The sequence below is a fragment of the Vibrio sp. R10-SG3-ISO10 genome (assembly GCF_059834185.1).
In genome coordinates this window covers 230686-284726 of sequence record NZ_JCBDHG010000024.1, presented here as the reverse complement: position 1 = coordinate 284726, position 54041 = coordinate 230686, and the positions used below count along the sequence as shown (strand labels likewise).

The window sequence follows — 54041 nt, the reverse complement described above, 5'->3', positions numbered from 1 at the left end:
ACTTCTTTTGCAGCCCACTCCCATGGTGTGACGGGCGGTGTGTACAAGGCCCGGGAACGTATTCACCGTGGCATTCTGATCCACGATTACTAGCGATTCCGACTTCATGGAGTCGAGTTGCAGACTCCAATCCGGACTACGACGCACTTTTTGGGATTCGCTCACTTTCGCAAGTTGGCCGCCCTCTGTATGCGCCATTGTAGCACGTGTGTAGCCCTACTCGTAAGGGCCATGATGACTTGACGTCGTCCCCACCTTCCTCCGGTTTATCACCGGCAGTCTCCCTGGAGTTCCCGACATTACTCGCTGGCAAACAAGGATAAGGGTTGCGCTCGTTGCGGGACTTAACCCAACATTTCACAACACGAGCTGACGACAGCCATGCAGCACCTGTCTCAGAGTTCCCGAAGGCACCAATCCATCTCTGGAAAGTTCTCTGGATGTCAAGAGTAGGTAAGGTTCTTCGCGTTGCATCGAATTAAACCACATGCTCCACCGCTTGTGCGGGCCCCCGTCAATTCATTTGAGTTTTAATCTTGCGACCGTACTCCCCAGGCGGTCTACTTAACGCGTTAGCTCCGAAAGCCACGGCTCAAGGCCACAACCTCCAAGTAGACATCGTTTACGGCGTGGACTACCAGGGTATCTAATCCTGTTTGCTCCCCACGCTTTCGCATCTGAGTGTCAGTATCTGTCCAGGGGGCCGCCTTCGCCACCGGTATTCCTTCAGATCTCTACGCATTTCACCGCTACACCTGAAATTCTACCCCCCTCTACAGTACTCTAGTCTGCCAGTTTCAAATGCAATTCCGAGGTTGAGCCCCGGGCTTTCACATCTGACTTAACAAACCACCTGCATGCGCTTTACGCCCAGTAATTCCGATTAACGCTCGCACCCTCCGTATTACCGCGGCTGCTGGCACGGAGTTAGCCGGTGCTTCTTCTGCAGCTAACGTCAAACGAGCACGCTATTAACGTACCCGCCTTCCTCACTGCTGAAAGTACTTTACAACCCGAAGGCCTTCTTCATACACGCGGCATGGCTGCATCAGGCTTGCGCCCATTGTGCAATATTCCCCACTGCTGCCTCCCGTAGGAGTCTGGACCGTGTCTCAGTTCCAGTGTGGCTGATCATCCTCTCAGACCAGCTAGGGATCGTCGCCTTGGTGAGCCCTTACCTCACCAACTAGCTAATCCCACCTGGGCATATCCTGACGCGAGAGGCCCGAAGGTCCCCCTCTTTGAGCCGAAGCTATTATGCGGTATTAGCCATCGTTTCCAATGGTTATCCCCCACATCAGGGCAATTTCCCAGGCATTACTCACCCGTCCGCCGCTCGACGCCGTTAACGTTCCCCGAAGGTTCAGTTAACTCGTTTCCGCTCGACTTGCATGTGTTAGGCCTGCCGCCAGCGTTCAATCTGAGCCATGATCAAACTCTTCAATTTAAGATTTTGTCGGCTCAATGAATACTGAACATTACATAAGTAATGTTTGAATTGACTGTGCTCTTATTGGTTTTCACTTTTGAAAAAGTGAAACAAAACAGCTCAAGGCTGCTTCCCAATTCGAATGGTCACTTCGTATCATTGAAACCTAAATTGATACCGAAGTATCTATTTGAATTATCATCAACGAGTGCCCACACAGATTGATAGGTCTATATTTTTAAAGAACTTCGTTTTGGGCTCTGCTCAAAACGGACGGCCATTTTATCGATATAACTTCTAGTGTCAAACACTTTTTTCGTTATTTCTTCGAAAGTTAATGCTTAACTTTCACCGTCTCTGTTGTCATTGCTTTTCAGCTCGGTATCCCGTGACAACGGAGGCGCATTATAGAGAGTTAGCTTTGAAGCACAAGAGCAAAATCAAAAAAAATCACCAACTTTAATCCGTTCGCTCAGCAAACGAACAATAAGTCTAAAAAGAAAACAAAAGAGCCCATAAATAGGGCTCTTTTTCTTGTTCAAGCAGTAGATTTACTGATGCGCAATAATCTGATCGTTGTTCACCAGCAGTTTGACCGGTTTATCCGGAATGACTTTCCCTGCCAGAATCGCTTTAGCTAATGGATTCTCCACGCTCTGCTGAATGGCTCTTTTAAGTGGTCTTGCACCATACACAGGATCAAAGCCCACTTGGGCAATCAGATCTAGCGCTTTATCAGAAACATCGAGTGAATAACCTTTCTCTTCCATTCTCTTAGATAAACGCTCCAATTGAATAGAGGCAATTGACTTGATGTGGTCCTGACCTAGTGGGTGGAAGACAACACTTTCATCAACACGATTAAGGAACTCTGGGCGGAAATGCTTGCCGACCACATCCATGACCTGCTCTTTCATCCCCTGATAATCTAGCGAACCAAAGTTTTCTTGAATTCGAGTTGAGCCCAAGTTGGAGGTCATGATAACAACGGTATTACGGAAATCGACCGTTCGACCTTGTCCATCGGTGAGGCGACCATCATCTAGCACTTGGAGCAATATATTGAAAACATCTGGGTGCGCCTTCTCTACCTCATCTAACAAGATCACTGAATATGGTTTACGACGAACGGCTTCGGTAAGATAACCGCCCTCTTCATAGCCAACATAACCTGGGGGAGCACCAACTAAACGAGCAACGGAATGTTTCTCCATAAACTCAGACATGTCGATACGCACCATTGCATCTTCGCTATCAAACATAAAGCTTGCTAACGTTTTGCATAGTTCCGTTTTACCAACGCCGGTTGGACCTAAGAATAAGAACGAGCCAATGGGTTTATTTGGATCGGATAAGCCAGCTCGGCTGCGACGAATCGCATTCGCCACCACTTCAACGGCTTCAGTTTGACCAATAACGCGTTTGTGAAGCACATCTTCCATACGCAGCAGTTTTTCTTTCTCTGCTTCAAGCATCTTAGATACCGGAATACCTGTTTGCTTCGACAGAACATCTGCGATTTCGTTATCCGTGACTTTATTACGTAACAAGGTCATCTCTTGCATTTCTGCTTGAGTCGCAAGGTCGAGCTGTTTTTCGAGTTCTGGAATACGGCCATATTGAAGCTCGGACATTCTATTGAGGTCACCCGCTCGGCGGGCAAACTCCATATCCATTCTTGCTTGCTCTAACTCAGACTTAATATGTTGAGTACCAGACAAGGCCGCTTTTTCTGCATTCCAAACTTCTTCAAGTTCGGCAAACGCGCGCTCTTTCTCGGCCAATTCATCATTTAAGATGGTTAGACGCTTTTCACTTGCGTCATCATGTTCATTGGTTAGGGCTTGCTGTTCAATCTTAAGCTGAATGATCTTGCGTTCTAACTTGTCGAGCGATTCTGGTTTAGAGTCGATCTGCATACGGATGCTCGAAGCCGCCTCATCAATAAGGTCAATCGCTTTATCCGGAAGCTGACGATCAGAGACGTAACGATGAGATAGGCTTGCAGCCGCTACAATCGCAGGGTCAGTTATCTCTACATGGTGGTGAAGCTCATAACGTTCCTTCAAACCACGTAAAATCGCTACAGTATCTTCAACGCTCGGCTCATCAACGATCACTTTTTGGAAACGGCGCTCAAGCGCAGGATCTTTCTCTATATATTGTCGATACTCGTCCAGTGTCGTCGCGCCAACACAGTGAAGCTCACCACGGGCAAGTGCAGGTTTAAGCATATTGCCTGCATCCATAGAGCCTTCGCCTTTACCCGCTCCGACCATGGTATGAATTTCGTCGATAAAGAGAATGACGTTACCCTCTTCTTTAGACAGTTCATTCAATACCGACTTAAGACGTTCTTCAAACTCGCCGCGATACTTAGCCCCCGCTACCAGTGCGCCCATATCTAAGGATAGGACCCGACGGCCACGAAGACCTTCAGGCACTTCATTATTAATAATTCGCTGAGCAAGACCTTCAACAATTGCTGTTTTACCAACACCGGGTTCACCAATGATCACCGGATTGTTTTTGGTTCGGCGCTGCAACACTTGGATAGTACGACGAATTTCGTCATCACGGCCGATAACGGGGTCAAGCTTGCCTTGTTCTGCACGCTCAGTAAGGTCGATGGTAAACTTCTCTAAAGCTTGGCGTAACTCTTCGGCGTTAGGGTCATTGATTTTTTGTCCCCCACGAACTTTATCTATTGCTTCAGCAACATTCGCTTCAGTTAGACCCAGTTCTTTCAGTAGAGCGCCTAAAGCCCCCTTATCTTCTAAGGCAGCAAGCAGGAATACTTCAGATGAGATATAAGCATCTTGACGTTTCTGTGCAACTTTATCGCACAAGTTAAACATGGTGCCCATCGCACTCGATAGCTGCACATCTCCACCGATACCACTCACTTTAGGTAATCGGTCTAGAATTTCGCTTAACTTAGAGCGTAAATGGGTAACATCAACATTAAGCATGGTCAAAAGTGGGCGAATTGGGCTGCCATTTTGATCCATCAGTGCCACCATTAGGTGCACAGGTTCGATGTATTGATGATCTCGGCCTAAAGCCAATGATTGAGCGTCAGATATAGCGATTTGGAATTTGCTAGTAAATCTGTCAAGACGCATACCTACCTTCCTACCTCAACTGAGAAAAAATTAACTAACCAGTATGAAAGATGGATACGCTAGGCGGGAATTTCAAGGGGAGAGAGTCTGTTTCCGCTATGAAAACAGACGATTAATTTTCGATCCAGATAAATGTCGCTTGGCGCCCAGTTACCCCATCGCGGCGATAGGAGTAAAAGCGCTCTGCATCTTCAAAAGTACACAGTTCGCTGTAATAAACTTGATTCACTCCTGCTCGTTGCAATCTTTGCGTAACCAGTTGATTCATATCAGCTAGCCACTTCCCTTCTTGCTTGCGTGGAGTAAATGCCGCCATCGCATTTGCTTCGATAGAAACGAAGGCGTCAACAACGTCTTTACCTACCTCGAATACTTGAGCACCGATAGCAGGTCCAATCCAAGCCATGACTTCACCATCAAACTTTTCAACCGCATTTTCAACAATGCCGCTGGCAAGCCCGCGCCATCCAGCATGAACAGCAGCAACTTGCGTTCCCTGAACATTGGTTAGCAGCACAGGCAAACAATCTGCCGTCATTGCCGAGCAAACAACATTAGTAGTGGAAGTGAAAACTCCATCAGCGTTTAGAACCTGACTAGTTGGAGCATTCACCTCTTCAACGACTGTCGAATGAGTTTGATTGAGCCAAACAGGCGCACTTGGCATGTTTGCCTGTTCGGTGAGGCATTGACGATTCTGTTCAACCTTTGCCAGTTCGTCCCCAACATGAGTACCTAAGTTTAAACCTTGATACACGCCAGTCGAAAAGCCGTCACATCGCGTCGAAGCAAAGGCTTTAATCTGTTTTGCAGCTGGCCAGTTAGGGACGATCAGATCCATAGGTTTAGTACTCGTCTTCTAAGCCATGCTCACGGGTATCTTGGCGAAGTGCTTCTGCCATTTCTACCATGTCATCTGGCACTGGTGCGTGGAACTCAACCTCTTCACCCGTGATTGGATGTTCGAACTTAAGCATAACCGCATGCAAAGCTTGGCGATCAAAAGAGCGGATGTGTTCCGCCAACTCTTGTGAAGCACCACTTGGTATACGAGCACGGCCACCGTATGCAGTGTCACCTAGAAGCGGATGCTGCAGGTAAGACATATGAACACGGATCTGGTGAGTACGTCCGGTTTCTAGGCGAAGACGAATACGAGTATGCTCGCGGAAATGTTCCGCTACTCGATAATGCGTGATCGCCGGTTTACCCATTGGGCTTACAGCCATCAAGGTCCGTTTCGTCGAGTGTCGACCAATTGGTTGTTCGACACGACCACCCGCGGTCATACGACCGATAGCAATCGCTTCATATTCACGAACGAAATTACGCTTTTTCTGAAGAGCACGAACCAAACGTGTTTGAGCAGGAACCGTCTTAGCAACCACCATTAAACCTGTGGTGTCTTTATCAAGACGGTGCACGATACCCGCACGCGGTACTTCCGCAATATCAGGGTAATGATGGAGCAATGCGTTAAGCACTGTACCATCTGGCGTGCCGGCACCCGGGTGAACCACAAAGCCACGTGGCTTATTGATCACCATGATGTCGTCATCTTCATAAACGATATCTAATGGAATATCTTGCGCTTCCCAACGCTCTTCATCTTCAAGTTCCGCTTGCAGAGTAATCTCTTCGCCGCCCATCACTTTGGTACGTGGCTTGGTGATTACCTCTCCGTTCACTTGAACTTTACCATTCAGAAGCCATTCTTTGAGGCGAGAACGTGAGAAGTCGGCGAATAATTCGGCGATAGCTTGGTCTAAACGCTGACCTAATTGGCTATCTTTTACTGTATTTGTTAATTCAATCTGCTGAGCCATATCGAACTTTTTTAAAAACTGTGAGACTAATTGTCACTACTGTGGAAAAATATACTATTTGGACATTGTATCCGTTACGCCGAAGAAAGTAACGGAAGCAACAGAAATATTTATCTCAAGGAATCGAATCCTGACATGAAAAAGCATACTTTATCTGGTTTGTTGGCATTATCCGTACTGGTAGGCTGCTCTAGCAGCGAAGAAGTTGTGCCAGATGTGCCACCATCTGAGCTTTACTCAGAAGCACAGGTTTCGCTTCAAAGTGGTAACTGGCTGACTGCAATTAGCAAACTGGAAGCGCTAGATTCTCGCTACCCATTTGGTGCTTACTCAGAGCAGGTGCAACTTGACCTTATCTACGCCTACTACAAAAACGACGATTTAGCGCTGGGCTTGGCAACAATAGAACGCTTTATGCGCCTTAATCCAACTCATGAAAAACTAGATTGGGTACTTTATATGCGCGGCCTTACTCATATGGCGCAAGATCGTAACTTTATGCATGACGTGTTTAACATGGATCGTAGCGATCGCGACCCAGAGCCAGTGAAAAAAGCATTTGCTGACTTTAAGAAGCTGCTAGAACGTTACCCTGCTAGCCCTTATGCGGAAGATGCACAAAAACGTATGTATGCACTTAAAAACCGACTAGCGAATTACGACTTGGCCACAGCTGACTTTTACCTACGCCGTGAAGCATGGATTGCCGCGATTAATCGTACTCAAGAGCTACAAAAAACTTACCCTGATACAGAAGCAGCACGTAAATCTTTAGAGATTCAGCTTGAAGCCTATCAGCAGCTAGGCTTAGAAGATGCTGTTAAGCGAACTGAGGAACTCATTGAGCTAAACCCTCAGTAACTTGCTAATTTAATAGAAGAAGCGCCTTAATAGTCTGGCGCTTTTTTTACACCTAATTTTTGCGCCCGTACCACTTTACAACTACATTTTAATCATGTTGTTTAGAGGTCCGTCATGCTGCGAGCAGTTGTTTCAATACTACTAATCTCCCTGTCAATCCAGTGCGCACAAGCTCTTTCTTTGTCGCCGTTAAAGAAACAGCCTTATTTTGGCGACCTTCCTGCGCTTGAAAAAAAAGGGGTTATCAGAGTTCTCGTCGCTGCTGATTTGGGGTTTTACTATGTTGAGGGGGGCAAACCCAAAGGAATACTTGCAGAACTTCTCTATCACTTCGAAAAAGAATTACGTCAGCGATCTTCTTACTTTAACTTACAAGTTATTCCCGTACACCGCGATGAGTTAATCCCTTCCCTTGAACAGGGCTATGGAGACTTAGTGGTCGCCAACTTAACTATTACCCAATCTAGGCTAGAAAACATCGATTTTAGTGCACCAGTTCTAAAAGGTGTTCAGGAGCTACTGGTTACCCATAACGCCATTGAGCCAATCGTGTCATTAGAGCAACTTAGTGGACAAGAAATTTGGGTTCGCGCAAGTTCCAGTTATTTCGAAAGCCTGCAAAAGCTTAACCAACAACTCGATAGCCAATCTTTACAACCCATCACTATTCGATTCGTTGAAGAAACATTGCAAGATTACGAACTGGTTGAAATGATCAATCAGGGACACATTCCCGCAACCATACTTGATAGCCACAAGGCCGAGTTGTGGCTAAAAGTGATGGAGAACATCCAAGTTCATTCAAATGTTCCTCTGCGTGAAGAAGGGCAAATAGGTTGGGCTATGCGCAAAAACAGCCCTAAACTCGAAGCCTTTGTGAATAAATATCTCAAGGATTATCGCTCAGGCACCCTGCTCGGTAATGTTATTTATGGTAAGTATCTGGGTAATACTCAATGGCTTAAACGAATCTTAAATCCGAACCACATTAATAAACTAGAATCCCTGACTCCGATCTTCGAGCTCTATTCGGATCAATATAACTTCGATTCTCTGATGATTTCTGCTCAAGGCTTTCAAGAGTCAGGGCTAGACCAAAGTAAGGTATCGCACAAAGGGGCTGTCGGTGTGATGCAAGTTTTACCGAGTACGGCGAAAGACCCTAACGTCAACATCCCAGATATTTACCAAGTCGACAACAATATCCATGCTGGTGTGAAATACATGCGATTTGTTAAAGACCGCTATTTTAGCGAACAAAACATCTTACCCGAAGACCAAGTCTACTTCGCGCTGGCGGCTTATAACGCAGGCCCCGCAAATATTCGTAAGATGCGCAGACTGGCTGAAAAGAATGGCTATGACCCCAATAAGTGGTTTCGCAATGTTGAAATCATGGCTCGAAGAAACATTGGACGAGAACCCGTCCATTATGTCTCCAATATCAACCGCTATTTCATCATCTACAAGCAACTCAACTCACTGAGACTAATAAGAGAAAATCAGGCCGCACTAAACGGAGTTGCAGAAGAGCCTTAACAAGATAGCAAGCTAACAGCAAAGAGACAGAAATGAGAGTTGAGAAGAAAATGGAATTTAATTCACATTTTGCAGGCGGTTAATTCGCAATCAAGTGTTTTTATTAGGTCGCAGAAAGTCCCTAAAAAACAGTTGAATTTTAGCGTGTTACCCTTCCCAATCTAATGAGATTCTCCAGTGATACAAGCTTTTTCGACTCATAATCAACCTAGTATTTGAGATAGATCACGTTTAATTTCAACGCCTAAAACCACCCATCAAAAAGTGATTTGGATCACATCTTTTTACCCTTGGATAAGTAATCTGGAGTTAACCCATGAGGGATGACACAGAGGAAAACATCTATGAAAGTAAACATCACTGGTAAAAATATCGACATCACCTCTGCAATCCGCAATCACATTGAGAGCAAATTTAAAAAGTTAGAAAAGTGGCAAGTAGACATTATCGGTTGTCAGGCAAGCTTCAGCGAGGAGCCGAACAAACAGAAGAAATTTGAAGCTGTAATCACCGTACCTAAAGGGCAACTTATTGCGTCCGCCACTCACGAAGATTTATACGCTGCCGTTAACGAGGTAGAACAGAAACTAGAACGTCAGCTAAACAAACTACGCCACAAGCCAGAAGCACGCCGTACTGAGAAGCCAGAGCTTGAGGAAGAAGTTGAATAAAGCTAAATTTAGAGGATTGTAAAAATAGCGCCGATGGGCGCTATTTTTTTGCTTGACGCCCTATAGCGTGTTGCTTATTGTGTTCAAGGGTTCACTACTTAGTTGATGATTATGCACCAAACCACTCTGTTCTTTTTTGACTTCTTTTTTCTCCACTAAGCTTGGAGGCTCTCGCGTTTTCGAAAGATAAGTCAAAAACGAACAGAAAGCCTCCCAAAGGGAGGCTTTTTTTATAAGGAATACCAGGATGACTGACCAAAAATACTCACTTGATGAAATACGACTGCGTTTAAACGAACTGGATGACCAACTACTCCAGCTCCTGTCTGAGCGTCGCCAAATGAGTATTGAAGTAGCAAAAAGCAAAGTACAAACCTCAAAACCTGTTCGCGATGCCGATCGAGAACAGCAACTTTTGGTTAAGCTAATCAATAATGGTCACCAAAAATACCAGCTTGATGCCCAGTACATCACCAAGCTTTTCCATACCATTATTGAAGACTCAGTCCTCCTTCAACAGTCATACCTACAAAATCTGGCGAATCCTGAGTTGAGCCGCAAGCCACTCGCTCGCGTCGCTTTCCTTGGCTCAAAAGGCTCATACTCGCACCTTGCAAGCCGAGAGTACTTCAGCCGCAAGAACACTGAACTAATTGAACTGAACTGCGAACACTTCAGAGAAGTCACACACACTGTGGAGTCAGGCCATGCGGACTATGGCGTGTTACCGATTGAAAATACCAGCTCAGGCTCGATCAATGAGGTGTATGACCTTCTACAACACACCACGCTTTACATCGTCGGTGAACTAACTTTGCCAATTGAACACTGCTTGGTTGCCACATCAGAGCTACGTTTAGAAGAGATAAAAACACTTTACTCACACCCACAACCCCACGCTCAATGCAGTGAGTTCTTAAGCAAGCTAGACGGTGTTAAGCTGGAGTCTTGCGCGAGTACCGCAGATGCGATGCGTAAAGTTAAAGAGATGAATCGCTCAGATGTCGCTGCGATCGGTAATGCGTCAAGTGGAAAACTGTATGGCTTGCAGCCGATTCAAGGCAACATCGCCAATCAGACAGAAAACCATACGCGCTTTATTATCGTCGCACGTAAGCCTGTCGAGGTATCAGCTCAAATTCCAGCAAAAACAACCTTGATCATGTCGACGTCACAAGAGGCAGGTTCACTGGTCGAAACACTATTGGTTCTGCAGCGCTACGGCATCAACATGACCAAACTGGAGTCACGTCCTATTATGGGTAATCCTTGGGAAGAGATGTTTTATGTCGATCTTGAAGCTCACCTAGACTCTCAAGCTATGCAACAAGCACTTAACGAGCTAACTAAGATCACAAAACATCTGAAAGTTCTTGGATGTTACCCAAGCGAAAATGTGAAACCTACACAAGTAAAACTACAATAAATATATCTACATAGCTCAAATAAATACCACTTAGTAGCTGACACAATTTATTAATATTCTTAATATCACAGATATTTAGTTGCATATTAGTGTTGTGTCAGCCCTTACCAACTGACTCTGATAAGCAGTACATTTCTGATTTATCTAATAAGGTACCACCTAGTCAGTATGAGAGCTTCGTTCTTATCTTTACTCGCCCTTTTAAACTCCTCTGTTTTTGCAAAAGAACCCGCTCTGAATGTCTACATGTGGGAAGACACTCTCTCACCAAATATCCATTCAGACTGGGAGCAAAAGTCTGGTGCACCGCTAACCTTATCTCACTTTGACAATGATGATGAGCGCAGCTTACTGATGATGAGAAGCGTCCAGCTGCCTTTTGATGTCGTTGTTTTAGATAATGTTTCAGCGCAAATATACGGCCGTCTAGGATCGTTTGAAGACTTATCAAACCTTAAGAACCGCTCCAATAACGACCCTAAATGGAACCAGGCGTGCGGTCCTTATGCGGTCCCTTATTTTTGGGGAACAGTCGGTGTCGCTTACCGCAAAGACAAAATCGTACAGCCGCCCACAACATGGCAAGAATTTGTTAATCCACCCGCAGAGCTGTTTGGCAAGATTGGAATGATTAATGACAGTGTAGAAAGTTTTTTGCCTGTCTTGTACAGCTTAGGAATTTCGCCTACGACGGAAGACACTCAGCAGCTACAAGCGGCATACCCTGCCATGATGACATTTAGCGAAAAAGTTCTCACGTACGAATACATTTTGAGCTACGTTCGTAGCCAAGAAAATATCAATCAAATGCTAATGACTCTCGCCTATAGCGGTGACCAGTACTCTTTAAACCGCTCTTTTAAGCAAGATAAATGGGATTATGTCATTCCTGACGGAGAACTATTCCTTTGGGTAGATTGTTTAGCAGTAACCAGTCATTCAGAACAAAAACAACAGGCTATCGCCTTTCTTGAATACCTCATGTCTCCCAAAGTGGCTGCAACAAATGCAATGGATATCAAAGCCGCTACTCCGAATTTAAGTGCTACGAAACTACTGCCCGAATGGTACTTAAATGATGCATCATTATTTCCACCAGCAGAAAGACTAAAAAACGCACGTATAGATAGCGAGCTCTCTGCAGAAAATATAAGCCTACGGGCAAAAATAATTAACCAAATACTTAAACGTCATGAAGCTAAACACTAGAGTTTTATTACTCGTTGCGCCTGTCATTTTGTTGAGTGCTGCTGTCTCTAGCTATAGCATCTACTTCAATCAAAAAGACGCATTAATAAAGCGCGAGCAAAGTTATCTTCAACTCTCAATGGAAAAGCTAGCAGGTCACTTTCGTCAATCTATGGCGTTGATCAACAGCTACTCTCTGACCCTAACCAAAAGTGACATTATTCATCACTATTTTGGGCAACCAGAGAATCCTTATCGAGAGATGAAACTGATTGAAAACCTGCAAACCACCATCGAAAACCTGCAACCGAATAAACAGGATGATATCGCCGTTGCAATTGTCGATAGCCAACACAGAGTTCGCTTTTACGCCGATAACCAAAACGACCCTTTTTCCGCGTTAGATGAGAATGTACGCCAATACGTGCAACAAACCTATGAAACAACCGGACAAACAAGCCATACGGGGTTTGCAAAAAGCTATCAAGGACAAAGTATCTTGATCCGCTATGATGTGTTGGACAACAACACGCTCGTATCGCCACTTAGCTACAACAAGGATCAAGTGTTCTTCATCGTTGTATCGCTGTCACTAGAGAAGTTCGATCAACTCAAGCATATCCTTGAGTTTGACAACGACAGCAGCATCTTTTTCTCTGAAGAGCCGATCATCAAATCAGGGCTTACCCAATCGGTCGAACTAAAATCGGGCCTTTATGCCGTGTTAGACCCTGCGCAATATCTTACTACGGAGAAACTTGCCAAGATTGAACAGCGCTTGATGCTCTCGTTTGGCGTTTCGTCATTGATTACGGTATTAATTCTTTTGGTATTGCTTTATCGCCATGTCATCCAACCCATAACCCACCTTGATCGTCAGTTAAGAGAAGTCGAGCAACGTAAGCGATCGAATATTGAACGCTTAGAGAGTGACAATGAAATAGGACGCTTGTCTGCACGTTTCTACGATATGTACAAAGAGCTCAACTCCAGCTATCAAAAAACCAAAGCGATGGCAGAAAATGATCATCTCACCCAACTGGCAAACCGCTATCAATTTCAAGTCTATGTGGAACGAATCTTGGCTAACAAGTTTAACTACAGCCACGCTTGGATTCTTTACATCGACCTAGATAACTTTAAGTACGTGAATGATAAATATGGTCATCACGTCGGTGACTCCTTACTCGTCAACTTCGCAGAACACATCAAAAAACTCAGTTTAGAGAGCGAGAAAAAATATGGCATTAAATCACTCGCATCACGATTATCTGGAGATGAGTTCGCAATCTTTATTGCCGCCAATAAAGCGGGTACCTTTGCTGACACATTAGCTCAAGCTGTGTTAGATCCTATTCAAAATCATACCAACGCATCTATTGGGAGTTTCCCAATTACCGCCAGTATTGGGATTGCCTCTTACCCTGACGATGGAATGGATTTAGCCAAGTTACTCTCTCACGCAGATACCGCTATGTATCAAGCTAAACGCGCGGGTAAAAATCAAATTGCTCACTATTCAAAAGAGTTGGATGAAATTGTGCGTCGGCGAACACAGGTTGAGCGGGCATTGCGTAAAGGCGATCTAGAGAACGAATTCACTCTGCTCTATCAACCTTACTACGACCGCGATGGCAAGGTTATCAAAGGCGTCGAAGCACTATTACGTTGGAATTCACCGAAACTCGGTAACGTCACCCCAAGTGAGTTTATCCCTATTTCGGAGCAAATTGGTCTGTTTGGCACGATTGACCGCTGGGTAATCAAACAAGCTTTTATCGACTTCCAACGTTTGCAGAGCTGCTTTGAGAGCCCTGTTCAGCTATCGATCAACTTATCATCGGCGGAACTAGACTCTTTACAGCTTGCGGCTGATATTCAAACCCTAATGGAGCAATATCCGGTCCAGCCACACTTGATAGACTTTGAGATCACAGAAACTTTCGCTTCAGATTCACAAAGCTACCTACTCCTTCATGAATTGGCGCAGATGGGATTCAAGTTAACCATTGATGATTTTGGCTCAGGTTATACCTCTATAACCCAGTTAGTTGAATACCCTGTGCAGAAGATTAAGTTTGATCGTGAGTTCTTAGAAACTCTAATAAAAACCAATAATCATCAGGTGGTAAAACCTTTAGTTGACCTTTGTCACTCTCAATCTATGATGGTGACCGCGGAAGGGATCGAGTCAGAAGAAATGCATCGTTGGTTAGCGGATAACAAATGCGATTATATGCAGGGTTACCATCTATCCCCACCACTATCACTTTCGCAGTTAAGTTTTGTCCATATAGACCCGAAAGGAAACCTTAATGTCGGTGAAGACAGTTATTGTAGCTTCGCTTAATCCCGCCAAAATTAATGCGGTAAAAAGTGCATTTGAAGCCACATTTCCCCAGCAAGCATTCAATTTTTCTGGCGTAAGCGTCGACAGTGGCGTCGCGGATCAGCCGATGTCTAATCAAGAAACGCATACTGGCGCACTCAACCGTGTCGTGAATGCAAAATCTGAATGCGCCGATGCGGATTACTATGTTGGGTTAGAAGCAGGTATCGAAGGTTCAGTTACTTTTGCTTGGATGGTGGTTGAATCGCAAACCCAGCGCGGCGAGTCCCGTTCAGCCAGTTTAATGTTGCCACCGGTTGTTATTGAGAAGCTTCAACACGCCAATGAACTTGGTGACGTCATGGATGAAGTCTTCGGTACAGAGAATATCAAACAGAAAGGGGGCGCAATAAGCTTGCTCACGCACGATTTGCTCACCCGCAGCTCGGTCTATCATCAAGCGTTAATACTGGCCTTGATTCCATTTGCTAACCCAGAGCATTTCCCTGCCAATTTGTAAAAAAATAAGGATGCCGAGGCATCCTTATTTGTTTTCGAGTAGAGCGGCAATTTGCTGCTTTTCGTCTTCACTTTTTGATTTTAGCTCGTTAGAACCCCGGGTAATAGTCGCAATACCCACGCCGAGCATCTGGCTGATCTGCCGTTGCGACATTTCCCCTTTGAGCAACTCCCGAAAAATATTGACGCGCGCAACAAGAGCTTCACGCTCATCTGGTGTCAATAACATGGTCAACAACATCTGATGTTGCTGTGACTCTGTGCTATGTTCAATCAGATCTAGTATCTGTTGCCACTCTTTATATTCAGGTTCTAAAGACATCTGCTGGTGCTCGCTAATATTTCGCGTTCAGCTCATGCGGGTTTAAGAAAGCACCATCAACACCTAACACCTCCCGGTAGTAGGTCTCAAACATCAGGATATTTTGCACATATCCACGAGTTTCTTTAAACGGAATTGCTTCAATAAACGCATAAGCATCTAGTTTTCCTTGCGTTCTTTCACGCCAAGTTTTCACTCGATGAGGCCCTGCATTATACGCAGCTAACGCGAAAATTCGATTGTTATCGTAGCGTTTAAGTAAGCCATCCAAGTAGTGGCTACCTATCTCTATGTTCTTACCCACTTGGTAAAGGTCTTTATAACCCTGATAATCAATCTTGTACTTTTTGGCGGTGTACTTAGCGGTCGAGGGCATAATTTGCATGATGCCGCGCGCACCAACAGGCGACCTTGCTTCAATGTCTAACGCGCTTTCCTGTCTTGCCAGAGACATCAGAGTAATTGGGTCGATGCTGTGCTTGTCACCATAGAAGTTAAACCACCAACGATGCGCAACCGGGAAACGAATCTCAAGGTTATCCCACATCTTTGCTTGAATGCTCGCGGTCACCGTCAGATGATGCCAGCCTTTAAATGAAGCGAATGCCGCTAGCATCTCTTTTTGAGATTTATCTGCACGCGCCAGTAGCCAGCGCCACTCACTTTTAGCAGCGGCAATCTTATCGCGATCAATCAACTCTTCAATTCGAATCAGTTCACTGCGGTAAGGCCTTATCTGCTGTTGGTCGAGCGCTATCACTGACGTAGGGTACTCAATCGAACGCTTAAGCTCTTTCGCCGCTGCAACGCTATAAAAATTACGCTGACCAACCAAAGCCTCTAAGCGTTGCTGACCATTCTGCTTCTCACCCTGCGCCATTTCACTGCGCGCAAGCCAGTATTGCCAACGTAGACTCTGCTGTTTATCTTGTGGTAACTGCTCGATCCAACCTTCAACGCCTTGCCAGTCAGCAAACTGAATCGCGAGACGCACACGACGTTCAATCAGAGGCACACTTGAAGAGGTCGTAATTTTCCTGTCTCGCCACTTAGCCAACGACTCTGAATCTGTATTAATCAAACGAAACGAAACATAATCAGCAAGATGCTGCGCTGTGGCTTTGTCGAAGTGCTGGCCCTTAACCACCCCATCGAACTGTTTCTGCGCCATTTCGACATCTTTGCGTGCCAACTTCTTAAATGCGAGCTTGGTTTGGGTTTGGTAAAACTCAGTGACTTTATGTTTCTTGGCAAACGCCTGAACCGATTCTGGCTTACTAAACAGCGCTTTCATTTCATCGGCTTGTCGTTTTGCACTCGACGAATTGAGCTGCTTTTTCAGATAGTTCATCAAGCTACCATTACGAGCTTCAAAAGCTAGCAGCATACGCTCAAGAACTAACTGATCGGTTTTGAGGCCAGCCTTATTCCAAGCGTCAAAAAGCTGGTCACAAGCATCTGCGATGCTATGTCCTGATAGCCAGAGTTTTTCAGCCCCGGCAAAAGCCACTTGCTTATCCCCAGCCTGCGCATGAGCGTTGTAGAAGTAACATTGATATGTTTCGCCTCTTGGCTCTTCAGTTTGAAACTCCAGCAGCGTGCGCCATTTTCCTTTCCTTGCCAAAGCGTCTATGTAGGGAGCCCGCATTCGATTGGAAAAAGGGAAAGATTGATGAGTGGCAATAAACTGATCCACTTCACTAGGCGTTTTATCGCCAATATCAACTAAGAAACTACGATAGTCGACGTAAGGCGTGAGAGGATAATTCGCTATCTGGGGGCGCAGTTTTTTGTACTGAGAAACCTGTTTGTCATCAAGCAATGACTGGGCTTGATCGTATAAGTCTCGCTGTTGTTGAAGATCAGAAGCCACTGCTGAAGTAGCAAAGCTTGCGCTGCAAACCATCGAAGATACAAATAAAATCGATGAAGGAAGACGATGCAGCGACTTGAGAAAAGTCAGCGTCATAAGAGTCTCATCCTGAGATTAGAAATCTTTGGTGTTCCTTATTTATGCTTATTGTAATCAGCGCTGTAAAGGGCGTAGATGTAAATAATAATAAATTCACACAACTGTGACATTCAGCTTGCTTTGGGCAAACTGTTGATTAGTAATTAATCAGCAAAGTATCTCTATTTAAGAGACTCACTTTCTCTGGTAACAAACTGAGCTCGGTTAGTATAAAATAACCTTTTACGTGAATTGACTATTTAGGAACGATCGGCAATGGCTGAATACGTATATACCATGTCGCGAGTGAGCAAAATTGTGCCACCAAAGCGACAAATTCTTAAAGACATCTCTCTAAGCTTCTTCCCTGGCGCAAAAATCGGTGTTTTGGGTCTAAACGGTGCAGGTAAATCCACCCTACTACGCATCATGGCTGGCATTGATACCGATATTGATGGTGAAGCGCGTCCACAACCAGGTCTTAATGTGGGTTACCTACCACAGGAACCGGTACTGGACGAATCGAAAACGGTACGTGAAATCGTTGAAGAAGCCGTATCCGATGTGGCAGGTGCAATGAAGCGTCTTGACGAAGTATACGCAGCTTACGCAGAACCAGATGCTGACTTCGATGCGCTAGCAAAAGAGCAAGGTGAGCTTGAAGCGCTAATCCAAGCGAAAGAAGGTCACAACTTAGAGAATGCTCTAGAGCGTGCCGCTGATGCACTTCGCCTTCCAGAATGGGATCAGAAAATTGAGCACCTATCTGGTGGTGAGCGTCGCCGTGTTGCAATCTGTCGTCTACTTCTTTCAAAGCCAGACATGCTGCTTCTCGACGAACCAACCAACCACTTGGACGCAGAATCGGTTGCATGGCTAGAGCGTTTCCTTGTGGACTACACTGGTACTGTTGTGGCAATCACTCACGACCGTTACTTCCTAGATAATGCGGCTGGCTGGATTCTTGAACTTGACCGTGGTGAAGGTATTCCATGGCAAGGTAACTACACTTCTTGGCTAGAGCAGAAAGATGCTCGTCTTCAACAAGAAGCCTCTCAAGAGAAAGCGCGTCAGAAAACGATTGAGAAAGAACTTGAGTGGGTTCGTCAAAACCCTAAAGGTCGTCAGTCTAAATCTAAAGCACGTATGGCTCGCTTTGAAGAACTGCAAAGCGGTGATCGTCAGAAGCGTAACGAAACCAACGAACTCTTCATCCCGCCGGGTGAGCGTCTAGGTGATAAGGTTATCGAAGTAAATAACCTAACTAAGTCTTTTGACGGCCGCGTTCTGATTGATGATCTATCATTTAGCATGCCTAAAGGTGCAATCGTGGGTATCATCGGTGCTAACGGTGCAGGTAAATCAACTCTGTTTAAGATGCTAAGCGGTACTGAGCAACCTGACACAGGTACAATTGAGATGGGTGACACGGTTAAACTAGCATCTGTCGACCAGTTCCGTGACTCTATGGATGATTCGAAAACCGTTTACCAAGAGATTTCTGAAGGCGCTGACATCATCAAGATCAACAACTTCGAAATTCCTGCTCGTGCCTACTGCTCACGCTTTAACTTCAAAGGTTCAGATCAGCAGAAGATCATTGGTGAGCTTTCTGGTGGTGAGCGTAACCGTGTACACCTTGCTAAGCTTCTCAAAGCTGGCGGTAACGTACTACTACTCGACGAACCAACCAACGACCTTGATGTTGAAACGCTACGTGCACTAGAAGAAGCACTACTGGAGTTCCCTGGCTGTGCCATGGTTATCTCGCACGACCGTTGGTTCCTAGACCGTATCGCTACGCACATCATCGACTACCGCGATGAAGGTCAGGTTAACTTCTACGAAGGTAACTATACTGAATACATGGAGTGGCTGAAGAAGACCCTTGGTCCTGAAGCAGCGGAACCGCATCGCATCAAGTACAAACGTATTGCTAAGTAAATACGCTTGAAATTTGTGCAAAGGCCGCTAATATTAGCGGCCTTTATTATATAGCTCACAATACGGATAACTTTCGGTATTGATTAAAGCGAAGAATGCGAACAACCGCGCATAGTAGCCACTTTAGTTTTGTTACTCTTACGAGTTGAAATATAGAGAGAAGATTATGATCGAACGTCGTCGTTTTTCGCGCATTGTTTATCAAACTCAAGCTACACTAACTCAAGAATCCACTGTGGTTAACGCCTTAGTGTGTGACTTGTCGCTACATGGACTTCTAGCCACCAGCGAACAATCAGACCAGCTCGACACAGATAAACAAGTAGATGTTGAATTTTCGCTTGCAGGAAGTGATGTCACGATCCAACTTGTAGGAAATATCGTTGGGCTTAATAACAATGTGATTCGTGTCAGCATTGATCATATTGATATTGAGAGTATCGGACATTTGAAGCGATTAGTTGAATTAAATGTAGGTGATGATGACCTGTTACATAGGGATATCGAGCACCTCTCTGATTTAGGTGAATACACCTAATCTAGCTAGTTTATGTCGAAGAAAATTACCATTTCTATCCCCGATTCATCGGGGGTACAAACTTTTGATGTTTCAAGAAAGACTCTGTTTACTTCTATAGCGGTCATCGCTGGCACCCTTTTTTCAGGTGTCGGTTATGGCTACTACCAGTGGTATCAAGAACAAACCACTCAACAAAAGTACCATGCGCTCGTCGATAAGCTCAGCGAGCTTGAAGTGCTTTATGAAGAACAGGTTGATACCACTCACTCTCTTTCCCAAGAGCTAGAAGATAAGCGCAATCAAATACATGTCTTGGGCAAACGCGTCTACGATGTGGAGTCCGTTCTTGGTCTTGCAGATGAATCATTAACGGATGATGTCAGCCTAGAAAACCGCATTGACGCGGCAGCGGTCGACTCTGCTGTACGTGCCACCATGTTTCGCTTAATTCCAAACGACACACCAATGAACTACGAGCGTATTTCGTCTTCCTTTGGTCGTCGTACTAACCCAATCACAGGCAAAAGACATACCCATACCGGGATCGATCTTACCTGTAAGCGTGGTGAAGAGATTTATGCACCGGCTGATGGCGTGATTGAAACCGTCCGTCCAAGCAAAAAAGGCTTTGGCAACTTCTTAACCGTTCGCCACTCGTTTGGTTTTATGAGCTCCTACGCCCACTTGCATCAGTTTAAAGTGCGTAGCGGACAGTTTGTCAGTAAAGGTGATCTGATTGCCACTTGTGGTAACTCAGGTAACTCCACTGGCCCTCATTTGCATTATGAAGTGCGCTTCCTCGGGCGTGCTCTGAATCCTCAATACACCATGGACTGGACGCCAGAGAACTTTAACTATCTGTTCGAGAAAGAGAAAAAGGTAAAATGGGCGCCACTGGTTAAGCTGATTGATGATACAGTCAGACTGCAAGTTAACTTGACCAACAACCCTTATCAAGACAGCTCTGTCAGCACGGTAAAAAACGACCAAGAGCCACAGGTTGATAATCTTACAGTGCAATAGTCTTCCTGAGAAAACAAAAAGAGCGACCGTTTGGTCGCTCTTTCTCTATTCATTCTCGACTTATTAGCCGCGATGAATGGAGTCATTAGCTTGTTTTAACAAGTTCTGGCTCTCATCAAGGAACTGCTTTGAGTAATCGCCAAACCAGTCACTCACTCTATCAAAGCTCTCGACAAATGCTTGTTTGTCATTACCATCCAAAATTTCCAACGCCTCACCGAAACAGCGGTGGAAACGCTTGATCATGTCGATGTTTTCCTGAGAAGAGAGAATGATATCCCCGTATAGGTTAGGATCTTGGCCAAACAGACGACCAACCATTGCTAACTCCAAACGGTAGATAGGTGAGCTAAGCTGCAGTAGCTTATCGATATTTGGGTTTTCTCGGCTTAGGTGTAGACCGTAAGCGAACGACGTAAAGTGTCTTAGTGCCTGAATCAACGTCATACCGTGGTCATGTTCACTTGCATCAATCTGGCATAAGCTCGCGCCCCAGATAGAGAACTGCTTTAACAGCCATTGATATTGCTCTTCACCACGCCCATCACAGTAGACAATCACCTGCTTAGCTAAACTTGGCACATCTGGACCGAACATTGGGTGCAAACCTACAACAGGCCCTTTATGGACGTTCAGCATCGCTTGTAACGGTCTTGATTTTATCGAGGTTAAATCACAAAGAATGCAATCTTCAGGCAGCTTGCCCAACTTCTCAATCACACCTTCAGTCAGGTGAATTGGCACGGTCACTACGACCATGCCAGCATTCTCTAGCAGTTCATCAGCGCGGTGCCAATCTTTGCTGCCAAGTACTTTTACATCGTAGCCAGACAGCGTGAACATGCGACCAAACAATCCACCCAGTTGACCATTACCACCAACGATGACAACAGAGCGTAATTCAGGGTTGAGGCACTTAAAGCCAGAATCCTTCTCGCTCGCATAAGACTCGCGCATAGTACGGCGCAAAATATCTTCAATCAGCTGAGGTGGTACACCCTTTTTCTCGGCTTCTTCACGACGCGAAGCCAGCATTGCAGCTTCACGATCCGGAGCATAGATTGGCAAACCATGCTCACTTTTTACTTCACCAACCTTCTCAACTAAAGAAAGTCGCTGGGATAATAAATCAAGAATTTGTTTATCGACTGCGTCTATCTGATCACGCAATTCATTCAATTCAACTGCCATTGATATTCCTTGTGCTCTCTACTTACCCTTTCAAACGGTCTTCTAGGAAAGGGACTAGCTCTTCATGTGCATGACGTAATAGTGCCTCAGTTGTATCCCAATTGATACACGCATCGGTGATAGATACTCCATATTGCATTTCATTGAGAGGAATATCTGAAGATTGATTACCTTCATTGATATGGCTTTCAATCATCAAACCAATAATAGACTTATTGCCTTCGCGAATCTGATGGATCACATCTTCTGCTACAAGCGGCTGACGACGGAAATCTTTACGCGAGTTTGCATGGCTACAATCAACCATCAGTGACGCTTCTAAACCGTGCTTAGCCATGTCTTGCTCACACTCAGTGACAGAAACAGAATCGTAGTTAGTCTGCTTACCGCCACGGAGAATAACGTGGCCGTTTGGGTTACCTTGGGTCGTCAGTAGTGCGACTTGGCCTTCACGGTTGATACCCATGAAACGGTGGCTTGAAGAAGCAGCCTGCATCGCATTGATTGCCGTTGCTAAGCTGCCATCTGTACCATTTTTAAAGCCGATTGGCATTGAAAGGCCACTCGCCATTTCACGGTGTGTCTGTGATTCCGTGGTACGGGCGCCAATTGCAGCCCAGCTAAAGGTATCCGCTAGGTATTGTGGGCTAATTGGGTCAAGTGCTTCCGTCGCGAGTGGAATTTCCATTTCAGCGAGTTCAACCAAGAGTTCACGACCAACATGTAGGCCATGCTCGATATCGAATGAACCATCTAGATGCGGGTCATTAATCAGTCCTTTCCAGCCGACAGTAGTACGAGGCTTTTCGAAGTAAACACGCATAACAATATACAGTTGATCACTCAGTTGTTCTGAGAGTACTTTTAGACGCTTAGCATATTCCTTTGCTGCATCAACATCGTGAATTGAACATGGACCGCATACGACAAGTAAACGGTGATCTTTCTTATGGATGATATCAGCAATGGTTTGGCGAGACTCTTGGATAAAACGTCGAGCGTTGTCGCTCAAAGGTAGTTTCGCTTTTAGCTCTTCAGGTGTAATAAGAACTTGTTCATCGCTAATGTTAATATTGCTCAATTCACTTTTTTGCATAACTATAACCTGTATATTATTTTTTACACCTAGCTATATCCGTGTTTGCTAGGTTGGAATAAGCATAAAATAACAGGCTGAATACAGATTTCAAGGTGTAAACATAAAAAAACACATATGTAAAAATTAATTTACACCTTGTATTTTAACTCTCTTTATTGTCAAAGTATGAGATAAGCATGTTTTCTAGAAGGATTCTTAACTAAAATAAGCCTAAATCCCGCTAATTGACTCGTTATGGATCTGATCCTCTCTCTTCTTCAGCAAATGTGTGTCTATTTGGTTTTAGCTTATATGCTAAGCAAGACGCCTATCTTTTTGCCTCTGCTTAATATCTCTAACCGTCTTAGTCACAAACTGAGCGTCTATGTGCTGTTTTCGCTATTTTGTATCATGGGAACCTACTTCGGTTTGCAGATTAATGATGCGATTGCCAATACGCGTGCGATTGGCGCAGTGATGGGAGGACTGTTTGGTGGACCGGTCGTTGGTTTCTTTGTCGGGCTAACCGGAGGTCTACACCGCTATACTCTAGGTGGATTTACCGACCTCGCCTGCGCAATCTCGACCACAGCAGAAGGGCTGATTGGCGGCTTGTTTCATGTCTACTTCGTGCGTAAGAACAAATCTGACCAACTGTTCAACCCAAGCGTCGTGTTCGCCATTACTCTCGTTGCTGAAATTGTCCAGATGCTGATCATATTGATCGTCGCTAAACCGTTTGATCAAGCTTATTCTTTGGTTTCTGCTATTGCAGCGCCAATGATCATCGCTAACTCGGTAGGCGCAGCGCTGTTTATGAGTATTTTACAGGACAGGAAAACCATCTTCGAAGAATACTCGGCAACCTTTTCTCGCCGCGCGCTAAACATTGCAGAGCGATCTGTTGGTATTTTGGCCTCTGGATTCAATGTACAGAATGCTGAGAAGATTGCTCGTATTGTCTATGAAGAGACCAATGTCGGTGCGGTATCGATTACCGATGATGAAAAGATTCTTGCCTTTGTTGGTATCGGTGATGATCACCACAAACCCAACACCCCGATCTCTTCACAAAGCACCTTAGATGCAATTCAACAAGATGACATCATCTACCTAGACGGGGCAGAAAAACCGTATCAATGTTCTATCTCAGCAGATTGTAAGCTAGGCTCAGCGCTGATTATTCCACTTCGCGCAGGCGACAATGTCATCGGCACCATTAAACTCTATGAGCCTAAACGTAAGCTCTTTTCAACCATCAATATGTCGATGGCGGAAGGGATAGCTCAGCTGCTTTCGAGCCAAATTCTGTTTGGCGATTATCAGCAAAAACAAACGCTGTTATCTCAAGCCGAAATCAAACTGCTGCACGCTCAGGTCAATCCACATTTCCTATTCAATGCACTCAATACTATCAGTGCCGTTATCAGGCGCGACCCACCTAAAGCTCGGGAGCTTATTCAGCACCTTTCGCAATTCTTTCGTAGCAACTTGAAGCAAGACATTGAAACGGTCACGCTGCAAGAAGAACTCGCCCACGTAAACGCCTACCTCACGATAGAGAAGGCGCGCTTTACCGACCGCTTAGAAGTGACGATTGATATTGACGAAGCACTGTTAACTCGAAAAGTACCGACCTTTACCCTCCAGCCGTTAGTTGAGAACGCCATTAAACACGGTATCTCTAATCTTCTGGAAGGCGGTAAGATTCACATCTACAGTCAAATAAGTGAGTCAGGATTCCAAATCGTGGTGGAAGATAATGCTGGCAGTTACACGCCACCAGCCGATGACCATGTGGGTCTGGGGATGCAGATTGTCGACAAACGACTGAGCAATAAATTTGGTCGCGCTTCAGCTCTCAATATTGAAGTCGAGCCTAACCATTTTACTCGGATGAGCTTTATCATCCCAAATAAGAACATGTACTAAGGTATCAACATGCTTTCGGCATTAGTCATAGATGACGAACTTTTTGCTCGCGAGGAACTGACCGAGCTACTCGAAGAAACGGGTCACATTGAAGTGATAGATCAAGCCAGCAATGCGATTGAAGGGTTGAAGAAAATTAATCAACTAAAGCCTGACGTGGTGTTTCTTGATATCCAAATGCCGCAGATTACTGGGATTGAGCTATTAGCGATGCTTGACCCTGAAACTATGCCGAACGTGGTGTTTGTCACCGCTTATGATGAATTTGCTGTCCAAGCATTTGAAGATAATGCCTTTGATTACTTGCTAAAGCCCGTTGATACCTGTCGTTTGGAGAAAACCGTCAAGCGGTTACTCAAATCAAAACAAGCCGACACTCATCAATTTGCCGCCATTACCCCTCAAAGCTTAGATCAAGTGCCTTGTATTGGATTAAACCGCATTGTCATTATTCCAACCCAAGACGTTGAGTTTGCCTACAGTGATATCAGTGGTGTTCATGTTCAAACCCACGAACAGAAAGCGACATCTCAGCTAACGTTAAAAGTGCTTGAAGAGAAAACACCTTTGGTTCGCTGTCACCGCCAGTTTTTAGTTAACATCAAAGCAATCAAAGAGATAAAACTACTCGAAAACGGCTTAGCTGAAATTATTACCGTCAGCGACCATCCACTTCCGGTGAGTCGACGTTACTTGAAGACTTTAAAAGAGATGTTGGGCTTTCACTAGTAACAAAAAAGCCGCACGTGATGTGCGGCTTGTTGAGTGAATCTACGAGATTAAGCGTCAACAATACGCTTCATGGCCTCGGAAGCCTGTTTCCATTGCTCACTGCTATGTAACTCAGACAAGCTAAAGCTCTGTGTTTTCAATAAGCCATTTGCTTGAGGAGTTTCCATCACAGGCAGATTGTCTAGCACTTCCACCTGAGCATCACGCTTGTTACACACTAAAATCATATCGCACCCGGCCACTAACGCCTGATGTGAACGCTCTGCAGGGCCGCCCATTATCGATGCACCTTCCATTGTCAGATCATCGGAGAAAATAATGCCTTTAAAGCCTAGCTTTTCACGCAGTATCTGTTTAAGCCAATAGTCAGATCCACTTGCAGGCTGATCATCATAGTGTGGGAAAACAACATGCGCCGGCATCATTGCGTCTAAAATTCCCGATTCAATCTGGGCTTTAAAAATCGCCATATCTTGTTCAAAGATAGTGTCTCGACTATCGAATGGCGTTTCTAAGTGGGAGTCCGCAACAACGCCGCCATGTCCAGGGAAATGCTTACCCGTCGTCGACATTCCAACCGCTTTCATCCCTTTCATGTAAGCCAGGCTGTGGCGGATTATGGTATCAACATCATCACCAAACGCACGGCTACCAATCGCTTTACAATCAAAACCTTTATCAAGAACAGGTGCAAAGCTCAAATCAATATCATGGGCAACCAACTCTGCTGCCATCAACCAGCCACCTTGCTCTGCAAGTTGCTCGCCATTATCAAACTGAGCATATTTTTGAGCAGCCGGAATCAGTGAGAATCCTTCTTTAAAGCGCTGAACACGGCCTCCTTCTTGGTCAACACCAATCAAAATTGGGCGCTTAGCCGCTTGGCGAATCGATTTGTTCAAAGCCAGTAGCTGCTCGCTGTCATGATAGTTGCGGGCAAATAAGATCACACCGCCCACCGTTGGGTGCTCAAGAATCTCTTTATCTTCCGCAGTCAATTCACAGCCTGCTACGTCTAACCATAACGGTCCCATAACGAATCCTTATTGTTTCAATGCCGCTACTGCGGATTTACTTTGTTCTATCAGTTGATCTGCACTCTCTTCTTGCTGAGTTAAAGCAATAAAGAGTAAATCAGTAATCAATAACTGACTGTCACGCGCAGTAATCGATGAGCTGCGAATATGCTCTTCGTCGGCGGCAGTCATTAGCTTTATATCGGAGTACTTGTCTAATGGTGTTGGCGCTAATTGGCTGATGGTAATCACCTTTGCTTTGCGCCCTTTCGCTATTTGGGCGACGCGAAGAATTTCACGACTTCGCCCCGAATAAGACAAAGCGATCAGCACATCGTTCTCATTTAAAGCCGAGGCATTGGCAATTTGGATATGGGCATCGTGCTCACAATGCACCGCATGGCCAATTTTCATTAGCTTGTAACTTAAGTCTTTGGCCACCAGCGAAGATGCCCCAACTCCAGCTATCTGAATCTTGCCCGCTAAATGAAGCAAACGTGTGGCCTGCTCTATCTTATCGCCTTCATTGAGCGCAATCGTTCTCTCCAATGATTGCTGTTTACTCGCGAGTAACTTAGCCATCACCAACGGAATATCATCACTACGCGAGATAGTGCCATGAATCGCCTTACGCGAGGTCGGCTGGTAGCTTATCTCGCTTTCGTACAGCTTGACCTTTAATTCAGAAAACCCGCTGTAACCAATTTTCTGGCTGAACTTAACGATGGTTGATTGACTCACTCCCACCGCTTTAGCCAACTCTGGAGATGACATTACCTTGACTTGCTCAGGGTACTCTAGAAGGAACTGAGCAATCTGCGTATCGGATGGTGATAGCTTTGGCAGAAGCGTTTTTATTCGCGCTAACCCTTTCATCATCAAGCCTCCTATCAATTGATGCCAGTGTACTCAGCTAAGTCTGCATCTGGAATAGCTATTCCAAAAAACAATTCACGGAAGAATAGCTTCGACGATTAAATGGGATCATGGTCATAGAAAACAACTGGTCACTATTCCACCAAGGAATAGCTTTTTGAATCACTTATTCTTCACAGCATACTGATGAAAATAACAAAGATATACCCTACACAATTCATGCTATGGAGCTGCTATGAATTCTCTATTTACCTCATTAGATTGGGCAGTATTCGCGCTTTACTTTGCGCTAATTGCCTACACAGGTTGGCACTTCAGCCGCGTCAAAATCACTTCAACCAAGGATTACTTTCTCGGTGGCAACAGTATGCCAATGTGGGTGGTTGCGGTATCGGTACTGGCGACATCTCAGTCTGCAGCTACCTTCCTTGGCGGACCAGAATCAAGCTACCGCGGTAACCTAACTTACTTAGCCACCAATATCGGCGGGATATTAGGTGCTTTGTTTGTTGCTTGGGTACTGATACCGAAGTTCTATCACAACAAAGTCTCGACCGTTTACGAGCTGCTTAAGGTTCGTTTTGGTGAAAAAACCAAACAGCGCGCAGGCCTAATGTACCTCGTGGGACGTGTGTTTGCTTCTGGTTCTCGCCTTTATATGGCTGCTATCGCCGTGTCGATGATCCTGTTTACGAACATTGAACCCTCTAGCGTCATTACCTCGGTCGTGATTCTGGTTATCGTCGGTCTTGCCTACACCTATATGGGCGGGATTCGCTCCGTCATCTGGAGTGATCTTATTCAGTTGATTGTTTATGTGGGCGCAGCCCTTGCTGTCATAGTCTATCTTCTCGGACAGATTCCAGCGGATATGGGGCAAATTGTTCATGCCTTACAAAACCCGGGCAATGATCAAATCTCTAAACTGACACTATTTGATTTTAGCCTCGATTTTTCACCAGCCGGCACCTTTAGTTTCTGGGCTTGTATTACAGGTTTTGTGTTACTCAACATCGGTGCATTTGGTCTTGATCAGGATATGACTCAACGAGTCCTGACCTGTAAAAACGCCAAGCAGGGTTCACAGGCGATGATCAATTCCATTATCTTCTCTATTCCTGTCGTACTGGTGTTTATGACCATCGGCTTGCTGCTGTATGTTTTTTATCAGCGACCAGAGCTTATGGGTGTTGAAGGTAAAGAAGTAGTACAAAACTTCAATGGCGAAAATGTCACCATCTTTATGTACTACGTCCTCAACGAGATGCCTGCTGGGTTGCGTGGTCTGGTGACTGTTGGCGTCGTTGCTGCCGCATTATCTACACTCAATTCTGGTTTGAACTCGATGTCTTCAGTGGCGGTACAAGACCTCTACCGTCCATGGAAAGAAGCTCGTGATGGCCAACAAGATGACTTCCACTATGTCAAAGCAGGCCGTTTCGGCATGGCCATGGCCGCAACCGCATTGGGTAGCATGGGGATTCTTTGTTTCTACTGGCAACAGTACACAGATATGCCGCTACTCTCTTTTGCTCTCAGCGTGATGGTTTTTGCTTACACAGGCTTACTGGGGGTTTACTTCACCGCTATTTTTACTAAACGTGGCAGTGAAGCATCGGTTGCCATGGCGCTTATCGCTGGCTTCTTAACGACATTGCTGCTGCAAGCTTATGTATGGGACAGCATCATGGGTGTTATTAACCCAGAGTGGGTTGGTGTTCAGCTTGCGTTCCCATATCAGCTTTGCATTGGTACTTTGGTTTCGCTTTGTGTTTGTTTGTGTGGGAAAACAAGCAAACAAGAGCAAGATCAGCTACAAACGGCTTAATATGATTACACACCTTCTTGCTGTCGACGGGGGCGGAAGCAAAACCGCTCTTCGTTTAACGCCTCTGGAACCCCTAACGGCGGACCCGTTTTTCACCTTAACGTTTGGTCCGTCATCCCTTACACAACAAGGCAAACAAGCAATAGAACTTATTCAACATGCCATTGCTGCTTGCCTTGAGCGACACAGACTGCGAGCAGAGCAAGTCTCAATCGTTGTCGGTGTTGCTGGGGCTGGGAATCTGGAGCTAAAACAACAACTACAATTAGCTTTAACAAATTACCCGTATTGCCAAGTCACGACTGACGCTCATATTTCGCTGTTAGGCGCTAATCAAGGTCAACCTACTAACGTCATTGCGATTGGCACAGGCTCGGTGGCGAGTCAGCTTAACCGTGATGGAGAGGCAAAAACATTTGGCGGATGGGGCTTTCCTATCGGCGACCAAGGTGGTGGTGCTTGGCTTGGTCAACAAAGCATTAGGGCGTTAATCAACACCCTCGAAGGGGCACCGCCTTCGCCGTTAACTGATCACCTTAAACACAATATTGGCGACTCTCGCGCTGAGGTCATAACTTGGCTAAAGCATGCAACAGCAACAGAATTTGCCCAACTCGCTCCCGATGTCATTCGACTGGCTGAGCAGTCTTGCTCTGATAGCTTAGCCATCTTGGACCAAGGCTGTCGGCATATTGATAGGCTTATAGCAAAGTGCTGTGAAAATAATGACTTAGATATCGCTTTTCTAGGGAGTTTAGGCGCATACTATCAATCACGGCTTGGTAACCCATGGCAGTCTAGAGTGATTCAGCCCAAAGGAGACGCCTTAGACGGGGCGACTTGGCTAGCTAAACAACAAGTGGAAAATAACAATGAGTAAAGAGCTGTATATTGGCATTATGTCTGGAACCAGCCTTGATGGTATCGATACTGTTTTAGTTGAGATCGAACACAATCAAGTTCGCTTGCTAGATAGCCTCGACTATCCCATTCCGCATTCGCTTAAACAGCGCCTATTAAATGTTTGTCTAGGTCAGGTAACGAGCTTAGTTGAAATTGGTCAACTCGATCATTTGCTGGGGCAACTCTATGCGCAAGCCGTTCAAGCTCTGTTAAACAAAACGGGTTATGCTGCCGAGCAGATCACAGCTATCGGCAATCACGGTCAGACCGTCTATCATCAACCGAGCGGAGACACACCTTTTACCACCCAGCTTGGTGACGCCAATATCATTGCCGCCCTAACAGGAATAGACACCATTGCGGACTTTAGACGCAAGGACATGGCTCTTGGTGGGCAGGGGGCACCACTGGTTCCTGCATTTCACCAATCGATTTTTGGCTCTACAGATTCTAGTGTGGTAGTGCTTAATATTGGAGGAATCGCCAATATTTCCGTTTTACGACCTGAGCAAACCGTTGTTGGGTATGATACTGGCCCAGGTAATATGTTGATGGACGCATGGTGTGTTAAAAACACTGGCAATGCCTATGACTACAATGCTCAATTCGCACTGCAAGGCAAGCTCAATCAAGAATTGCTGAGTGAATTACTCAGTGAGCCTTATCTTGCGCTCAGCGCTCCGAAAAGCACGGGCCGCGAGCTGTTTAACTTACCTTGGTTAGAAGCTATCCTCGTTAAGTTCTCTATTAAGCCTGCAGATGTACAACGGACTTTGTGCGAGTATACAGCGATAACAATTGCCAACGAGGTAAGTAAGTTCGCCGTTGGCAGCTCACCAGAACTACTGGTATGCGGCGGAGGAGCACACAATCCTCTTCTAATGCGTTGTCTCACCCTACAGCTAGCTGATTGGCAGGTCATGTTGACCGATGACAAGGGTGTAGACAGCAACAATATGGAAGCGATGGCCTTTGCTTGGCTCGCCTATCGCCGTATTCACAATTTGCCAAGCAATCTGCCTGAAGTCACCGGAGCCAGTAAAGCGGTTTCCCTTGGTGTGATGTACTTTGCTGATAAATAAGGACCACTATGACTAACGATGCGTTAATCGCCGCTCTTTCTCATCTCGTTTCTGAAGGACGTAACCCAGAAACGATGGATATCGACTTATTGCCTTCTTTGGAAATTGTTAAGCGAATCAATCAGCAAGATCAACAAGTCCCATTAGCGGTAGAAAAAGTCCTACCTGAGATAGCCCAAGCGGTCGACAAAATCACTGCCGCATTTAAAGTGGGTGGCAGACTTGTTTATATGGGTGCTGGCACTAGCGGACGCTTAGGTGTGTTAGATGCCTCGGAGTGTCCTCCAACGTTTGGCGTTTCAGACCAAATGGTGATTGGCCTGATTGCTGGCGGCCCAGAAGCGATTTTAAAAGCAAAGGAAGGAGCGGAAGACTCCCCTGAGTTTGGTGTTGAAGACCTCAAATCGATTAACTTTAGCGCTAAAGATGTGGTGGTCGGTATTGCGGCTAGCGGCCGAACCCCTTACGTCATCGGTGCTTTGGAATTCGCCAATGACATTGGTGCGACAACAGTTGCTCTGTCTTGTAACCCAGATTCAACGATTGCCGATATTGCCCAAATAGCCATTAGCCCAGTTGTAGGCCCAGAAGCACTGACTGGCTCGACGCGTTTAAAATCAGGGACTGCGCAAAAGCTCGTGCTCAACATGCTTACCACAGCCAGTATGATTCGCTTGGGTAAGAGCTACCAGAACCTGATGGTCGATGTGAAAGCGACGAATAAGAAGCTTGTCGCACGCGCCGCCAGAATCGTTATGCAAGCGACAGATTGTGACAAGAGCTTAGCCACCGAAACGCTAGAGAAAACCGATTATGATGTGAAACTGGCAATTTTGATGCTACTGACTGGTATGGAGTTATCTCAAGCTAAGAATCAGCTAGAAAAGCAAGATGGTTTCTTACGTAAAGCGGTTCAACACCACCAAGGTGAATAGAAAATGAAAAAGGGAGAAGATCACTCTTCTCCCTCAACTCTATAAAGCGTTAATTTTGGTGTTCATTCCAACCACGCTGCCACTCCATGCGGAATCTTTGTGCTGTTTCGGTACCTTCACATACACCCTCATAATACTGACCAGATAACCCGATCTGATAAGCAAAATCAGGGTTACAATACTCGCCTACCCCTTCTAAATAACCCTCTTCATAATCCGAGTGTTTAACACTGCCTAAACTCGCCAATTCAGTGTAAGAGCGTTGAGTGTGACCAGTGATGCCATCTTGATAACCAATTTGATACCAATCCCCTTGCTCAGCTAACTGCTCAGGGCTACTGCTACAAGCCGCCAATACTGACACTAACGCTGCGATAACGATGTTTCTCATTGTTTTTCCTTGTTTTTGCAGACTTCTATTAATCAAACCACTAAATCCTAATAATTGCCACTCACCAAATGTAAAAACCACTTATTTTCTCAGCAAACCACTCACTTCGTTATACGACCACTCACTCCATAACCAGATGATGATAGCCAAGTAACCCCATAATATGCATGGTGAGCTTAATCAATTTCACTAAGGAACAAGTGCTATGTTGTGGTTTCTAACCTGTGTTGCAGCCCTAATCGGCGGATACTTTATTTATGGGGCTTTTGTAGAAAAAGTCTTTGGCATTAACGAAAAACGTCAAACTCCTGCGCATACCAAAGCCGATGGTGTTGACTACGTGACAATGTCTACCAAGAAAGTTTACCTCGTTCAGCTACTTAACATTGCTGGTGTTGGTCCAATCTTCGGCCCTATCATGGGTGCCCTATACGGTCCTGCGGCTATGCTGTGGATTGTTATCGGTTGTATTTTCGCTGGTGCAGTACACGATTACTTCTCAGGTATGCTGTCTGTTCGTAACGGCGGTGCCTCTGTTCCTACCATTACTGGCCGCTACCTAGGCAATGGCGCAAAACACTTTATGAATATCTTTGCCATTGTTCTATTGCTATTAGTTGGTGTGGTATTCGTATCAGCGCCTGCAGGTATGATTACTAACCTAATCAATGATCAAACTAGCCTATCGGTTAGCATGACGACTATGGTCATCGCGATTTTTGCTTACTACATCATCGCAACGATTGTTCCTGTTGATAAAATCATTGGCCGCTTCTACCCACTGTTCGGCGCGCTACTGATCTTCATGTCTGTTGGCTTGATGACTGCGGTTGCCTTTTCAAGCGAACATACCGTGATGGGTGATTTCCAAGTGAGCGACATGTTCACTAACCTAAACCCTAACGATATGCCACTATGGCCAGCGCTATTTATTACCATCGCCTGCGGTGCAATCTCTGGCTTCCACGCAACACAATCGCCATTGATGGCTCGCTGTATGGAAAATGAGAAGAACGGCCGCTTTGTATTCTATGGAGCAATGATTGGTGAAGGTGTTATCGCGCTAATCTGGTGTGCTATTGCGCTGTCTTTCTTTGGTAACCTAGATGCACTGTCTGAGGCAGTAAGCAATGGTGGCCCAGGCAATGTTGTTTACAGCGCATCATTTGGCCTACTTGGTGTGTTTGGTGGTGTAATTGCTTTCCTGGGCGTAGTAATTCTACCGATTACCTCTGGTGATACGGCTTTCCGCTCTAGTCGTCTGATCCTAGCTGAATACTTTAACGTTGACCAAAAAGCACTGCGTAACCGCTTAATGATGGCAGTTCCACTATTCATTATTGGTGGCATCCTAACTCAAGTAGATTTCGGTGTTATCTGGCGTTACTTCGGTTTTGCTAACCAATCAACCGCAGTCATGATGCTATGGACCGCTTCAGCTTACCTACTTCGTCACAATAAGATGCACTGGATTACAACTGTTCCTGCTATCTTCATGACAACTGTTTGTGCGACCTTCATTTTGAACAACAGCACACTAGGCTTTGGTCTGCCAATCCAAGTTTCAACCATCTCAGGTATCTTGTTTGCTCTAGCCGTTACTGGTTACGTGATTAAAACGTCGAAAGGTAAAGGTGAAACAGAGCTAGCAGACGAAGAGAAACCAAAAGCAGTCACTGAAACTGCGTAAACCAACAATATCTTTGCTTGCGAAAAAGGCTCCTTCGGGAGCCTTTTCTTTGTCGCAGATAAAACAAAAGCCAGCAGTAGATGCTGGCTTTAAGCCATAGCGAAAGCTTAATCAACTTGCTTTATTTGTAGCTCTTTAGGCACTTCAAAGAACATGTTTTCTTCACGGCCTTGGATCTCTTCGACAGAGCGCGTACCTACCAGATCTTTAATACGATCTAGGATCTTATTAACCAGTTCTTCTGGCGCAGAAGCTCCAGCAGTTACGCCGACTCTCACTTTACCTTCAAACCACTGAGGCTCGATGTCTTCAGGGCAGTCGGTTAGATAACCCGGTGTGCCTAGCTTCTCTGCAAGCTCTTTTAGGCGAGTCGAGTTAGATGAGTTTTTAGAGCCAACCACAATTACAACATCCACATCGGTCGCCATTTCACGCACGGCATCTTGACGGTTTTGCGTTGCGTAGCAGATATCATCTTTACGAGGGCCTTGAATATCAGGGAATACGCGTCGCAGCTCTTCAATCACATCCGCAGTTTCATCCACAGACAGTGTTGTTTGGCTAACGTAGTGTAAGTGACTTGGATCTTTCACTTTCTCTTTTAAGCTAACCACATCTGCCGGAGTTTCAACCAGGTACATGCCGCCTTGCTCACTCGCATATTGCCCCATAGTGCCTTCGACTTCGGGATGGCCTGCGTGTCCTATCAGTACAACTTCCATATGTTTACGGCTTGCACGCGCCACTTCCATATGAACTTTAGTCACCAAAGGGCAAGTGGCGTCAAATACGGTTAAATCACGCTCTTTGGCTTCTTTACGTACCGCTTGAGATACACCATGAGCCGAGAAGATTACGATGTTGTCATCAGGTACTTCATGTAACTCTTCAACAAAGATAGCGCCACGTTGTTTTAGCCCTTCCACCACAAATCGGTTGTGTACCACTTCATGGCGTACGTAGATTGGCGGTTGGTACATTTCGAGTGCTCGCTCAACAATGCTGATCGCGCGATCAACACCGGCACAAAAGCCACGTGGGTTAGCTAACTTAATTTTCATTTCATTGCTCATGATGATTATATTTTCGCTTTGGCTCGCTATTCTACTGACAAAATTTCAACTTCAAAAGTCACATCTTGTCCTGCTAGAGGGTGGTTAAAGTCAACGGTCACTGAGTCCCCAGCAATTTCTTTAATGATTCCAGGAATTTCCATCCCATCAGGGCCTGAAAACGCCATAATCGTTCCTACTTCAACTTCTGCGTCACCAACAAACTTAGTTCTGTCCATATGGTGGATATTGTCTGGGTTAGGCATACCAAACGCGTCTTGCGCTTTAAGCTCAATGGCCTTTTTCTCGCCACTACTTAGCCCGAGAAGACACTGTTCAAAGTTATCACTTAAGCTGCCATCACCAATCACTAGCTTGGCTGGTTTTCCCATATTGTGGGTACTATCGGCAACAGAGCCATCTTTCATTTTAATGGTAAAGTGCAGAGTTACTGCTGAATCTTGGGCAATGGTAGTCACGTTACTGCTTCCTTGAGGTCGTTATTTTTATAGGTGTATACCCTAAATAGTTGAAGCTGCGGCTTCAAATATGACGGGTATACTAAAAAGCGCTACCGGAATCAACCGACAGCGCCTAGGGTTATTCAATTTATCACGAATTAGGCTTTGGCATCTTCTTTCTTGCGAAAGCCATCAAGAATAATCATTGCTGCACCAATACAGATAGTGGTATCGGCTAAGTTGAATGCTGGCCAGTGATAATTACCCCAGAAGAAGTCTAAGTAGTCGACCACAAAGCCATGGACAACACGGTCAAACACATTACCCACAGCACCACCAATAATCATGGCGTAAGCAATGTTGTTCCATTTTTCTCGTGCCGGAAGTTTGCTCATCCAGTAAGTCAGCATACCTGTTACCGCAAACGCGATACCGGTAAATAGCCAACGTTGCCAACCCGCTTGGTCGCTCAAAAAGCTAAACGCAGCACCATAGTTATGGACATACAATAGATTAAAGAAAGGCAGTACCTCAATTCGATTCGCCCAGCCATAACCCATGTTATCCATTACGAATAGCTTGATGCCAATATCCGCAAGGAAGATAACCAAGGCTAGCCACAGCCAACGTACGCCTGATTGCTTTAGAGTAAATGTTTGTTCGCTCATAAAGTTCCTAAAAATAACCCCAGTAGATACTGGGGCTAGATTATTTTAATAAAGTTCCGCTAATCTTAAGCGAATTTGCGTACTTCGCCTTCGCCATCAACGTTAGACACACAACGACCACAGATTTTCTCGTGACCTGCGATTGTGCCAACATCTGGAGTGTGGTGCCAGCAGCGGTCACACTTCTCGTTTTTAGTTGCTTTCACTTCAACAAACAGACCTTCGACATCTGTTGCTTGCGCCGCTTCTGATTTCTCGCTTAGAGGCTTAACAACCGCTGCTGAAGTCAGTAGAGCAAAACGTAGCTCATCTTCTAGCTTGCTTAGTTTCGCCGCTAGTGCATCATCAGCGTAAAGCGTCACTTCAGCTTGCAGAGAACCACCAATTGTCTTCTCTTTACGAGCGTCTTCTAGCAGTTTGTTTACACCACCACGAACCGCTTGGATTTCAGCCCAGAATTCGTTGTTCAGCTCTTCACCTTCAACTAGACCGAACAGACCTTCATACCACTCGCCTGTAAAGACAAACTTATCGCGCTCGCCTGGCATCTCGTTCCAGATCTCGTCTGCAGTGAACGACATGATTGGCGCCATCCAACGAACAAGCGCTTCTACGATGTAGTAAAGCGCTGTCTGACAGCTACGTTGAGCGTGACCGCCTAGTTTCGCTGTGTACTGGCGGTCTTTAATCACGTCTAGGTAGAATGAGCCCATTTCGATAGAACAGAACTGCATTAAGCGCTGTGTTACTGCGTGAGTGTTGTACTCACCGTAAGCTTTAACGATCTCTTCTTGTGCCGCTAGTGCACGACCTACAGCCCAACGGTCTAAAGCAACCATTTCTTCAGCAGGAACGAGATCCGTTGCTGGGTTAAAGCCGCTTAGGTTAGCAAGGAAGAAACGCGCTGTGTTACGGATACGACGGTACGCATCTGCAGAGCGTTTTAGGATTTCATCAGAAACCGCAACTTCACCTGTGTAGTCAGTTGAAGCAACCCATAGGCGCAAGATATCTGCACCTAGCTTGTTAGTCACATCTTTTGGCGCAACTACGTTACCGATAGATTTCGACATCTTACGGCCTTGACCGTCAACCACGAAACCGTGAGTAAGCACTTGCTTGTATGGCGCTTCGTCTTTCATCGCGATTGATGAAATTAGTGAAGACTGGAACCAACCGCGGTGTTGGTCAGAGCCTTCTAGGTATAGGTCTGCCGACGCGCCGTTGTACTCTTCACGAGCATCAACAACTGAGTAGTGAGTCACACCTGAATCGAACCATACGTCTAGCGTATCGAGTACTTTCTCGTACTTATCCGCTTCTTCACCTAGTAGGTCAGAGATTTCTAGGTCCCACCAAGCTTGAATGCCTTTCTCTTCAACTAATTGAGCCACTTTCTCAATCAGCTCTAAAGTGTTTGGATGAAGCTCTGCCGTTTCTTTGTGAACGAATAGAGCGATTGGCACCCCCCAAGTACGTTGACGAGAGATACACCACTCTGGGCGACCTTCAATCATACCTTCGATGCGGCTTTGACCCCACTCTGGCATCCACTCAACACCTTTGATTGACTCTAGTGCTTTTGCACGTAGGCCAGCTTGGTCCATAGACACGAACCATTGTGGTGTTGCACGGAAGATGATTGGAGTTTTGTGTCTCCAACAGTGAGGGTAGCTGTGCTCGTAAGCGTGGTGATGTAGCAGTGCGCCTTTCTCTTTTAGCGTTTCAACAACTGCATCATTAGCCTTGAATACGTGTTGGCCAGCAAAAAGCTCAGTATCCGGCAGGTAAACACCGTTTGAACCGACTGGGTTAGCCACTTCTAGGTTGTATTTGTTACCGACTGCAAAGTCTTCTTGACCGTGACCAGGTGCTGTGTGAACCACACCAGTACCAGAATCCGTAGTTACGTGATCGCCAAGGATCGCAGGAACCGTGAAGTCGTAGAATGGGTGATTAAACTGAGATAGCTCAAGGTCGCTACCTTTTGCAAAGCCAAGGTTATGGAAGTGCTCGATACCCGCACGATCCATCACATCTTTCGCTAGCTCAGAAGCAACGATGATACGCTCCTTCGACTCACCTTCTACTTGGATCAAGACATACTCTAAATCATCACGTAGACATACTGCGCGGTTTGCTGGCAGTGTCCAAGGTGTGGTTGTCCAGATAACGATTGAGATATCGCCTTCGCCTTCATGACCTTCGTTCAATGAGAACTTAGATAGAAGCGCTGCTTCATCTGCCGCTTTAAAGCGTACGTCGATAGATGGAGAAACTTTATCTTTGTACTCTACTTCTGCTTCAGCAAGTGCAGAGCCACAGTCTGTACACCAGTGAACTGGTTTGAAACCTTTTAGTAGGTGGCCGTTATCAGCAATCTTACCAAGTGCACGGATGATGTTTGCTTCAGTCGCAAAATCCATAGTGCGGTAAGGCTTATCCCACTCACCCATAATACCTAGGCGTTTGAAGCTCTCTTTTTGACCTTCTACCTGACCTGCCGCGTACTTACGACACTCTTCACGGAACTCAGCCGCAGAGATTTTTTGACCTGGTTTGCCTTTTTTCTTTTCTACCATTAGTTCAATTGGTAGACCGTGACAGTCCCAACCAGGAATGTACGGTGCATCAAAACCAGAAAGTGTTTTGGATTTAATAATAATGTCTTTAAGAATCTTGTTTAGTGCGTGACCAATGTGAATGTCACCATTCGCGTATGGAGGGCCATCGTGTAGAACGAAAGATTTTTTGCCTTTCTTCGCTTTACGGATCTCACCGTAAAGGTCTTCTTTATACCAACGCTTAAGCATTTCTGGCTCACGATTTGCCAGATTGCCACGCATCGGAAACCCTGTTTCAGGAAGGTTCAGGGTATCTTTATACTCACTCATCGATTCTTAATTCCGTTGTGTTGGGTGACAGTTAGACATTATGCCAAGCAGCGAACTAAACCGCTTGGGCTTTATACTGATGCAGCCACACCCTTGCTGCTTCAGCATCCAATTCAATTTGTTGTTTCAAAGCTTCGAACGATTCAAATTTATGTTCGTCGCGAATCTTATCTAAAAGTACGATTTCTAGCTGTTTGCCATATAAGTTGGCTTTAAAGTCGAATAAATGTACTTCGAGTTGTTGGCGTACGCCATTAACTGTCGGTCTATTACCGATATTGGCAACACCGCCGACAGGTTCTTCGCCCAAGCCCAAAGCTTGCACGGTATACACGCCAGAGACTGGCGATACGCAACGTTTTAGTGGAATGTTCGCCGTCGGAAAACCGATCGTTCTGCCGAGTTTTCTCCCGTGAGAAACTCGCCCACTAATACTGTAATCACGCCCAAGCATTTCAGCGGCTTGCTCAAGCTGATCTTGCGCTAAGGCTTCTCTAATCGCAGTACTGCTTACACGTAACTGTTGTAAACAGAAGCTTTGAGTGCTTACCACTTCAAAACCGTACTTTTTGCCTGCTTCTTGCAGCATGGCAAAATTGCCTTTTCGGCCACGACCAAAGCAGAAATCGTCACCTACGACGAGAAACTTAACACCCAAACGCTTCACCAACAAGTCACTAATAAACTCGTCAGCACTTTGATTAGCGAATTGATGATTAAAGTTCACGCAAAGCAGCCTTTCGATATTCAATTTGCTCAACTGAACAAACTTATCTCTAAGACGCGTTAAGCGCGCAGGTGCTTTATCTTTAGCAAACAGCTCCAATGGTTGAGGGTCAAATGTCATTACAATTGAAGGCAAACTTAATTGTTTAGCTTGCTCAGACACTTGGCGTAAAACTTCTTGATGCCCGAGGTGAACACCATCGAAATTTCCGATCGTCAATACACACCCTTGATGGTGTGGTTTGATGTTGTGAATACCTCGAATCAATTCCATTGGAGACTACTAAAAACTAATTTATTGACTACAAATTCTCAAAAAAAGAATTAACGTTGCGTGAAACTGACGGATTATATACTAATCACCCTTATTCTGTCGCCGCTTTTAGATCTTTTAAACGAACACCCATAATAAGCAGTGACAACAGGTAAACACCCGCGCCTAATCCAATCAATGCCGTTAACCACATCACTCGCTCTAGCAATGTCCAAGTTAGCCACACACTCATCTCTTCTAACTGCCACAAAATCGCACCAACCATTAAGCCACCAGCAATAACAAGCTTGGCTATAAACAGTAACGTTCTTTTGGTCAGGTGATAGACACCCGCAATGTGCAAGCCTCTATATAGAAGAGACATATTTACAAAGGCAGACAATGCGGTTGCAATGGCAAGACCAACATAACCATAGAACCAAGCGAAGATAGCGTTGAAAACCATATTGGTTACCATCGCGATGATGCCATATTTCACTGGCGTTTTGGTGTCTTGGCGCGAGTAGTAACCTGGAGCCAGTACTTTAATCAACATAAAGTTGAGTAAGCCTGACGCGTAAGCAACCAGAGACATCGAGGCATAGTTCACGTCTTGGGGAGTAAACTCTCCACGCATAAACAGCACCATTAGCATAGGTTTGGCCAATACCATCAAACCAAGCATGGCCGGAATGCCGAGTAAGGTGACCATACGTACGCCCCAATCCATGGTTTGCGCAAAACCGTCATTATGATCATCGACATGTTTTCGAGACAAGGCAGGCAGAATGACTGTTGCGATAGCAATACCAAATAAGCCAAGCGGAAACTCTAACAGTCGATCCGAGTAATAAAGCCAACTGATAGAACCGGTCTGAAGGAAACTGGCGATAAACGTATCGAACAATAGGTTAATTTGGCTAACAGAAACACCAAACAGTGCTGGAATCATTAACGTGCGAATCTTAACTACACCCGGATCACGCCAGCCCCACTTAGGCTTAACCATAACTCCCGCCTTAATCAGAAACGGGATCTGGAATAAAAACTGAACTAAACCGCCAAGGAACACACCTATCGCTAGACCTATTTCAGGTTGTGATAATTGAGGCGCAATAAACCACGCCGATAAAATGATCATCACATTGAGAAAAACCGGCGTAAAAGAAGAGACTGCAAATTTACCTAGCGTATTAAGAATCGCTCCCGACAAAGCGACAAAGGTGATAAACCATAAGTACGGGAAAGTAATTTTGAGCATTAAGCTCGCGAGCTCAAACTTTTCCGCCGAAGGTCCTCCGTTAAGCCAGTCTAAAAACCAGCCGAATCCAAACAGCGCGGTCACCACACCAGAACCTAAAACGCCGAGCACAGTAACAATAGAGACAATAACGCCTAATGTACCCGCTGCTCTCGCGATGAGCTGACGAGTTTTATCCATCTCTCCAGCGGCATGATATTCCGTCAATACAGGAACAAAGGCTTGTGAAAATGCACCTTCAGCAAATAGGCGCCTTAAAAAGTTAGGGATTTTGTTGGCAAAAAAGAACACATCGGCACTGGCACCAGCCCCCATAAGATTGGCAACAACAACATCTCGAACCAAGCCTAAAACTCGAGAGATCAAGGTCATAGCACTAACTATCATGCCTGACTTGAGTAGGCGTTTACTCACATTTACCTCGGGAATCAAAAATTTTGCTCTACTTTACAACAGGAATGTCATAACCAGAGCAGATTAGTATTAGCATTGAAAAAAAAATACTGTTAGAATCCCCGCCATCTTAACCGTGAAGACCTTTCAAACCAAAATTAGTTTGGCTAGATTGGTTTTTGCACAAATTATTTGACATTTAAGCGCAAATGAGGGATATTCCTCGCCCTTAAATTGTCACTGAACTAAGTTTTTGGGAGTTAGACCCTTGGCAAATAGTAAATCTGCTAAGAAGCGCGCTATCCAGGCTGAGAAACGTCGTCAGCACAACGCTAGCCGTCGCTCAATGATGCGTACTTACATGAAGAAAACTGTTGCTGCTATCGAAGCAGGCGACAAAGCTGCTGCAACTGAAGCATTTGCTGCAGTTACACCAATCCTAGACCGCATGGCGACTAAAGGCCTTATTCACAAGAATAAAGCTGCACGTCATAAGTCTCGTTTCGCTGCTGCAATCAAAGCTCTTTAATAGAACTCTGATTTCCCAGTGAAAGAAAAAACCGGCAATTGCCGGTTTTTTTATGTCTAAATTTCGAGGCTAAACAACAAACCTCGATAAATCTACTATTTCTCTGAACAGTAAAGGTCGTGCAGCAATTGGATCATTGCTTTCACTTCTTCACTACTCAAAGTGTAATAAACTGTCTGTGCCTCTTTTCGAGTATTGACCAAACCATCTCTTCGCAACCACGCTAGGTGCTGAGATAAAGCAGATTGGCTTAACTCCAACTTACTGCACAATTCCCCTACTGACAGCTCTTGATTGTGTAATAAGCACAAGATCTGAAGACGCCTCTCATTGGCCATCGCCTTAAGCAGTACTACAGCCTGAGCAGAGTTCTTTTCCATCTCTTGTAGATTCATCGGCCACTACCTCTTCCTACAACAATACTTCTACAAACATCAGCCTTACACAATAAGTAACGCTGTCGATCAGTCACCAGATTCACTGTGTATTTAATTATATTAGAGTGAATTATTTCAAATATTAATCGAATTGTAACAACTAATCTATTTGTTCAAATAGATCGGAGTCTAATTAAATAGGGTTGTGAAGTCTGCATCACAAACATTCTTCACCGCTGGGTGCTGAATCATACGCTCCGCAAATATGACATAGTACTCTTCTTTTAACTCATCAATATGGCCGATAAGTTGTAGAGGAAGGTCGCTTTCGACTTCAGACATATAGATAGAAGGGGCTAAGAAAATCACATCATGGTGGTAACGAGCAAAGGCTTTCATTAAAGCGACGTCGTCAAATTCACCTAAGATATTAGGCTGCAACCCCTGACGGTCAAACCACTGCAACACTTTACGTCCCATCGCTGTACGGCTACCGGGAATAAGCAGTTTGCGCTGCTCTAATACTGCAGGAAAGCTAACATTATCGACGTTACCTGAACAGAAGAAGCTCATATTGGATTCACCGAGCTTTTTGCTGTACAGACCAGGGCTCTGACTAGAGTCGACTGGGCAATCAGACAAAATCATATCCAGCTTATGCTGTGCGAGTTGCTCTAGTAGCATCTCGTGAGTTGATTCGAAACAGCGTAGATGAATACTGTTATCTTCAGGAACGGTGGTTAGTAGTATTTTACTCACTAATCGCTTTGATAAGGCATCTGCTACACCGACATCAAATAGAATGTTAGAACGCTGACTGTAGTTAACAATATCTAGCATCTCATAGCTCAGGCCAAACATTCGGTCGGCATACTTAAACACTAGCTGCCCAAGCTCAGTAGGTTCAACACTACGGCCATTGCGCTTAGTTAACTTACCATCCATACGTTCTTCTAGTGCTTTAATCTGTCCAGTAACAGTTTGCGGAGTGAGAAACAGAGCATCGGCTGCCTTAGTAACAGAGCCTTGCTTACATACCATCCAGAAGTAATAAAGGTGGTTGTAGTTTAAGTGTGACATAGAGAAATACTCTTCTTATTTTAGTGTGTAGGTTATAGCAAATGCGGCGCATGACAACAATAATTCGACAAAACCTACCTTATATTCACTTACTGTAACTTTTACCGAAACTAGGATTATAAATATGACAATGAAGTGTCACAAACCGGCTCACAATCGAAAATTTTCTGCGATTTTTTCGATTCTAATCACATCCTAAAGGCATCCACAAAAACAATTATTATTACATGCAAAACAACAACTTAAATAAATCGTAAATTTCAAATTACGGCAACACACTCTCTACTCAAATAAAAAAAAACCTATTACACACAACTGTAATATTACTGAAATATTTCCCCTCTAACATCGCCCTCAGTTTCAACAACAGACCAAAACTAAGACATTAACGGTCCACGGAGAAAATGATTATGAACCAAGCTACTACTACAGCGGCGCCAATTTCGAGCACTACTCGCTGGTTGCGCTGGGCTAACTTGGCATTCATGTTGTATCTGCTACTTCTAGCGGTATCTATGGTAGGCAGTGGTTTCAAATGGGCAACAGGCGATCAAGCTAAAGTTCTATTTGAATTTGCATCTCACCCAGTAGCAGGTTTGATGATCGGTCTAGTCGCAACAGCACTTATCCAATCTTCAAGTACAGTAACTTCAATTATCGTGGGCCTAGTGGCCGGCGGTCTTCCGGTAGAAACAGCTATCCCTATGGTGATGGGTGCGAACATCGGTACAACAGTAACCAACACTCTAGTTTCTCTAGGTCACGTTCGTTGCAAAGAAGAGTTTAAGCGCGCATTTGCAAGTGCGACTATCCACGACTTCTTCAACCTATTAGCGGTTGCGATCTTCCTACCTATCGAAATGATGTTTGGTATTCTTGATAAGATCTCACACTGGTTAGTATCTCCATTCCTAGCAACTGGCGATATGAGCATTAAAGGTTTGAACTTCATTAAGCCTCTAACCAAGCCAGTAGTAAGCGCAGTTAAGGAGCCACTAGCAACATTCGGTGACCAAATGGGCGGTATCTTGCTTATCGTATTAGGTATCGCGACTATCTTCGTTGCAATCACCGTAATGGGTAAGCTAATGAAGAGCCTAATGGTTGGCCGTGCTCGTGAGATTCTAAAGAACGCAATTGGTCGTGGTCCAATCCACGGTATCTTCTCTGGCTCTATCGTAACAGTACTTGTACAGTCTTCTTCTACGACAACAAGTCTAATGGTTCCACTAGTAGGTTCTGGTGTACTTAAAGTGCGTGACGTTTACCCATTCACTCTAGGTGCCAACATCGGTACTTGTATCACCGCTCTATTAGCAGCGACTGCAGTATCAGGTGAGTTTGCAGTATTCGCACTACAGATTGCTCTAGTACACCTAGTGTTCAACATCTTGGCGACAGTATTCATCTACGGTATTCCATTCCTACGTGAACTACCTGTAAAAGGTGCAGACTTAATCTCTGACATGGCTGTGAAAAACAAAGCGGTTGTAGCTGGTTACCTATTAGCAGTGTTCGTTGCACTGCCAGGCACAATCCTAGCGTTGACAGCTTAATACCAAGACCATCGCTTATTACAAAGCCCGCAACTTAAGTTGCGGGCTTTTTGCATTTCGAGAAGCGAGAAGCGAGAAGCGAGAAGCGAGAAGCGAGAAAATTTGAGCATCAGGGATGCTGAGTCACGAGGAGAGTTTTCTATTAATTTCAGATAATTACAATAATATCACGTTTTCTCTAGCAACTTTCGATTTACGTTTTACGAACATGTCTCGAAGGGTGAAGCCCGGTCTCGACTCTCGAGCGCAGCATTCTCGCCTATCGAGGGCGCAGCCCGTTCCCGCCTCCTTTCCCCTACAAAAAAGCCGCCCTATTTTAGGCGGCTTAGTAATTCATATCGTCTTGTTAGACTGAGAATGGATACTGAATCGGGTCGTGGTGCTCGTAACCTTCAACCCAGAAATCATCGAGTGTTACCCAAGTTTCCAAATCTTCTAGTGACTTAATCTCAGGATTAATATGAAACGTTGGCGCTTCTAGTGGTTCACGCTTTAGCTGTACATCACGCATCAGCTCAAGTTGATCTTCATAGATATGAGCGTTAACAATCTTGTGGTACGCCTGCCCCGCTTTCTTGCCAGTAATCTGAGCCATAATCGCGAGGAACACATATACTTGAACCATATTGAAGTTAAGCCCTAGAGGCACATCACAAGAGCGCTGAGTGCTGTTCAAGTACAAGGTATCACCTAACAAGGAGAAGTGATGACTGTACATACACGGGCGCAGACAGCCCATGTGGAACTCACCTGGGTTGTAGAAGTTTAGGATTTCACCACGGTCATCGACGCCACGCGTTAAATCATCAACGATTTTACGTAGCTGGTCGATATGACCGCCATCTGGCTTAGCCCAGGCGCGACCTTGCACACCGTAAACGCGCCCCATATCATCTTCACCCTTACGGTAAGGATTGTTGAGCCACGCCTCATTGAGGTTTGCGTTAGCATCCCAAGTTTTGGTGCCTAGCTTACGAAAATCTTCAGCATTGTCGTAACCACGAATGTAACCAAGTAGCTCAGCAACCGCGGCTTTCCAGAAACTCTTACGAGTCGTTACTAACGGGAACTGGTTGTTCGCGACATCATAAGTTAGATCTGCATTGATCACCGTTAGGCAACGCTTGCCGGTGCGCTCATTTTCAATCCACTCACCTTGGTCAACGATACGCTGACAGAGATCTAAATACTGTTTCACACCAATTCCTTACTTCGTTTGTTGTGGTAGTTCATCTTTGTAATGACCACGTTTATACGCCCAAACCATCATCAGGATACCAATCAGCACCATAGGTAGGGATAAGATTTGTCCCATAGAGATAAATCCACCAAACAGACCTAGATGTGCATCCGGTTCACGTACGTATTCGACTAGGAAACGGAATGTACCATATCCCGCTAAAAATAGCCCTGATACTGCGCCAAGAGGACGTGGTTTCTTGATAAACCAATTCAAGATAAAGAACAGCACGATCCCTTCGAGGAACATTTCATACAGCTGAGATGGGTGACGCGGCAGTGGACCACCATTAGGGAAGACAAATGCCCATGGCACATCTGTAACGCGTCCCCACAGCTCACTGTTCATAAAGTTACCGAGTCGGCCCATACCTAAACCAAACGGCACTAGTGGAGCAATGAAGTCCGCCACGCCAAAGAAGGTACGTCCATTCTTTTTCGCATACCAGAACATGGCAGTGATGACACCCAGTAGGCCGCCATGGAATGACATGCCACCTGTCCACACCTTAAATAGGTAAAGCGGGTCTTGAATGAAAAGATCAAAGTTGTAGAAGATAACGTAGCCGACTCGGCCACCAATAACCACACCCAAGAATCCAGCGAACAGAAGATCCGAGACTTGCTCACGCGTCCAACCACTATCTGCTTTGTCTGCACGGCGATTTGCCAACCATAACGCAAAAGCAAAGCCGACTAGATACATTAATCCATACCAGCGGATAGAAAGCGGCCCAATGGACACAAGTACAGGATCGATATTTGGAAAAGTTAGATATCCCTGAGACATAGGAGGATTACTCTTTTTGAAGTTCTGACGATTTTATTTGTATAGATGAGAGTGCTTTAGAGCAACATAGTTCCAGCAACAAACATTAAAAAAACTGCAAATATTTTTTTCAAAGTTGGTGTAGGTAACGACGTTGCAAGTTTTGCCCCTATGCGCGTCGTCAGCATCGAGGTCGACGCAATCGCAACCAAAGCGGGCAGATAGACATAACCGATGCTGTAATCAGGCAGCGCATCAACTTTATAGCCATGCAAAATAAAACCCGCCATGCCAGAGATAGCAATCATACAGCCACAAACTGAAGAAGAACCCACCGCTTTACGCATTTCGATGCCATGGCTGTTGAGAAACGGGACAGACAACGAGCCGCCTCCAATACCCGCTAAGCTCGAAACAACGCCAATCCCGGTGCCATAAGCCATAGTAGTCGCACTGCCTGGCATGGTTTTTTGTGACTTACCGCGGATAGAAAACAGCATTTGAATAGCCAACAGCAGCACAATGATACCAAACACTTTAGGTAGGTATTGAGCAGGGATCCACTCAGCAACATTCGCGCCTAAGAAGCCACCGACCACCACACCGGGCATCAGCCACTTAACGACAAACATATCGACATTACCGAGTTTGAAATGGTTTAGAGCCGATGAACCTGAGGTTGCAATAATGGTCGCAAGCGATGTTGCTAACGCAATTTGCATACTAATGCTGGCATCTATGCCTGCAGCAGGTAAAAGAAAAAGCAGTGCTGGTACAACGATTAATCCGCCACCAATACCGAGTAATCCTGCCATCACGCCAACGACAGCGCCAAGCAGCATAAAAGAAACAAGTAGTTCTATAGACACAATAATCCTTATTTTTTGCCCGCTCGAATAAAGCCGGCAAAGCCTTTACTTTCAAAAAATGATTGCATCATAGCATAAATGTCATGGCCGTAAGGTTGCATCAGCGCTTTGTCAGCAAGCGAACGTAATTCTTCCGTTTCAGTATGACGCAACAGGTACTTTACTTTTGCCACGTTCGACGTGTTCATACTCAAACTTCGGTAGCCTAAGCCAACCATTAAAAGCGCGCCGATTGGGTCACCGGCAAGTTCACCACAGATACATACAGGCAGGTTTAACTGCTGGCAGGTACGATGAATATGGCTTAAAGCCATAATAACCGATGGATGCATTGACTCATAAACATCTGCAACGCGAGCATTGTTTCGGTCAACCGCAAGCAGGTACTGGGTTAAGTCGTTAGTACCAATAGAAACAAAATCTACTTTGCTGGCAATTAGTGGCAGTAAATAGATCATCGATGGAACTTCAATCATCACACCGATCTGAGGCATCGCAATCTGATCATCAAGCTCTGCCACCTCTTCATAGGCGCGTGTAATCAGTTCAATGGCATCATCGAGTTCTTGGGCACCAGATACCATAGGCAGCAAAATACTTAGATTCTGATGCTTCGAGCTCGCTTTCATCATCGCGCGTATCTGCATTAAGAAGATGTCGGGATGATCGAGAGTAAAGCGAATACCACGCCATCCTAAGAATGGGTTATCTTCCTCAATAGGGAGATAAGGTAAGGCTTTGTCACCACCAACATCTAGCGTACGCATAACAACGCGCTTACTCGGGTAGCTGCTTAATACGGCTTGATACTGCTGAGTCTGCTCTTCTTCTGAAGGGAATCGGTGCTGAAGCAAAAACGAGATTTCAGTTCGGTACAGGCCTACCCCATCAACACCTTGGTTGATGGCAATATTGGTATCGGCACTTAACCCAGCATTCAACATCACTTCGATCCGTTGACCATCTTTGGTAAATGCAGGCTCTTCGATGCGCTGATTAACCATATTAGCCAACTCGCGCTCTTCGTTGGCAAGGGCACGATATTCACGTAGCAGTTGTCGATTGGGTGAAACGAGTATTTTACCGCTATAGCCATCAACAACGCCTTTCTTACCATTCAGTATTTTAGGGTTTAACGTGACACCCATGACCGCGGGGATACCTAATGCGCGCGACAAAATCGCCGCATGCGAGTTAGCTGCCCCTTCTAAAGAAATAACCGCCAGCAGTTTCTCTTTGGGGATCGATGCCAATAAGGTCGCGGTGAGTTCACGCACGACTAAGATTACAGGTTTATCAAAGGGCTGCTTTTCTTGGTCAGTATTGTGCAAAAAGAACAGTAACCGTTGGCCTAGCTCACGAATGTCTTGTGCTCGCTCTCGCAAGTAAACATCAGACATACGAGCAAAGCGGTTGGAGTATGACTCAACCACTTGGCGCAGCGCCCAGTCAGCACGATCCCCTTTTTGGATTTGCGCTTTAAGGTCTTTGCGCAGCATAGGATCGTTAAGTAAGTGGGTAAAAAGATCGAATATCGCTAAAGCGTCTTTGTTTATCTCGCTATCGAGCTTTTTACGCATGCGTCGAAAGTCATTCAACGCTTCTTCTATCGCCAGTAACAGCCACTCCTGCTCGCGATCAATATCTAATGTCGAGGCAGGATAAACATTACTCAGTTCAGGTTGGGTGTCGTCCCACCAAAACTCCCCAATCGCAACCCCAGAAGAGGCAGGAACACCACGGATTGCTTGCTGTTTTTTCTCTAATCGCCAATGACCTTGAGTTTGCGCATGAGCGATGATTACGGCGAGCTGCGCGGCAAGAGTGACCAGAAACGACTCTTCCATCTCATCAAACTGACGCGGGGTCTTCTGCTGAACGACGAGTACGCCAAGCACTTGTTTACGGTAAATAATTGGGGTTCCGAGGAAGCTTTGATAAACCTCCTCTCCCAGTTCGGAGAAGTATTTAAAATTGGGGTGTTTGGAGGCTTCCGCTAAGTTAAGCGGCTCAGCACTGCGTTTAACAAGGCCAACTAAGCCCTCGCTAAATCGGATATGAATTTTATCGCCTTTAAAACGCAGGCCCTGAGTCGCCATTAACTCAAGACGCTGCATTTCTTCATTAGCAAGATAGACGGTGCAACACTCAGTACTCATCGCACTGCATGTTTGTTTAACTAAAATATCTAAGGCCTGATGAACTTCTTCTACCTTAGAAACTTGTTCAACTATTTCCCTTAGTTGAGAAAGCATGTCTACCCTCTTCGGTGCTTACGTTTGCCTTTTACTTTACGCTGTTTAAATGGCATTGCCATTGATGCAAACTCTTTCATTGCGCGACGATAAACATCACGCTTAAAAGAAACCACTTGTCTGACTGGATACCAATAGCTTACCCAACGCCAACCATCAAATTCAGGGGAACTGCCACGCAACATATCAATTCGTGATTCATCACAATCGAGTCGCAGCAGAAACCATTTCTGTTTCTGTCCGATACAAACAGGTTTTGAATCCCAACGAACAAGACGTTTTGGTAGCTTGTACCTTAACCAATGACGACTTGTCGCGACGATCTTTACATCGTTCTTTGTAAGACCAACCTCTTCATACAACTCCCTATACATTGCCTGCTCAGGGGTCTCACCTTCATCAATTCCACCTTGAGGAAATTGCCAAGAGTGTTGTCCGTATCGTTTAGCCCAGAAGACCTGACCATGGCTGTTACAGATTACAATTCCCACGTTTAAGCGGTAACCATCGCCATCTATCACTGGCCAACCTCTAATAAAATCTTTAATTACAGTGATTTTTCCACATATCCCCAGTAGGAGCAAACTTACTAGTGTGACTAGGGCAGAAAATATTGCTTTCCCACCCACCAATGGATAACTTTTAACCAAAACAAAGGTTACTCACACCACAGTGAGACATAGACCACATTTATTCACCTTTTCTGTGTATAACTATGTGAAGAATCAATGAGAAAGTGATCAATAGGTAAGCAAGGCGTAGTTTGCCAGCCAAAAACGATCAAACCAAACTAAACTACAATCAATAAAAACAAACACTTATTTAGAAATAGTTTTATATATGCTTGTTCCATATCATCGTTTCTTCCTCTCAATACAGATCGGTCAAAGATCAACCACAGATGATTTTATCCACACCAGTTAAGCCAACTCTACCTATACGCCTAAAATTTCAAGTGTTTTTTCATCGCCAAACCCCTGTTTATTCATACATATCAGTACCAATTTGCAAGTTTCTCCAATTAAGCTGTGGATAACCTTTTAATTGATGATCTTTCACTCATAACGATCATTCTCTCTACAGTCGTAATTTTCTTCCGCTGGGTTACAATGAGCCAACTTTCAACTCTGTTGCAAAACCAATGAAGCCAGAACCGACTACAGAACAAGAACTGCTTGAGCGAGCAAAAAGCATCGCAGGTGTTAGCTTTGCCGATCTGGCAGAGGAAGCCGACATAGAAGTTCCGCCGGATCTTCGCCGTGATAAAGGCTGGGTCGGCCAACTATTAGAATGGCACCTTGGCGCAACAGCAGGTAGTAAACCTACTCAAGATTTTGAGAAGTTGGGTATCGAGCTAAAAACCATTCCGATTGGATACTCAGGCAAGCCATTGGAAACGACTTTTGTTTGTGTCGCGCCTCTTATTGGCGTTCATGGCCTCACCTGGGAAACAAGCCATGTTCGCAACAAGCTTTCGAGAGTATTGTGGATTCCAGTGGAAGGCGAAAGGGAGATCCCATTAGCACAGCGTTGTGTAGGTTCACCTTTGATCTGGTCCCCGAGCATTGAAGAAGAGCAACAACTTAAAGCCGATTGGGAAGAGTTGATGGAACTCATAGTACTAGGCCGAGTGGAGCAAATTAACGCTCGTCATGGCGAGGTTTTACAGCTACGCCCCAAAGCAGCGAACAGCCGCGTCCTGACCGAAGCCTATGGAGCAAGCGGCAAACCAATAAAAACGCTGCCAAGAGGATTCTATCTAAGAACTCAATTCACAGCGCGTATTCTTGAAAACCACTATGTTTAGTGCGTGGTAAGAGATAACTCCAAATCGTGATAGAGAGGTCCATCACTGGCACCACATTCATCGTAGGCGTTATGCAATCGTAGGTATGCTCGTTCCACACCTAGTCTCGTTAATTCCTCTTTCACTAGCTCTAGCGAGTCGAAATGCACTGGCTCATCGTCGATCTTTATTGGCTCTATTTTGTGCTTGTACTCGACGGCTAATAGATATTGGGATAGGTCTGAACAACCGATAACAAACACCTTTGGCGGTTGATAGCTGTCTTTATGATGACCATGAATCCACTTATCTAACTGACTTTTTTGCATAGTTCACCTCCAATAATCAGTATTAGCCAACTTTGCAAAATTTGCGAATTTGTTATCACTCACTCTTTTCTATTCATACTCAAATCCCCTATAGTGGGATCACATCCCCGTAACGACAAGGAAGATCGATGCAATACAACAAGTTACCCCATTCTACTTTGGAAGTGAGTAAGATCTGTCTTGGCACCATGACGTTTGGTGAACAAAATACTGAGCAAGAAGCTTTTAGCCAGCTTGATTACGCACTTGAGCGTGGTGTGAATTTTATTGATACCGCAGAAATGTACCCTGTGCCGCCAAAAGCGAATACTCAGGGATTAACCGAGCAGTACATTGGAAACTGGCTTGCTAAATCAGGCAAGCGTGAAAAGGTCGTTTTGGCCACCAAGGTTGCGGGTCCAAGAAACGTCCCTTATATCCGCGAAAACATGAGTCTAGATCGGAAAAATATCCATCTTGCTATTGATGATAGCCTGAAGCGGTTACAAACCGATTATGTTGATCTTTACCAACTGCATTGGCCACAAAGGCAAACCAACTGCTTCGGTCAACTAAACTACCCTTACCCTGATGCTCAGGAAGAGGTGACATTAATTGAAACGCTCGAAGCGCTCGCTGAGCTAATTAAAGCAGGGAAAGTTCGCTATATCGGAGTTTCCAATGAAACGCCTTGGGGGGTGATGACTCTGCTTCGTTTAGCGGAAAAGCACGAGCTACCAAGAATTGTCTCGATTCAAAACCCTTACAACTTACTCAATCGAAGTTTTGAAGTGGGTTTGTCTGAAATAAGCCACTATGAAGGCGTTCAGCTACTCGCATATTCCCCACTCGCGTTTGGCTGCCTAAGTGGTAAATATCTAAATGGAGCACGTCCTGAAGGGGCTCGATGCTCTCTATTCGAACGCTTTGTTCGTTATTTTACTCCTCAAGGAGAACAAGCGACACAAGCGTACGTCGATCTCGCCAGGCAACATGGTTTAGACCCCGCGCAAATGGCGTTGGCATTTGTTAACCAAAGGCCGTTTGTCGCATCCAACATCATTGGCGCGACAAACTTGGAACAGCTTAAATCAAATATTGATAGTTTAGATGTCGTATTAACAGATGAGTTGCTTCAAGGAATTCAAGAGATTGGTACGACTTACTCCAACCCTTGTCCATAATCTGTCGTTACAGAAATAGCGGGGCAGGTGAAGCGCCTGCCCCTGAGATTACGT

General features: G+C 45.2%; 46 protein-coding genes, 1 rRNA gene and 1 other annotated feature (1 of these 48 running past the window's edge). Of the genes, 21 read left to right on the top strand and 26 right to left on the bottom strand.

Annotation, left to right across the window (positions count from 1 at the left end):
• The 4 genes from AC6R16_RS20915 to rluD all read right to left on the bottom strand — a co-directional run.
• Window positions 1-1447: ribosomal RNA gene (locus AC6R16_RS20915) — 16S ribosomal RNA — on the bottom strand; the annotation flags it as partial.
• Between the two features lie 533 nt (window positions 1448-1980).
• Window positions 1981-4554: an ATP-dependent chaperone ClpB gene (clpB, locus tag AC6R16_RS20910; RefSeq protein WP_500675605.1), complete on the bottom strand. Its 2574-nt coding sequence runs from the start codon at window positions 4552-4554 to the stop codon at window positions 1981-1983.
• Window positions 4555-4666: 112 nt separating this feature from the next.
• On the bottom strand, window positions 4667-5395 hold the full coding sequence (gene pgeF / locus AC6R16_RS20905; RefSeq protein ID WP_500675604.1) for a peptidoglycan editing factor PgeF: 729 nt from the start codon (window positions 5393-5395) through the stop codon (window positions 4667-4669).
• A 4-nt stretch (window positions 5396-5399) separates the two neighbouring features.
• On the bottom strand, window positions 5400-6380 hold the full coding sequence (gene rluD, locus AC6R16_RS20900; protein WP_004742794.1) for a 23S rRNA pseudouridine(1911/1915/1917) synthase RluD: 981 nt from the start codon (window positions 6378-6380) through the stop codon (window positions 5400-5402).
• A 135-nt stretch (window positions 6381-6515) separates the two neighbouring features.
• Here rluD and AC6R16_RS20895 point away from each other — a divergent pair, with 135 nt between their 5' ends.
• The 7 genes from AC6R16_RS20895 to yjjX all read left to right on the top strand — a co-directional run bounded on the left by AC6R16_RS20895 (window position 6516) and on the right by yjjX (window position 14914).
• Window positions 6516-7241, top strand: a complete 726-nt coding sequence (locus tag AC6R16_RS20895) for an outer membrane protein assembly factor BamD (protein ID WP_004742793.1) — start codon at window positions 6516-6518, stop codon at window positions 7239-7241.
• Window positions 7242-7355: 114 nt separating this feature from the next.
• Complete coding sequence (locus tag AC6R16_RS20890) at window positions 7356-8780, top strand: MltF family protein (protein WP_500675603.1); 1425 nt, start codon at window positions 7356-7358, stop codon at window positions 8778-8780.
• A gap of 344 nt (window positions 8781-9124) precedes the next feature.
• Window positions 9125-9451, top strand: a complete 327-nt coding sequence (gene hpf, locus AC6R16_RS20885; protein ID WP_069667500.1) for a ribosome hibernation-promoting factor, HPF/YfiA family — start codon at window positions 9125-9127, stop codon at window positions 9449-9451.
• Window positions 9452-9564: 113 nt separating this feature from the next.
• Window positions 9565-9685 (top strand) — a sequence feature (Phe leader region).
• A 13-nt stretch (window positions 9686-9698) separates the two neighbouring features.
• On the top strand, window positions 9699-10877 hold the full coding sequence (gene pheA / locus AC6R16_RS20880; protein ID WP_004742790.1) for a prephenate dehydratase: 1179 nt from the start codon (window positions 9699-9701) through the stop codon (window positions 10875-10877).
• Window positions 10878-11045: 168 nt separating this feature from the next.
• Window positions 11046-12086: a polyamine ABC transporter substrate-binding protein gene (locus tag AC6R16_RS20875; RefSeq protein ID WP_239850597.1), complete on the top strand. Its 1041-nt coding sequence runs from the start codon at window positions 11046-11048 to the stop codon at window positions 12084-12086.
• The gene (locus tag AC6R16_RS20870; protein WP_500675602.1) at window positions 12070-14415 is read left to right on the top strand and encodes a putative bifunctional diguanylate cyclase/phosphodiesterase; all 2346 of its coding nucleotides are present in this window, start codon (window positions 12070-12072) and stop codon (window positions 14413-14415) included. Before AC6R16_RS20875 ends, AC6R16_RS20870 begins: the two co-directional genes overlap by 17 nt.
• Complete coding sequence (gene yjjX / locus AC6R16_RS20865) at window positions 14381-14914, top strand: inosine/xanthosine triphosphatase (RefSeq protein ID WP_500675601.1); 534 nt, start codon at window positions 14381-14383, stop codon at window positions 14912-14914. The genes AC6R16_RS20870 and yjjX overlap by 35 nt, the downstream gene beginning before the upstream one ends.
• Before the next feature lie 24 nt (window positions 14915-14938).
• Here the strand turns inward: yjjX and trpR are convergent, their stop codons facing one another.
• Window positions 14939-15235, bottom strand: a complete 297-nt coding sequence (gene trpR / locus AC6R16_RS20860) for a trp operon repressor (protein ID WP_004749076.1) — start codon at window positions 15233-15235, stop codon at window positions 14939-14941.
• 13 nt (window positions 15236-15248) lie between these two features.
• Window positions 15249-17204 carry a murein transglycosylase gene (gene sltY, locus AC6R16_RS20855; protein WP_500675600.1) on the bottom strand — a complete coding sequence of 652 codons (1956 nt, stop codon included), beginning with the start codon at window positions 17202-17204 and terminating at the stop codon, window positions 15249-15251.
• 258 nt (window positions 17205-17462) lie between these two features.
• Between sltY and ettA the strand changes: the two genes are divergently transcribed.
• The 3 genes from ettA (at window position 17463) to AC6R16_RS20840 (ending at window position 20673) form a co-directional block, all read left to right on the top strand.
• Window positions 17463-19130 (top strand): energy-dependent translational throttle protein EttA, encoded by a 1668-nt coding sequence (gene ettA / locus AC6R16_RS20850; RefSeq protein ID WP_239850603.1) that lies wholly within the window; start codon window positions 17463-17465, stop codon window positions 19128-19130.
• 166 nt (window positions 19131-19296) lie between these two features.
• On the top strand, window positions 19297-19668 hold the full coding sequence (locus tag AC6R16_RS20845; RefSeq protein ID WP_500675599.1) for a PilZ domain-containing protein: 372 nt from the start codon (window positions 19297-19299) through the stop codon (window positions 19666-19668).
• A 12-nt stretch (window positions 19669-19680) separates the two neighbouring features.
• On the top strand, window positions 19681-20673 hold the full coding sequence (locus AC6R16_RS20840) for a peptidoglycan DD-metalloendopeptidase family protein (protein WP_494505576.1): 993 nt from the start codon (window positions 19681-19683) through the stop codon (window positions 20671-20673).
• 63 nt (window positions 20674-20736) lie between these two features.
• On the opposite strand, the gene tyrA is transcribed toward AC6R16_RS20840, so the two are convergent.
• Complete coding sequence (tyrA, locus tag AC6R16_RS20835) at window positions 20737-21864, bottom strand: bifunctional chorismate mutase/prephenate dehydrogenase (protein ID WP_171325687.1); 1128 nt, start codon at window positions 21862-21864, stop codon at window positions 20737-20739.
• Between the two features lie 22 nt (window positions 21865-21886).
• Window positions 21887-22960, bottom strand: a complete 1074-nt coding sequence (locus AC6R16_RS20830; RefSeq protein WP_004744837.1) for a 3-deoxy-7-phosphoheptulonate synthase — start codon at window positions 22958-22960, stop codon at window positions 21887-21889.
• Window positions 22961-23197: 237 nt separating this feature from the next.
• Between AC6R16_RS20830 and AC6R16_RS20825 the strand changes: the two genes are divergently transcribed.
• Both AC6R16_RS20825 and btsR read left to right on the top strand, forming a co-directional pair.
• Window positions 23198-24874 carry a LytS/YhcK type 5TM receptor domain-containing protein gene (locus AC6R16_RS20825; RefSeq protein ID WP_500675598.1) on the top strand — a complete coding sequence of 559 codons (1677 nt, stop codon included), beginning with the start codon at window positions 23198-23200 and terminating at the stop codon, window positions 24872-24874.
• Between the two features lie 9 nt (window positions 24875-24883).
• Window positions 24884-25603 (top strand): two-component system response regulator BtsR, encoded by a 720-nt coding sequence (gene btsR / locus AC6R16_RS20820; protein WP_171325691.1) that lies wholly within the window; start codon window positions 24884-24886, stop codon window positions 25601-25603.
• Between the two features lie 50 nt (window positions 25604-25653).
• Here btsR and nagZ read toward each other — a convergent pair whose 3' ends face one another.
• Window positions 25654-26640 (bottom strand): beta-N-acetylhexosaminidase, encoded by a 987-nt coding sequence (gene nagZ / locus AC6R16_RS20815; protein WP_500639290.1) that lies wholly within the window; start codon window positions 26638-26640, stop codon window positions 25654-25656.
• A gap of 9 nt (window positions 26641-26649) precedes the next feature.
• Window positions 26650-27498: a MurR/RpiR family transcriptional regulator gene (locus AC6R16_RS20810; RefSeq protein ID WP_004744841.1), complete on the bottom strand. Its 849-nt coding sequence runs from the start codon at window positions 27496-27498 to the stop codon at window positions 26650-26652.
• A 235-nt stretch (window positions 27499-27733) separates the two neighbouring features.
• On the opposite strand from AC6R16_RS20810, the gene AC6R16_RS20805 reads away from it, so the two are divergent.
• From AC6R16_RS20805 to murQ, 4 genes are read left to right on the top strand one after another with little or no spacing between them, the layout of a single operon-like run.
• Complete coding sequence (locus AC6R16_RS20805; RefSeq protein WP_500675597.1) at window positions 27734-29326, top strand: sodium:solute symporter; 1593 nt, start codon at window positions 27734-27736, stop codon at window positions 29324-29326.
• A 1-nt stretch (window position 29327) separates the two neighbouring features.
• Window positions 29328-30206 (top strand): glucosamine kinase nucleotide-binding domain-containing protein, encoded by an 879-nt coding sequence (locus AC6R16_RS20800; RefSeq protein WP_500675596.1) that lies wholly within the window; start codon window positions 29328-29330, stop codon window positions 30204-30206.
• Window positions 30199-31311, top strand: coding sequence for an anhydro-N-acetylmuramic acid kinase (locus AC6R16_RS20795; protein ID WP_500675595.1), 1113 nt, complete (start codon window positions 30199-30201; stop codon window positions 31309-31311). Before AC6R16_RS20800 ends, AC6R16_RS20795 begins: the two co-directional genes overlap by 8 nt.
• 8 nt (window positions 31312-31319) lie before the next feature.
• On the top strand, window positions 31320-32246 hold the full coding sequence (gene murQ, locus AC6R16_RS20790) for an N-acetylmuramic acid 6-phosphate etherase (protein ID WP_500675594.1): 927 nt from the start codon (window positions 31320-31322) through the stop codon (window positions 32244-32246).
• Between the two features lie 49 nt (window positions 32247-32295).
• On the opposite strand, the gene AC6R16_RS20785 is transcribed toward murQ, so the two are convergent.
• Window positions 32296-32637 (bottom strand): DUF2799 domain-containing protein, encoded by a 342-nt coding sequence (locus AC6R16_RS20785; protein WP_054962728.1) that lies wholly within the window; start codon window positions 32635-32637, stop codon window positions 32296-32298.
• A gap of 205 nt (window positions 32638-32842) precedes the next feature.
• Between AC6R16_RS20785 and AC6R16_RS20780 the strand changes: the two genes are divergently transcribed.
• Window positions 32843-34327 (top strand): carbon starvation CstA family protein, encoded by a 1485-nt coding sequence (locus AC6R16_RS20780; protein ID WP_500675593.1) that lies wholly within the window; start codon window positions 32843-32845, stop codon window positions 34325-34327.
• A gap of 107 nt (window positions 34328-34434) precedes the next feature.
• On the opposite strand, the gene ispH is transcribed toward AC6R16_RS20780, so the two are convergent.
• The 6 genes from ispH to murJ form a co-directional block, all read right to left on the bottom strand.
• Window positions 34435-35400: a 4-hydroxy-3-methylbut-2-enyl diphosphate reductase gene (ispH, locus tag AC6R16_RS20775; protein ID WP_171325709.1), complete on the bottom strand. Its 966-nt coding sequence runs from the start codon at window positions 35398-35400 to the stop codon at window positions 34435-34437.
• A 26-nt stretch (window positions 35401-35426) separates the two neighbouring features.
• Window positions 35427-35858 (bottom strand): FKBP-type peptidyl-prolyl cis-trans isomerase, encoded by a 432-nt coding sequence (gene fkpB / locus AC6R16_RS20770; protein WP_486794602.1) that lies wholly within the window; start codon window positions 35856-35858, stop codon window positions 35427-35429.
• Window positions 35859-35998: 140 nt separating this feature from the next.
• Window positions 35999-36508, bottom strand: a complete 510-nt coding sequence (lspA, locus tag AC6R16_RS20765; RefSeq protein ID WP_500675592.1) for a signal peptidase II — start codon at window positions 36506-36508, stop codon at window positions 35999-36001.
• A 65-nt stretch (window positions 36509-36573) separates the two neighbouring features.
• Window positions 36574-39402 carry an isoleucine--tRNA ligase gene (ileS, locus tag AC6R16_RS20760; protein ID WP_500675591.1) on the bottom strand — a complete coding sequence of 943 codons (2829 nt, stop codon included), beginning with the start codon at window positions 39400-39402 and terminating at the stop codon, window positions 36574-36576.
• Between the two features lie 55 nt (window positions 39403-39457).
• Entirely contained in the window at window positions 39458-40402 is a 945-nt protein-coding gene (gene ribF / locus AC6R16_RS20755) for a bifunctional riboflavin kinase/FAD synthetase (protein WP_500675590.1), read from the bottom strand.
• Between the two features lie 91 nt (window positions 40403-40493).
• Window positions 40494-42056, bottom strand: coding sequence for a murein biosynthesis integral membrane protein MurJ (gene murJ, locus AC6R16_RS20750; RefSeq protein ID WP_500675589.1), 1563 nt, complete (start codon window positions 42054-42056; stop codon window positions 40494-40496).
• Window positions 42057-42303: 247 nt separating this feature from the next.
• Between murJ and rpsT the strand changes: the two genes are divergently transcribed.
• The gene (rpsT, locus tag AC6R16_RS20745; RefSeq protein WP_004744855.1) at window positions 42304-42564 is read left to right on the top strand and encodes a 30S ribosomal protein S20; all 261 of its coding nucleotides are present in this window, start codon (window positions 42304-42306) and stop codon (window positions 42562-42564) included.
• 95 nt (window positions 42565-42659) lie between these two features.
• Here the strand turns inward: rpsT and AC6R16_RS20740 are convergent, their stop codons facing one another.
• Together AC6R16_RS20740 and nhaR are read right to left on the bottom strand one after the other, a co-directional pair.
• Window positions 42660-42959 (bottom strand): ArsR/SmtB family transcription factor, encoded by a 300-nt coding sequence (locus AC6R16_RS20740; protein ID WP_004744856.1) that lies wholly within the window; start codon window positions 42957-42959, stop codon window positions 42660-42662.
• 171 nt (window positions 42960-43130) lie between these two features.
• Entirely contained in the window at window positions 43131-44021 is an 891-nt protein-coding gene (gene nhaR / locus AC6R16_RS20735) for a transcriptional activator NhaR (protein ID WP_004744857.1), read from the bottom strand.
• Window positions 44022-44431: 410 nt separating this feature from the next.
• Here nhaR and AC6R16_RS20730 point away from each other — a divergent pair, with 410 nt between their 5' ends.
• Window positions 44432-45577: a Na/Pi symporter gene (locus AC6R16_RS20730; protein WP_500639280.1), complete on the top strand. Its 1146-nt coding sequence runs from the start codon at window positions 44432-44434 to the stop codon at window positions 45575-45577.
• Between the two features lie 346 nt (window positions 45578-45923).
• Here the strand turns inward: AC6R16_RS20730 and AC6R16_RS20725 are convergent, their stop codons facing one another.
• From AC6R16_RS20725 to rppH, 5 genes are read right to left on the bottom strand one after another with little or no spacing between them, the layout of a single operon-like run.
• Window positions 45924-46775, bottom strand: coding sequence for a thymidylate synthase (locus tag AC6R16_RS20725; protein ID WP_500675588.1), 852 nt, complete (start codon window positions 46773-46775; stop codon window positions 45924-45926).
• Between the two features lie 9 nt (window positions 46776-46784).
• Complete coding sequence (lgt, locus tag AC6R16_RS20720) at window positions 46785-47606, bottom strand: prolipoprotein diacylglyceryl transferase (protein WP_069667527.1); 822 nt, start codon at window positions 47604-47606, stop codon at window positions 46785-46787.
• 56 nt (window positions 47607-47662) lie between these two features.
• Window positions 47663-48427: a sulfite exporter TauE/SafE family protein gene (locus tag AC6R16_RS20715; RefSeq protein WP_500639309.1), complete on the bottom strand. Its 765-nt coding sequence runs from the start codon at window positions 48425-48427 to the stop codon at window positions 47663-47665.
• Window positions 48428-48462: 35 nt separating this feature from the next.
• Complete coding sequence (gene ptsP / locus AC6R16_RS20710) at window positions 48463-50709, bottom strand: phosphoenolpyruvate--protein phosphotransferase (protein ID WP_500639278.1); 2247 nt, start codon at window positions 50707-50709, stop codon at window positions 48463-48465.
• A 2-nt stretch (window positions 50710-50711) separates the two neighbouring features.
• On the bottom strand, window positions 50712-51230 hold the full coding sequence (gene rppH / locus AC6R16_RS20705) for an RNA pyrophosphohydrolase (RefSeq protein WP_500639277.1): 519 nt from the start codon (window positions 51228-51230) through the stop codon (window positions 50712-50714).
• A gap of 620 nt (window positions 51231-51850) precedes the next feature.
• Here rppH and mutH point away from each other — a divergent pair.
• On the top strand, window positions 51851-52516 hold the full coding sequence (mutH, locus tag AC6R16_RS20700; RefSeq protein ID WP_500675587.1) for a DNA mismatch repair endonuclease MutH: 666 nt from the start codon (window positions 51851-51853) through the stop codon (window positions 52514-52516).
• Here the strand turns inward: mutH and AC6R16_RS20695 are convergent.
• Window positions 52513-52824: a DUF6482 family protein gene (locus tag AC6R16_RS20695; RefSeq protein WP_500639275.1), complete on the bottom strand. Its 312-nt coding sequence runs from the start codon at window positions 52822-52824 to the stop codon at window positions 52513-52515. The two genes, mutH and AC6R16_RS20695, sit on opposite strands and share 4 nt — an antisense overlap.
• A gap of 128 nt (window positions 52825-52952) precedes the next feature.
• On the opposite strand from AC6R16_RS20695, the gene AC6R16_RS20690 reads away from it, so the two are divergent.
• Window positions 52953-53987 carry an NADP(H)-dependent aldo-keto reductase gene (locus tag AC6R16_RS20690; protein WP_069667532.1) on the top strand — a complete coding sequence of 345 codons (1035 nt, stop codon included), beginning with the start codon at window positions 52953-52955 and terminating at the stop codon, window positions 53985-53987.
• Window positions 53988-54035: 48 nt separating this feature from the next.
• On the opposite strand, the gene AC6R16_RS20685 is transcribed toward AC6R16_RS20690, so the two are convergent.
• Window positions 54036-54041, bottom strand: partial view of a DUF1127 domain-containing protein gene (locus tag AC6R16_RS20685; RefSeq protein ID WP_500639273.1) — the end only. The gene runs 246 nt beyond the window's last position; only the last 6 of its 252 coding nucleotides appear in the window; the start codon falls outside the window, past its right edge; it ends in the stop codon at window positions 54036-54038.

Bases quoted from the DNA above. Each gene is read 5' to 3' on its own strand.
- AC6R16_RS20690 (WP_069667532.1), top strand. From the start codon at position 52,953: ATGCAATACAACAAGTTACCCCATTCTACTTTGGAAGTGAGTAAGATC.
- ribF (WP_500675590.1), bottom strand. From the start codon at position 40,402: ATGGAATTGATTCGAGGTATTCACAACATCAAACCACACCATCAAGGG.
- AC6R16_RS20800 (WP_500675596.1), top strand. From the start codon at position 29,328: ATGATTACACACCTTCTTGCTGTCGACGGGGGCGGAAGCAAAACCGCT.
- AC6R16_RS20695 (WP_500639275.1), bottom strand. From the start codon at position 52,824: ATGCAAAAAAGTCAGTTAGATAAGTGGATTCATGGTCATCATAAAGAC.
- mutH (WP_500675587.1), top strand. From the start codon at position 51,851: ATGAAGCCAGAACCGACTACAGAACAAGAACTGCTTGAGCGAGCAAAA.
- btsR (WP_171325691.1), top strand. From the start codon at position 24,884: ATGCTTTCGGCATTAGTCATAGATGACGAACTTTTTGCTCGCGAGGAA.
- AC6R16_RS20810 (WP_004744841.1), bottom strand. From the start codon at position 27,498: ATGAAAGGGTTAGCGCGAATAAAAACGCTTCTGCCAAAGCTATCACCA.
- pgeF (WP_500675604.1), bottom strand. From the start codon at position 5,395: ATGGATCTGATCGTCCCTAACTGGCCAGCTGCAAAACAGATTAAAGCC.
- AC6R16_RS20840 (WP_494505576.1), top strand. From the start codon at position 19,681: ATGTCGAAGAAAATTACCATTTCTATCCCCGATTCATCGGGGGTACAA.
- AC6R16_RS20875 (WP_239850597.1), top strand. From the start codon at position 11,046: ATGAGAGCTTCGTTCTTATCTTTACTCGCCCTTTTAAACTCCTCTGTT.
- ptsP (WP_500639278.1), bottom strand. From the start codon at position 50,709: ATGCTTTCTCAACTAAGGGAAATAGTTGAACAAGTTTCTAAGGTAGAA.
- murQ (WP_500675594.1), top strand. From the start codon at position 31,320: ATGACTAACGATGCGTTAATCGCCGCTCTTTCTCATCTCGTTTCTGAA.
- lspA (WP_500675592.1), bottom strand. From the start codon at position 36,508: ATGAGCGAACAAACATTTACTCTAAAGCAATCAGGCGTACGTTGGCTG.
- AC6R16_RS20715 (WP_500639309.1), bottom strand. From the start codon at position 48,427: ATGCTGCTTGGCGCTGTCGTTGGCGTGATGGCAGGATTACTCGGTATT.
- clpB (WP_500675605.1), bottom strand. From the start codon at position 4,554: ATGCGTCTTGACAGATTTACTAGCAAATTCCAAATCGCTATATCTGAC.
- AC6R16_RS20870 (WP_500675602.1), top strand. From the start codon at position 12,070: ATGAAGCTAAACACTAGAGTTTTATTACTCGTTGCGCCTGTCATTTTG.
- AC6R16_RS20825 (WP_500675598.1), top strand. From the start codon at position 23,198: ATGGATCTGATCCTCTCTCTTCTTCAGCAAATGTGTGTCTATTTGGTT.
- AC6R16_RS20805 (WP_500675597.1), top strand. From the start codon at position 27,734: ATGAATTCTCTATTTACCTCATTAGATTGGGCAGTATTCGCGCTTTAC.
- pheA (WP_004742790.1), top strand. From the start codon at position 9,699: ATGACTGACCAAAAATACTCACTTGATGAAATACGACTGCGTTTAAAC.
- AC6R16_RS20845 (WP_500675599.1), top strand. From the start codon at position 19,297: ATGATCGAACGTCGTCGTTTTTCGCGCATTGTTTATCAAACTCAAGCT.
- sltY (WP_500675600.1), bottom strand. From the start codon at position 17,204: ATGACGCTGACTTTTCTCAAGTCGCTGCATCGTCTTCCTTCATCGATT.
- AC6R16_RS20780 (WP_500675593.1), top strand. From the start codon at position 32,843: ATGTTGTGGTTTCTAACCTGTGTTGCAGCCCTAATCGGCGGATACTTT.
- rluD (WP_004742794.1), bottom strand. From the start codon at position 6,380: ATGGCTCAGCAGATTGAATTAACAAATACAGTAAAAGATAGCCAATTA.
- nhaR (WP_004744857.1), bottom strand. From the start codon at position 44,021: ATGTCACACTTAAACTACAACCACCTTTATTACTTCTGGATGGTATGT.
- lgt (WP_069667527.1), bottom strand. From the start codon at position 47,606: ATGTCTCAGGGATATCTAACTTTTCCAAATATCGATCCTGTACTTGTG.
- hpf (WP_069667500.1), top strand. From the start codon at position 9,125: ATGAAAGTAAACATCACTGGTAAAAATATCGACATCACCTCTGCAATC.
- AC6R16_RS20740 (WP_004744856.1), bottom strand. From the start codon at position 42,959: ATGAATCTACAAGAGATGGAAAAGAACTCTGCTCAGGCTGTAGTACTG.
- trpR (WP_004749076.1), bottom strand. From the start codon at position 15,235: ATGTCTTTAGAACCTGAATATAAAGAGTGGCAACAGATACTAGATCTG.
- AC6R16_RS20830 (WP_004744837.1), bottom strand. From the start codon at position 22,960: ATGCAAAAAAGTGAATTGAGCAATATTAACATTAGCGATGAACAAGTT.
- ettA (WP_239850603.1), top strand. From the start codon at position 17,463: ATGGCTGAATACGTATATACCATGTCGCGAGTGAGCAAAATTGTGCCA.
- yjjX (WP_500675601.1), top strand. From the start codon at position 14,381: ATGTCGGTGAAGACAGTTATTGTAGCTTCGCTTAATCCCGCCAAAATT.
- AC6R16_RS20785 (WP_054962728.1), bottom strand. From the start codon at position 32,637: ATGAGAAACATCGTTATCGCAGCGTTAGTGTCAGTATTGGCGGCTTGT.
- nagZ (WP_500639290.1), bottom strand. From the start codon at position 26,640: ATGGGACCGTTATGGTTAGACGTAGCAGGCTGTGAATTGACTGCGGAA.
- AC6R16_RS20730 (WP_500639280.1), top strand. From the start codon at position 44,432: ATGAACCAAGCTACTACTACAGCGGCGCCAATTTCGAGCACTACTCGC.
- AC6R16_RS20795 (WP_500675595.1), top strand. From the start codon at position 30,199: ATGAGTAAAGAGCTGTATATTGGCATTATGTCTGGAACCAGCCTTGAT.
- ileS (WP_500675591.1), bottom strand. From the start codon at position 39,402: ATGAGTGAGTATAAAGATACCCTGAACCTTCCTGAAACAGGGTTTCCG.
- ispH (WP_171325709.1), bottom strand. From the start codon at position 35,400: ATGAGCAATGAAATGAAAATTAAGTTAGCTAACCCACGTGGCTTTTGT.
- AC6R16_RS20890 (WP_500675603.1), top strand. From the start codon at position 7,356: ATGCTGCGAGCAGTTGTTTCAATACTACTAATCTCCCTGTCAATCCAG.
- tyrA (WP_171325687.1), bottom strand. From the start codon at position 21,864: ATGGCAGTTGAATTGAATGAATTGCGTGATCAGATAGACGCAGTCGAT.
- AC6R16_RS20895 (WP_004742793.1), top strand. From the start codon at position 6,516: ATGAAAAAGCATACTTTATCTGGTTTGTTGGCATTATCCGTACTGGTA.